General features: G+C 67.4%; 52 protein-coding genes and 3 tRNA genes (1 of these 55 cut by a window edge). 24 read left to right on the top strand and 31 right to left on the bottom strand.

Going from position 1 to position 55,397, the window contains the following annotated elements; translation table 11 throughout:
* Positions 1-567: the 5' portion of a Rossmann-like and DUF2520 domain-containing protein gene (locus BT264_RS02360; RefSeq protein ID WP_072436134.1), read on the bottom strand. The gene continues 363 nt to the left of window position 1, outside the view; 567 of the gene's 930 nt are visible here — the first part of the coding sequence; it begins with the start codon at positions 565-567; the stop codon falls past the left edge of the window.
* Positions 568-1,082: 515 nt separating this feature from the next.
* Here BT264_RS02360 and BT264_RS02350 point away from each other — a divergent pair.
* On the top strand, positions 1,083-1,388 hold the full coding sequence (locus BT264_RS02350; RefSeq protein ID WP_027783774.1) for a hypothetical protein: 306 nt from the start codon (positions 1,083-1,085) through the stop codon (positions 1,386-1,388).
* Between the two features lie 117 nt (positions 1,389-1,505).
* Here the strand turns inward: BT264_RS02350 and BT264_RS02345 are convergent, their stop codons facing one another.
* Together BT264_RS02345 and BT264_RS02340 are read right to left on the bottom strand one after the other, a co-directional pair.
* Complete coding sequence (locus BT264_RS02345) at positions 1,506-2,171, bottom strand: LysE family translocator (protein WP_072436132.1); 666 nt, start codon at positions 2,169-2,171, stop codon at positions 1,506-1,508.
* A gap of 58 nt (positions 2,172-2,229) precedes the next feature.
* Complete coding sequence (locus BT264_RS02340) at positions 2,230-3,786, bottom strand: UbiD family decarboxylase (RefSeq protein ID WP_072436131.1); 1,557 nt, start codon at positions 3,784-3,786, stop codon at positions 2,230-2,232.
* Positions 3,787-4,381: 595 nt separating this feature from the next.
* On the opposite strand from BT264_RS02340, the gene BT264_RS02335 reads away from it, so the two are divergent.
* Entirely contained in the window at positions 4,382-5,494 is a 1,113-nt protein-coding gene (locus tag BT264_RS02335) for a lytic transglycosylase domain-containing protein (RefSeq protein WP_072436130.1), read from the top strand.
* A gap of 108 nt (positions 5,495-5,602) precedes the next feature.
* Here the strand turns inward: BT264_RS02335 and BT264_RS02330 are convergent, their stop codons facing one another.
* The 9 genes from BT264_RS02330 to BT264_RS02290 form a co-directional block, all read right to left on the bottom strand.
* The gene (locus BT264_RS02330; protein WP_072436129.1) at positions 5,603-6,799 is read right to left on the bottom strand and encodes a pyridoxal phosphate-dependent aminotransferase; all 1,197 of its coding nucleotides are present in this window, start codon (positions 6,797-6,799) and stop codon (positions 5,603-5,605) included.
* A gap of 73 nt (positions 6,800-6,872) precedes the next feature.
* Positions 6,873-7,310 (bottom strand): transcription antitermination factor NusB, encoded by a 438-nt coding sequence (nusB, locus tag BT264_RS02325; protein WP_072436128.1) that lies wholly within the window; start codon positions 7,308-7,310, stop codon positions 6,873-6,875.
* Positions 7,307-7,825 carry a 6,7-dimethyl-8-ribityllumazine synthase gene (ribH, locus tag BT264_RS02320; protein ID WP_011351235.1) on the bottom strand — a complete coding sequence of 173 codons (519 nt, stop codon included), beginning with the start codon at positions 7,823-7,825 and terminating at the stop codon, positions 7,307-7,309. Before ribH ends, nusB begins: the two co-directional genes overlap by 4 nt.
* Before the next feature lie 53 nt (positions 7,826-7,878).
* Positions 7,879-9,021 (bottom strand): bifunctional 3,4-dihydroxy-2-butanone-4-phosphate synthase/GTP cyclohydrolase II, encoded by a 1,143-nt coding sequence (gene ribBA / locus BT264_RS02315; protein WP_034182948.1) that lies wholly within the window; start codon positions 9,019-9,021, stop codon positions 7,879-7,881.
* Between the two features lie 140 nt (positions 9,022-9,161).
* Complete coding sequence (locus tag BT264_RS02310) at positions 9,162-9,680, bottom strand: DUF1993 domain-containing protein (RefSeq protein WP_072436127.1); 519 nt, start codon at positions 9,678-9,680, stop codon at positions 9,162-9,164.
* Between the two features lie 445 nt (positions 9,681-10,125).
* Positions 10,126-10,755: a riboflavin synthase gene (locus BT264_RS02305; protein ID WP_072436126.1), complete on the bottom strand. Its 630-nt coding sequence runs from the start codon at positions 10,753-10,755 to the stop codon at positions 10,126-10,128.
* A gap of 14 nt (positions 10,756-10,769) precedes the next feature.
* Complete coding sequence (gene ribD, locus BT264_RS02300; RefSeq protein ID WP_072436125.1) at positions 10,770-11,891, bottom strand: bifunctional diaminohydroxyphosphoribosylaminopyrimidine deaminase/5-amino-6-(5-phosphoribosylamino)uracil reductase RibD; 1,122 nt, start codon at positions 11,889-11,891, stop codon at positions 10,770-10,772.
* Between the two features lie 15 nt (positions 11,892-11,906).
* Entirely contained in the window at positions 11,907-13,190 is a 1,284-nt protein-coding gene (hemL, locus tag BT264_RS02295; protein ID WP_072436124.1) for a glutamate-1-semialdehyde 2,1-aminomutase, read from the bottom strand.
* A gap of 173 nt (positions 13,191-13,363) precedes the next feature.
* Positions 13,364-13,816 carry a hypothetical protein gene (locus tag BT264_RS02290; protein ID WP_072436123.1) on the bottom strand — a complete coding sequence of 151 codons (453 nt, stop codon included), beginning with the start codon at positions 13,814-13,816 and terminating at the stop codon, positions 13,364-13,366.
* Between the two features lie 269 nt (positions 13,817-14,085).
* Here BT264_RS02290 and BT264_RS02285 point away from each other — a divergent pair, with 269 nt between their 5' ends.
* Positions 14,086-15,303, top strand: a complete 1,218-nt coding sequence (locus BT264_RS02285; protein ID WP_072436122.1) for a Bcr/CflA family multidrug efflux MFS transporter — start codon at positions 14,086-14,088, stop codon at positions 15,301-15,303.
* A 100-nt stretch (positions 15,304-15,403) separates the two neighbouring features.
* Here BT264_RS02285 and BT264_RS02280 read toward each other — a convergent pair whose 3' ends face one another.
* From BT264_RS02280 to zwf, 3 genes are all read right to left on the bottom strand, one after another.
* A complete protein-coding gene (locus BT264_RS02280) occupies positions 15,404-17,332 on the bottom strand; it encodes a bifunctional transcriptional regulator/glucokinase (protein WP_072436121.1) in 1,929 nt (642 codons plus the stop codon).
* Positions 17,310-17,990 (bottom strand): 6-phosphogluconolactonase, encoded by a 681-nt coding sequence (gene pgl, locus BT264_RS02275; RefSeq protein ID WP_072436120.1) that lies wholly within the window; start codon positions 17,988-17,990, stop codon positions 17,310-17,312. Before pgl ends, BT264_RS02280 begins: the two co-directional genes overlap by 23 nt.
* A gap of 88 nt (positions 17,991-18,078) precedes the next feature.
* Positions 18,079-19,548, bottom strand: a complete 1,470-nt coding sequence (gene zwf, locus BT264_RS02270) for a glucose-6-phosphate dehydrogenase (RefSeq protein ID WP_072436119.1) — start codon at positions 19,546-19,548, stop codon at positions 18,079-18,081.
* Positions 19,549-19,980: 432 nt separating this feature from the next.
* On the opposite strand from zwf, the gene BT264_RS02265 reads away from it, so the two are divergent.
* The 4 genes from BT264_RS02265 to BT264_RS02250 all read left to right on the top strand — a co-directional run bounded on the left by BT264_RS02265 (position 19,981) and on the right by BT264_RS02250 (position 24,381).
* On the top strand, positions 19,981-21,228 hold the full coding sequence (locus BT264_RS02265) for an ABC transporter substrate-binding protein (RefSeq protein ID WP_072436118.1): 1,248 nt from the start codon (positions 19,981-19,983) through the stop codon (positions 21,226-21,228).
* Between the two features lie 138 nt (positions 21,229-21,366).
* Complete coding sequence (locus BT264_RS02260; RefSeq protein WP_034182958.1) at positions 21,367-22,305, top strand: carbohydrate ABC transporter permease; 939 nt, start codon at positions 21,367-21,369, stop codon at positions 22,303-22,305.
* The gene (locus BT264_RS02255) at positions 22,295-23,152 is read left to right on the top strand and encodes a carbohydrate ABC transporter permease (RefSeq protein ID WP_072436117.1); all 858 of its coding nucleotides are present in this window, start codon (positions 22,295-22,297) and stop codon (positions 23,150-23,152) included. The genes BT264_RS02260 and BT264_RS02255 overlap by 11 nt, the downstream gene beginning before the upstream one ends.
* Before the next feature lie 110 nt (positions 23,153-23,262).
* Positions 23,263-24,381: an ABC transporter ATP-binding protein gene (locus BT264_RS02250; RefSeq protein WP_072436116.1), complete on the top strand. Its 1,119-nt coding sequence runs from the start codon at positions 23,263-23,265 to the stop codon at positions 24,379-24,381.
* Between the two features lie 91 nt (positions 24,382-24,472).
* Here the strand turns inward: BT264_RS02250 and BT264_RS02245 are convergent, their stop codons facing one another.
* The 3 genes from BT264_RS02245 to trxB form a co-directional block, all read right to left on the bottom strand.
* Positions 24,473-25,096 carry a trimeric intracellular cation channel family protein gene (locus tag BT264_RS02245; RefSeq protein WP_072436115.1) on the bottom strand — a complete coding sequence of 208 codons (624 nt, stop codon included), beginning with the start codon at positions 25,094-25,096 and terminating at the stop codon, positions 24,473-24,475.
* Positions 25,083-25,862, bottom strand: a complete 780-nt coding sequence (locus BT264_RS02240; protein ID WP_072436114.1) for a Smr/MutS family protein — start codon at positions 25,860-25,862, stop codon at positions 25,083-25,085. The genes BT264_RS02245 and BT264_RS02240 overlap by 14 nt, the downstream gene beginning before the upstream one ends.
* A 135-nt stretch (positions 25,863-25,997) precedes the next feature.
* Positions 25,998-26,960: a thioredoxin-disulfide reductase gene (trxB, locus tag BT264_RS02235; RefSeq protein ID WP_072436113.1), complete on the bottom strand. Its 963-nt coding sequence runs from the start codon at positions 26,958-26,960 to the stop codon at positions 25,998-26,000.
* Between the two features lie 440 nt (positions 26,961-27,400).
* Here trxB and BT264_RS02230 point away from each other — a divergent pair, with 440 nt between their 5' ends.
* The 3 genes from BT264_RS02230 (at position 27,401) to BT264_RS02220 (ending at position 31,927) form a co-directional block, all read left to right on the top strand.
* Positions 27,401-29,710, top strand: a complete 2,310-nt coding sequence (locus BT264_RS02230; RefSeq protein ID WP_034182964.1) for a DNA translocase FtsK — start codon at positions 27,401-27,403, stop codon at positions 29,708-29,710.
* Positions 29,711-29,756: 46 nt separating this feature from the next.
* Complete coding sequence (lolA, locus tag BT264_RS02225) at positions 29,757-30,446, top strand: outer membrane lipoprotein chaperone LolA (protein ID WP_072436112.1); 690 nt, start codon at positions 29,757-29,759, stop codon at positions 30,444-30,446.
* Positions 30,447-30,616: 170 nt separating this feature from the next.
* Positions 30,617-31,927, top strand: a complete 1,311-nt coding sequence (locus BT264_RS02220; protein ID WP_072436111.1) for a replication-associated recombination protein A — start codon at positions 30,617-30,619, stop codon at positions 31,925-31,927.
* Between the two features lie 41 nt (positions 31,928-31,968).
* Here BT264_RS02220 and BT264_RS02215 read toward each other — a convergent pair whose 3' ends face one another.
* Complete coding sequence (locus tag BT264_RS02215) at positions 31,969-32,238, bottom strand: DUF2164 domain-containing protein (RefSeq protein WP_072436110.1); 270 nt, start codon at positions 32,236-32,238, stop codon at positions 31,969-31,971.
* Positions 32,239-32,485: 247 nt separating this feature from the next.
* Here BT264_RS02215 and serS point away from each other — a divergent pair, with 247 nt between their 5' ends.
* From serS to BT264_RS02195, 4 genes are all read left to right on the top strand, one after another.
* Positions 32,486-33,787, top strand: coding sequence for a serine--tRNA ligase (serS, locus tag BT264_RS02210; RefSeq protein WP_034182968.1), 1,302 nt, complete (start codon positions 32,486-32,488; stop codon positions 33,785-33,787).
* 115 nt (positions 33,788-33,902) lie between these two features.
* Positions 33,903-33,993 (top strand) — tRNA-Ser (locus BT264_RS02205).
* 14 nt (positions 33,994-34,007) lie between these two features.
* Positions 34,008-34,571, top strand: a complete 564-nt coding sequence (locus tag BT264_RS37810; RefSeq protein WP_218173330.1) for a hypothetical protein — start codon at positions 34,008-34,010, stop codon at positions 34,569-34,571.
* 83 nt (positions 34,572-34,654) lie between these two features.
* Positions 34,655-36,190, top strand: coding sequence for a methyl-accepting chemotaxis protein (locus BT264_RS02195; protein WP_072436108.1), 1,536 nt, complete (start codon positions 34,655-34,657; stop codon positions 36,188-36,190).
* Between the two features lie 108 nt (positions 36,191-36,298).
* Here the strand turns inward: BT264_RS02195 and BT264_RS02190 are convergent, their stop codons facing one another.
* Positions 36,299-37,459, bottom strand: a complete 1,161-nt coding sequence (locus BT264_RS02190; protein ID WP_072436107.1) for an alkane 1-monooxygenase — start codon at positions 37,457-37,459, stop codon at positions 36,299-36,301.
* Between the two features lie 517 nt (positions 37,460-37,976).
* Here BT264_RS02190 and BT264_RS02185 point away from each other — a divergent pair.
* From BT264_RS02185 to BT264_RS02165, 5 genes are all read left to right on the top strand, one after another.
* Entirely contained in the window at positions 37,977-38,639 is a 663-nt protein-coding gene (locus BT264_RS02185; protein WP_239483370.1) for a GNAT family N-acetyltransferase, read from the top strand.
* A 158-nt stretch (positions 38,640-38,797) separates the two neighbouring features.
* Complete coding sequence (gene minC, locus BT264_RS02180; RefSeq protein WP_072436106.1) at positions 38,798-39,577, top strand: septum site-determining protein MinC; 780 nt, start codon at positions 38,798-38,800, stop codon at positions 39,575-39,577.
* Between the two features lie 59 nt (positions 39,578-39,636).
* Positions 39,637-40,452 carry a septum site-determining protein MinD gene (minD, locus tag BT264_RS02175; protein WP_034182973.1) on the top strand — a complete coding sequence of 272 codons (816 nt, stop codon included), beginning with the start codon at positions 39,637-39,639 and terminating at the stop codon, positions 40,450-40,452.
* Positions 40,453-40,464: 12 nt separating this feature from the next.
* Positions 40,465-40,719: a cell division topological specificity factor MinE gene (minE, locus tag BT264_RS02170; RefSeq protein WP_006476634.1), complete on the top strand. Its 255-nt coding sequence runs from the start codon at positions 40,465-40,467 to the stop codon at positions 40,717-40,719.
* Positions 40,720-40,878: 159 nt separating this feature from the next.
* The gene (locus BT264_RS02165; RefSeq protein WP_072436105.1) at positions 40,879-41,280 is read left to right on the top strand and encodes a YXWGXW repeat-containing protein; all 402 of its coding nucleotides are present in this window, start codon (positions 40,879-40,881) and stop codon (positions 41,278-41,280) included.
* Positions 41,281-41,396: 116 nt separating this feature from the next.
* Here the strand turns inward: BT264_RS02165 and BT264_RS02160 are convergent, their stop codons facing one another.
* Entirely contained in the window at positions 41,397-42,947 is a 1,551-nt protein-coding gene (locus tag BT264_RS02160; protein ID WP_072436104.1) for a chloride channel protein, read from the bottom strand.
* Positions 42,948-43,118: 171 nt separating this feature from the next.
* On the opposite strand from BT264_RS02160, the gene waaC reads away from it, so the two are divergent.
* Positions 43,119-44,117: a lipopolysaccharide heptosyltransferase I gene (gene waaC / locus BT264_RS02155; RefSeq protein WP_072436103.1), complete on the top strand. Its 999-nt coding sequence runs from the start codon at positions 43,119-43,121 to the stop codon at positions 44,115-44,117.
* A 19-nt stretch (positions 44,118-44,136) separates the two neighbouring features.
* Here waaC and BT264_RS02150 read toward each other — a convergent pair whose 3' ends face one another.
* The 9 genes from BT264_RS02150 to rph all read right to left on the bottom strand — a co-directional run bounded on the left by BT264_RS02150 (position 44,137) and on the right by rph (position 50,645).
* Positions 44,137-44,316, bottom strand: coding sequence for a hypothetical protein (locus tag BT264_RS02150; RefSeq protein ID WP_034182977.1), 180 nt, complete (start codon positions 44,314-44,316; stop codon positions 44,137-44,139).
* 103 nt (positions 44,317-44,419) lie between these two features.
* The gene (locus BT264_RS02145; protein ID WP_072436102.1) at positions 44,420-45,730 is read right to left on the bottom strand and encodes an MFS transporter; all 1,311 of its coding nucleotides are present in this window, start codon (positions 45,728-45,730) and stop codon (positions 44,420-44,422) included.
* Positions 45,731-46,024: 294 nt separating this feature from the next.
* Positions 46,025-46,516 carry a TonB family protein gene (locus BT264_RS02140; RefSeq protein WP_177318329.1) on the bottom strand — a complete coding sequence of 164 codons (492 nt, stop codon included), beginning with the start codon at positions 46,514-46,516 and terminating at the stop codon, positions 46,025-46,027.
* A 335-nt stretch (positions 46,517-46,851) separates the two neighbouring features.
* The gene (locus BT264_RS02135; RefSeq protein ID WP_072436100.1) at positions 46,852-47,145 is read right to left on the bottom strand and encodes a hypothetical protein; all 294 of its coding nucleotides are present in this window, start codon (positions 47,143-47,145) and stop codon (positions 46,852-46,854) included.
* A 211-nt stretch (positions 47,146-47,356) separates the two neighbouring features.
* Positions 47,357-47,752, bottom strand: a complete 396-nt coding sequence (locus BT264_RS02130; protein WP_034182980.1) for a hypothetical protein — start codon at positions 47,750-47,752, stop codon at positions 47,357-47,359.
* 139 nt (positions 47,753-47,891) lie between these two features.
* Positions 47,892-47,979: transfer RNA gene (locus BT264_RS02125), tRNA-Ser, on the bottom strand.
* Between the two features lie 57 nt (positions 47,980-48,036).
* Positions 48,037-49,251 (bottom strand): radical SAM family heme chaperone HemW, encoded by a 1,215-nt coding sequence (gene hemW, locus BT264_RS02120; RefSeq protein ID WP_072436099.1) that lies wholly within the window; start codon positions 49,249-49,251, stop codon positions 48,037-48,039.
* 34 nt (positions 49,252-49,285) lie between these two features.
* Positions 49,286-49,912, bottom strand: coding sequence for an RdgB/HAM1 family non-canonical purine NTP pyrophosphatase (gene rdgB, locus BT264_RS02115; protein WP_072436098.1), 627 nt, complete (start codon positions 49,910-49,912; stop codon positions 49,286-49,288).
* On the bottom strand, positions 49,905-50,645 hold the full coding sequence (gene rph / locus BT264_RS02110) for a ribonuclease PH (RefSeq protein WP_072436097.1): 741 nt from the start codon (positions 50,643-50,645) through the stop codon (positions 49,905-49,907). The genes rdgB and rph overlap by 8 nt, the downstream gene beginning before the upstream one ends.
* Before the next feature lie 174 nt (positions 50,646-50,819).
* Here rph and BT264_RS02105 point away from each other — a divergent pair, with 174 nt between their 5' ends.
* The 4 genes from BT264_RS02105 (at position 50,820) to BT264_RS02090 (ending at position 55,125) form a co-directional block, all read left to right on the top strand.
* Positions 50,820-51,743, top strand: coding sequence for a YicC/YloC family endoribonuclease (locus BT264_RS02105; protein WP_034182984.1), 924 nt, complete (start codon positions 50,820-50,822; stop codon positions 51,741-51,743).
* 6 nt (positions 51,744-51,749) lie between these two features.
* The gene (gene gmk / locus BT264_RS02100; protein WP_072436096.1) at positions 51,750-52,433 is read left to right on the top strand and encodes a guanylate kinase; all 684 of its coding nucleotides are present in this window, start codon (positions 51,750-51,752) and stop codon (positions 52,431-52,433) included.
* Positions 52,434-52,491: 58 nt separating this feature from the next.
* Positions 52,492-52,695 carry a DNA-directed RNA polymerase subunit omega gene (rpoZ, locus tag BT264_RS02095; protein ID WP_006025620.1) on the top strand — a complete coding sequence of 68 codons (204 nt, stop codon included), beginning with the start codon at positions 52,492-52,494 and terminating at the stop codon, positions 52,693-52,695.
* A 63-nt stretch (positions 52,696-52,758) separates the two neighbouring features.
* Positions 52,759-55,125, top strand: coding sequence for a RelA/SpoT family protein (locus BT264_RS02090; protein WP_072436095.1), 2,367 nt, complete (start codon positions 52,759-52,761; stop codon positions 55,123-55,125).
* A gap of 190 nt (positions 55,126-55,315) precedes the next feature.
* Here the strand turns inward: BT264_RS02090 and BT264_RS02085 are convergent.
* A tRNA-Arg gene (locus tag BT264_RS02085) sits at positions 55,316-55,392 on the bottom strand.
* Positions 55,393-55,397 lie beyond the last annotated feature (5 nt).

Genomic DNA, 55,397 nt, shown 5'->3' with positions numbered 1-55,397 from the left:
CAGCGCGAAGCTCGCCGCGTAATGCGCGGCCGCGTGATAGAGCATCCGGCCGCCGGCCGGAATCGACAGCGGATGGCAGCCGAGTGCGGCGGCAAGTCGCATCAGCGTCGCGTGCAGCGCGCCGTCGGCTTCGATCGTGACCGAGCAGCCGTCGATGCGTGCGAGGTCGGCGTCGGTGCCGCCGAACAGGTAGAGCGGATGGAAGCCGCCGGTGGCCGCGCCTTGCCGTTTCGCCGGATCGAGCAGCGCGACCGCCGACGCGCCGCTGCAGTGGACGACTGCCTGACCGGCGGCGCGCGATGCATCGAAGCGGAGCGCCGCGGCGGTCGACGCGAGATGGTCGTCGGGAACCGTCAGGAAGATCAGGTCGGCGGCGTCGGCGACCTGCTGCGGCGTGTCGACGGCCCGGCAGCCGGCGATGCGCGCGGCGAGCTCCGCGGCCGGTTCGGGCGTGCGGCTCGCGATCGCGACAACGGGAAAGCCGGCCTGCGCGAAGCGCTGCGCAACGCAGCGCGCGAGGCGGCCGGTGCCGATGAAGCCGAGACGGGGTGTGTCGGGAAGAGGCATGGCGGCGGACGTAAGCGAAAACGAAGCAGCCGCCAGTATCGCAGGAATAAAGGTGTGGTCGTGGAAGGTCGATTGCTGCGCGGACGCATGTATTCATTTCCGGCGTGCGGCACGATTCGCACGCGTATTTGCGTCCGGCGCTACGGTTGAATTCCGATCGATGAATCCGACCCCGAAACATGTTGCGCGCGCGTTCCTCTTGAATTGTCGGCGTCCTGTTTCAAATTTGTAATCGTTCATTACGTGCGCGTGCCCGCCGCGCGTGCCGTATCCGGTAAGACTGACCGGCCGTCGCGTCGCGCCCCGACTCGTCGGACGGAATCGCGCGACCCGCAAGGGTCGCCGCAGGCCGCGGAAGCCACGCCGCACGGCGGCTCCGGCCGCCTGCAATTGCAATTTGCAACAAATGCGAAACACGCGAGAGGCGGGTTTTCGCTACATTGCTTCCATGCGACGTGCATGCCCGCCGTTGCCGACAGGAGCGCATAAAATACCGCTCCAGCAGGAGAATCGAAGTGAAAAAGCTCATTCCGTTCATCGCCGCCGCCGCGCTGGGTCTGGGTGCCGCAAGCGCCGCGCAGGCTCACGTGTCGATCGGGGTCGGCATCGGTATCCCGGTTGCGCCCGCGTATCCCGTTTATGCACCGCCGCCGCCCGTGTACTACGCGCCGCCGCCCCCGCCCGTGTACTACGCACCGGCACCGGCCTACTATGCGCCGCCGCCCGCCGTGGTCGTCGGCGGCTACGGTGGTTACTACGGTCGTCCGTACTGGCGTCATGGCTACGGCGGCTGGGGCCATCACGGCTATTGGCGTCGCTGATTCGTCCCGCGCGGCCTGACCGCGCGTGGCAAAACGGCGCAACGTCCCGCGAGGGGCGCTGCGCCGTTTTTTATTAGTGCCGCCGCTCGACGCGCGGCTCGTGCAGGTCGGCTTCGCTTACGCCGCGTGCGCGATCAGGTCGCGGTAGCCGCCGACGATCACGCTGTACGAGAAATACGCGAACAGCAGCGCCGACGCGACGTGGCACGCGCGCATCAGCCCGGCGCCCGCGCGCTTGCGGCCCTGGCTCGCGAGCGTGCACATGAAGAGCGTCCACGCGAGGCCGCCGAGGAAGAAACCCGACAGGAACACCGACGCGGTGGCCGGCGTGGTCGCGCCGGCTTTTGCGATCAGTGCGCCGCCGACCGCCGCGAACCACAGGATCGCGCTCGGCGACGACATCGCGAGCAGCATCCCGCGCAGGAAACTGCGCCGCGCGCTTGCGCGCGGCGGCGGTGCCTCGTCCGCGTCGTCGGCCGCCCTGGCCGGCGCCAACGCTTCGCGCGTCATCTTCCACGTGAGGAACAGCAGCACGGCGCCGCCGCCGATCCACACGATCCAGCGCACGGCCTCGAACTGCAGCAGCACGGCCATCCCCGCGAGCGCGAGCGCCGCGTAGAGGAGATCGCCGACGCACGAGCCGACGCCGAGCCAGAAGCCCGGCCGGAAGCCGTGCGACAGCGTCAGCGACAGCATCGCGACGTTCACGAGGCCGATGTCGAGACACAGCGACAGCGACAGGAAGAAACCGTCGGACAGCATCGAGGCGGGAGGAAAGCTCATCTTCGTCGTTCTGGTGATGGGTGCGATGCACGGGCCGGCGGGCGCCGGCCGTACGGCCTCAGAGTCCGATCTCCTGCCAGAGCCGGTCGACGCGCGCCTTCACGGCCGCATCCATCTCGATCGGACGGCCCCATTCCCGGTTCGTCTCGCCGGGCCACTTGTTGGTCGCGTCGAGCCCCATCTTCGAGCCGAGACCGGCAACCGGCGACGCGAAGTCGAGATAGTCGATCGGCGTGCTGTCGACCATCACCGTGTCGCGCACGGGGTCGACGCGCGTCGTGATCGCCCAGATCACTTCCTTCCAGTCGCGGATGTTCACGTCCTCGTCGACGACCACGATGAACTTCGTATACATGAACTGCCGCAGGAAGCTCCACACGCCGAACATCACGCGCTTCGCGTGGCCCGCGTAGCTCTTCTTCATCTGGACGATGGCCATCCGGTAGCTGCAGCCTTCGGGCGGCAGGTAGAAGTCGGTGATCTCCGTGAACTGCTTCTGCAGCAGCGGCACGAATACCTCGTTGAGCGCGACGCCGAGCACCGCGGGCTCGTCGGGCGGTTTGCCCGTGTAGGTCGAGTGGTAGATCGCGTCGCGGCGCATCGTGATGCGCTCGACGGTGAACACAGGGAACCACTCCTGCTCGTTGTAATAGCCGGTGTGGTCGCCGTACGGCCCTTCGAGTGCGTGTTCGTACGCGGCGGACGCGTTGCCGGCCGGCCGCGGCGGCGCGCCGGCCGGAGCGGGAGCAGGGGTGCCGTCCTGCGGATGGATGAAGCCTTCGAGCACGATCTCCGCGCGTGCGGGCACCTGTAGCGTGTCGACGCCGGGCGTCAGGCACTTCGCGAGCTCGGTGCGGCTGCCGCGCAGCAGGCCGGCGAACTGATATTCGGACAGCGAATCGGGCACGGGCGTCACCGCGCCGAGCGTCGTGGCCGGATCGGCGCCGAGCACGACCGCGACCGGATACGGCTTGCCGGGGTTCTGCAGCGCGAATTCGCGGAAGTCGAGCGCGCCGCCGCGATGCGCGAGCCAGCGCATGATCAGCTTGTTGCGGCCGATCAGCTGCTGGCGGTAGATGCCGAGGTTCTGGCGCGACTTGTTCGGACCGCGCGTGAGCGTCAGGCCCCACGTGACGAGCGGCCCCGCGTCGCCGGGCCAGCAGGTCTGGATCGGCAGCTTGTGCAGGTCGACGTCGGCGCCTTCCCAGACGATCTCCTGGCACGGCGGCGACGACACCGATTTCGGCGCCATGTCCCAGATGGCCTTCGCGAGCGACAGCAGCTTGCCGGCGTCCTTCAGGCTCTTCGGCGGATCGGGCTCCTTCAGCGCGGACAGCAGGCGCCCGAGATCGCGCAGCGAATCGAGCGCGGCGTCGTCGCCCGCATCGACGCCCATCCCCAGCGCGACGCGGCGCGGCGTGCCGAACAGGTTGCCGAGCACGGGAAACGCATGGCCGGGCGGCGCGTTGAACAGCAGCGCAGGGCCGCCGGCACGCAGCACGCGGTCGCACAGCTCGGTCATTTCGAGCACGGGCGACACGGGTTGCGTGACGCGCCGCAGTTCGCCGAGCGCCTCGAGGCGCTGGATGAAATCGCGTAAGTCTTTGTATTTCATGAAGAAGGTCCGGGCCGCCCGCATGGCGGGCGACGGTGGGCGGGCGCAGCGGCCGGCTGCGGCCCCGAATCGACCGACGATTTTACCCGGGCCGCCGCATGGACGCCCGACCGCGAAAAAAGTCGATCGCGCGCAAACGCCCTACGGCACGGGGCTCCCGATCTGAAGGGCGGCTTTAAATTACTTTTTGTTATGATTTTGAGATTTTATAGTGTTGACGATCTATAAAACCCTGCTAGAATCCGCTCACATTGGTTGCAGGGTAAAAGGCTTCGAGCCGCCAATCACCGATCTTTGACGCAGCGCGTCACCGTCCGCCGAACCCTGCACGGCGTATTCGACGGCCTTAGTCGTAGTCCCAGCCAGCGCTACCAGACGCTGGTTTTTTGCGTGGGTGCCACCGCGTATGCCCGTCTCGCCCAGTGTGCGAAGGCGTCGGCCTTCTTACACCGTGGCCTCGAACGGTACTTATACCGTTTCCCCGATGCTTGCACGTCCCAACCAAGGCGTGCGGCGTCGTGATTCCGCGGCGCGTTTCTGTCTCGCCATCGAGCTGAGCGAGCCGCACGAGTCATGTTCATGGGAGATGATCTGAATGAACGCTTGGTTATCGTGGCGTCCCACTGAGCAGCATGCGCAAATCGTGCGCGACATGCTGCGTCGCGGGACGCGTGTCAGTCACCATCTATTCAGCGTTGTCGGCTGTCTCGCTGTCGCGGTTGCACTTGCACTGTGGCTGCTGCCAACCGTGCGCGGCACGCTTGCCGCGAAGCTGATGCCGGTCGTATCCGCGGCCGTGCAGGCCGGGCCTGCCCGTTTGCTGTCCGGCCATCCGCTGCCGAATTTCGCGCCTGCCGGCGCGCAGCCGCAGCAGGAAGAGAGTCCCGAAACGGACGCGCTTGCGGTCGGCCTCGATGTCGCACCGGAAGCCGCCGCGCAGGGCGATGCGTCCGATCCGGCCCGCAACGGCCCGTCGCCCGTCGCGCTCGCGAAACTGATCCCGACCCAGCGGGTGCCGGCCGACGCGCGCGACGATCGTGCGCTCGCGTCGAACCGCGAACAGGCGCTCGTCGCGACCTATCTGTCGCGCCGTTACCGCATCGCACAGGAGCCGCTCGGCCAGCTCGTCAAGGCCGCGTTCCAGACCGGCCGTGACGTCGGCCTCGATCCGCTGCTGCTGCTGTCCGTGATGGCGATCGAGTCGGGCTTCAACCCTTACGCCGAAAGCGGCGTCGGCGCGAAGGGCCTGATGCAGGTCATGTCGAAGGTCCATTCCGACAAGTTCGAGTATTTCGGCGGCACCGATACCGCACTGCAGCCGCTCGCGAACCTCCAGGTCGGCGCGCTCGTGCTGAAGGACTGCATCGCCCGCGGCGGCTCGCTCGCGAACGGGCTGCGGCTGTACAACGGCTCGACGAACCCCGACGACAACGCATACGGCGCGAAGGTGATGGCCGAGCGCGGCCGGCTGCGCGACGTGTCGCACGGCCGCAGCGTGCCGGTCAATGCACCGCAGGCGCCGGCGAAGCCGATCGTCACGGCCGCTGCCGTAACGGCATCGGCAGGCGGCGCGAAGCGCGTGCGTGCGACGCTCGAAACCGCGACGTCGGCGAAGACGACGGCGTCGAAGGAAACGTCGCCGCAGGACGACGCGAGCGTCGATACCGCGAAGCAGGCGCACGGCGACCATTCGGAGCTCGGCGCGTAACCTGACGCGTACCGCGCGGTTCCGGCCGGCAGGAAATGAAAAAGGCACCCGATGCGGGTGCCTTTTCCTTTTGTGGCGTGTGGAACGGCCGGTGTGCCGGCCGCGACGTCAGTGCTGCCCGAACAGCGTTGCAAGCCGATCGACCGCCTCTTCGAGCCGCGAGTAGGCCGTTGCATAGGACAGACGGATATAGTCGCGTGGCGCATGGACACCGAAGTCCATGCCGGGCACCAGCACGACGCCCGCGTCGTGCAGCATCGCCTGCGTCAGCGCGGCGCTGTCGCCGGCCGCCGGGTGGGCAACGCCGCCGCAATGCGCATACACGTAGAACGCGCCGTCGGGCATCACCGGAACCGTGAAGCCGAGCCGTTCGAGCGCCGGCGCGATGAAATCGCGGCGGCGCTTGAATTCGAGCCGGCGCGCTTCGTAGATGTCGAGCGTGGCCGGCTCGAAGCACGCGAGCGCCGCGTGCTGCGCGAGCGCGGACGGGCAGATGAACAGGTTTTGCGAGAGCTTCTCGAACGTACCGACCAGCGTGGGCGGCACGACGAGCCAGCCGAGCCGCCAGCCGGTCATGCTGAAATACTTCGAGAAGCTGTTCACGGTGACGACGTCGTCGCCGAACGAAAGCGCCGACACGGGCGCAGCGTCGTAGCTGAGCCCCTGATAGATCTCGTCGACGATCGTGAAGCCGCCGCGTGCGCGCACGGCTTCGACGATCCGCTTCAGTTCGTCCGGCTCGAGAGACGTGCCGGTCGGGTTCGACGGCGACGCGAGCAGCACGCCGCGCGTGCGGTCGCCCCAGCGCGTGCGGACGTCGTCCTCGGTGAGCTGGAAGCGCGCGTCCGGGCCGCTCGGCACGAGCACCGCGCGGCCTTCGGCCGCCGCGACGAAGTGCCGGTTGCACGGATACGACGGGTCGGGCATCAGCACCTCGTCGTCGCGGCCGACGAGTGCGAGGCACGCGAGCAGCAGCGCGGCCGACGCGCCGGCCGTCACGACGATCCGTTCGGGGCTGATCGTGAGGCCATACGCGCGCGCGTAGTGCGCGGCGATCGCCTCGCGCAGCGGCGCAATGCCGAGCGCGCTCGTGTACTGCGTGACGCCGCGGCGCAGCGCGGCCGCGGCCGCTTCGACGACAGGCTCCGGCGCGGTGAAATCCGGTTCGCCGATGCCCATGTGGATAACGTCGCGCCCGGACGACTCGAGCCGCTGTGCCTCCTTCATCAGTTCCATCACGTAGAAGGGCTGGATCGCGTCGACGCGTGCGGCGAGCGTGACGAGCGAATCGGCGGTGGTATTCATGGGTCGATCGGGCGGGGCGGAGGAGGGAGAACGAAAAACGGGCGCTTGCGCGCCCGTTGACAAACAAACGGTATCAGCCGTTGCGGCGCGCCTGCGTTTCGGCGGGGCGCAGCTTCGCGGCGAGCTTGTCGAGTACGCCGTTCACGTACTTGTAGCCGTCGGAGCCGCCGAACGTCTTCGCGAGTTCGACGGCTTCGTTGATGATCACGCGATACGGCGTTTCGACGTGGTGCGTGAGCTCGAACGTCGCGATCAGCAACACGGCGCGTTCGACCGGCGACAACTGCTCGATCGGACGGTCCAGCGACGGCGTCAGCGCTTCGACGAGTGTCGCGTGCTCGCGGATCACGCCGTGCAGGATGGCTTCGAGCAGCTCCTTGTCAGCCTTGTCGTAACCGAGCGCGCCGCGCAGTTGCGCGTCGATCTCGCCGGAGGGCGCGTTCGACAGCAGCCACTGATACAGGCCCTGCGTCGCCAGCTCGCGCGATTGTCGGCGGGCGCTCTTCTTCATGCGCGCTCCTCTTCGTCGTCTTCGTCCTCTTCTTCATCCTCGTCGTCGTCGCCGAGTTGGTCGAGCGCCATCGTCAGGTTGGCCATCTCGACGGCGACGCGTGCGGCGTCACGACCCTTTTCGGTCATGCGCGCGACGGCCTGCTCGTCGTTTTCGGTCGTCAGGACCGCGTTCGCGATCGGCAGGTTGAAGTCGAGGCCGATGCGGGTGATGCCCGCGCCGCTCTCGTTCGACACGAGTTCGAAGTGGTAGGTCTCGCCGCGGATCACCGCGCCGAGCGCGATCAGCGCGTCGAACTGGCCGCTTTCCGCGAGCTTCTGCAGCGCGAGCGGGATTTCCAGCGCGCCGGGCACCGACACGAGCAGCACGTCTTCACCGGTGACGCCGAGGCGCTCCAGTTCTTCGACGCACGCGTCGGCGAGACCGTTGCACACGGGTTCGTTGAAGCGCGATTGCACGATGCCGATACGCAGGCCGTCGCCTTCGAGATTCGGTTGGTATTGTCCGATTTCCATGATCTTGTCCGTGGTGTGGATGAACGGTTATAGGGCGAAAGCGCCGTGGCGGGTTACGCGTTGGACGCCGGGCAGGACTTGGCTTCGCCGCCGGGCATCGGAATGAAGCCCGTGACTTCGAGGCCGTAGCCGGACATGCTGCCCAGCTTGCGCGGATTCGACAGCACCTGCATCTTGCCGACGCCGACATCGCGCAGGATCTGCGCGCCGATGCCGAACGTCTTGAAATCGACCGGCCGGCGCTTCAGCGCAGCGGCCTTTTCTTCCTCGTCGAACGCCTTGAAGACGTCGATCAGGTGTTCCTTCGTGTCGCCGCAGTTGAGCAGCACGATCACGCCGAGGTCGCGCTCCGCGATCTCGCGCATCGCGGCGTCGAGCGTCCACGAGTGGGTCGACACGCCGGTTTCGAGCAGGTCGAGCACCGACAGCGGCTCGTGCACGCGCACCGGCGTATCGACGTCGGGCGACGGCGCGCCGCGCACCAGCGCGATGTGCGGCGAACCGCTCGGCTGGTCGCGGTACAGCACCGCGCGGAACGTGCCGTGCGCGGTCTGCATCGTGCGCTCGGCGATCCGCTCGATGATCGATTCGGTGCGGCTGCGATAGTGGATCAGGTCGGCGATCGTGCCGATCTTCAGGCCGTGTTCCTTCGCGAATTCGATCAGGTCGGGCAGGCGCGCCATCGTGCCGTCGTCCTTGATGATCTCGCAGATCACCGCGGCCGGCGTGAGGCCCGCAAGCGCGGTGAAGTCGCAGCCGGCCTCGGTGTGACCCGCGCGCACGAGTACGCCGCCCGGCTGCGCCATGATCGGGAACACGTGGCCCGGCTGCACGATGTGCTCGGGACGCACGTCGTGCGCGACCGCCGTGGCGATCGTGTGCGCACGGTCGGCGGCCGAGATGCCGGTCGTCACGCCTTCGGCCGCTTCGATGCTGACCGTGAACGCGGTGCCGTATTGCGTGCCGTTGCGGTAGGTCATCAGCGGCAGGTGCAGCTGCTTGCAGCGTTCCTGCGTCAACGTCAGACAAACCAGGCCGCGGCCGTACCTGGCCATGAAGTTGATCGCTTCCGGTGTGACGAATTCGGCGGCGATCACGAGGTCGCCCTCGTTTTCGCGGTCTTCTTCGTCGACCAGGATCACCATCCGGCCGGCTTTCAGCTCGGCGATGATGTCGAGCGTGGAGGCGAGCGTCATAAGGGGGCGAGAAAGAGGAAAGTGCGTATTTTACGCCAGCCGGACGGCGTTTCGGCTGGCGCGGGTTGCGCTCGGCCGGCAAGCGCTCCGGAAGGCGGTGCGGCCGGCCTGCGCGGCAGGCCCGGCCGGGCCGCCGCGCGTCATGCGTGCAAGTCGCGCCCGCCGAGGTAGTCGAGCTTGCCGAGCTCGACGCCGCTGTGGCGCAGGATGTCGTACGCGGTCGTCACGTGGAAGAAGAAGTTGGGCAGCACGAAGTTCAGCAGGTACGACTGCCCGGTGAACTCGATCGGGCCGACGCGCATCTTCAGCACGATCTGGCGCGCCTCGCTGCCGTCGATCTGCGCGGCGTCGAAGCTTTTCAGGTAGTCGATCGTCTTCTGGATGCGCGCGTCCAGTTCGTCGAAAGTCTGTTCGACGTCCGGGTAGCTCGGGATCTCGGCACCGGCGAGCCGCGCGGCGCAGCCCTTGGCCGTGTCGGTCGCGATGTAGACCTGGCGGACGAGCGGCAGCATGTCCGGGTAGAGGCGCGCGCCGACGAACACCGACGGGTCGATCTGCTTCTCGGCCGCGTGCGCCTGCGCCTTGCCGAGGATGTGCTGCAGGTTGGTCAGGCCGCGGATCAGGACGGGCAGCGAAGCCTGGTACATCGAGATGGACATGGGAACGACTCCTGTGGGAAGAGGGGCGGCCGGTGCGCGGCGCGTCGTGCGTTGCGGCGTTGAAACCGCTGTCGACGCATCTTAGCGCGACGGCGTGACCCGTGCGCGTCGTTGGCCGTTCGGCCGAGGATCGGGCCCGCGAGTCGACGAGCGGATGCGACGGGAATCGTATCGATGGACCGCGGATATCGGAATCGACCGGCCGACCGGACAGGCTGCGGTTTGAAATGGGGCCGGGGCGTCGCCCCGTCATCGACGAGGCAGTGAAGCGCTGAAAGGCGGATCGCCCGACGAGGCGGCAATGTGCTCATGGAGCGGCTCGCCGGTACACGTAGCGGTTCGCGCACGGCGGCCGGTGTGGGCAGAAAACGGCGGCGATGCGGACCCGGGCGGCCGGGGGCCGAACCGCCGGCCGCGATTCTCAAGAAAGCACGAAAAAGGACGATCAGTCCTGATGCACGCCTTGCGACGTCGACAGCATTCGCTCCACGTACCGCGCAATCATGTCGACTTCGAGATTGACCTTGTCGCCGGCCTTCAGCTGACGCAGCGTCGTGACCTCGACCGTGTGCGGAATCAGGTTGATCGAGAATTCGCAGCCGTCCGCGCGATCGTCGACCGTGTTGACGGTCAGGCTCACGCCGTTGACCGTGATCGACCCCTTGTACGCGAGATAGCGGCCCAGCTCGCGCGGCGCGACGATCCGCAGCTCGTGCGACTCGCCGACCGGCGCGAAGCGCGACACGGTGCCGAGGCCGTCGACGTGGCCCGACACGATGTGCCCGCCGAGGCGGTCGTGCGCGCGCAGTGCCTTCTCGAGGTTCACTTCGCCGGGCTGGGCGAGGCCGACCGTGCGGTTCAGGCTTTCGCGCGACACGTCGACGTCGAACGCGGCGTCGGTCTTTTCGATCACCGTCATGCACGCGCCCTGGATCGCGATGCTGTCGCCCAGCGCGACATCGGCGAGATCGAGCCCGCCGGCCAGCACGGTCAGGCGCACACCTGCATCGGCCGACGTGCCGAGCGGATCGATCGATTCGATGCGGCCGACGGCCGCGACAATTCCGGTAAACATCGTGACGGTCCCGTTCAGTGCGTGGCGTCGGGTGGCGCGACACGCGCCAGGATCCGCAGATCGTCGCCGATCCGCTCGATGCCGTGGAACGACAGCCGCGTGCGTGCGTCGAGGCTCGCCGGCGCGGCGAGGTCGAACATGCCGGCCGCGTCGGCGCCCAGCAGGCTCGGCGCGAGATAGACGAGCAATTCGTCGACGCATTGCTCGCGCAGCAGCGAGCCGTTCAGCTTGTGGCCGGCCTCGATGTGCAGTTCGTTGACGCCGCGCGCGCCGAGCGCCGCGAGCATCGCGGGCAGGTCGACCTTGCCGTGCGCATTCGCGAGCGACACGATTTCCGCGCCGCGCGCCTTCAGCACGTTCGCGCGCATTTCGCCGCTCGCGTCGAGCCGGCCGCAGAAGATCAGCAGCGGCGCGCCCTCGAGCAGTCGCGCGTCGAGCGGCAGGTCGAGGCGGCTGTCGACCAGGATGCGCTGCGGCTGGCGCGGCGTGTCGATGCCGCGCACGGTCAGCAGCGGGTTGTCCTCGCGCACGGTGCCGATGCCGGTGAGGATCGCGCAGGCGCGCGCACGCCACGCGTGCCCGTCGAGGCGCGCGGCCTCGCCGGTGATCCATTGGCTTTCGCCGGACGGCAGCGCGGTGCGCCCGTCGAGCGACGCGGCGGTCTTCATCCGCACCCACGGACGGCCGCGCGTCATCCGCGACACGAAGCCGATGTTCAGTTCGCCGGCTTCGTGCGCGAGCAGCCCGCAGCGCACGTCGATGCCCGCGTCGCGCAGCATGCCGAGGCCGCGCCCCGACACCTGCGGATTCGGGTCTTCCATCGCGGCGACGACCTTCGCGACGCGCGCTTCGCTCAGCGCGTTCGCGCAGGGCGGCGTGCGGCCGAAATGGCTGCACGGCTCGAGCGTCACGTAGACGGTCGAGCCCGCGACGTCGTGGCCGCGCGAGCGCGCGTCCTTCAGCGCCTGCACTTCCGCGTGGTCCTGGCCGGCCGGCTGCGTGAAGCCTTCGCCGATCACGTCGCCGTCCTTGACGATCACGCAGCCGACGCGCGGATTCGGCGCCGTCGTATACATGCCGCGCGCGGCGAGCGCGAGCGCGCGCTCCATGTGGGCGAAATCGGTATCCGAGAACATGCGCGCGGCCCCCGGTCAGGCGGCGAGTGCCGCGAACGCGCGGCGTGCGGCCGCGAGCGTCGCGTCGATCACCGCGTCGTCGTGCGTGCTCGACACGAAGCCGGCTTCGTATGCGGACGGCGCGAAGTACACGCCCTCGTCGAGCATCAGGTGGAAGAAGCGGTTGAAGCGCTCGGTATCGCTCTTCGTGACTTCCGCGAAGCTGGTCGGCACGCGCTCGGCGAAGTAGAGGCCGAACATCGCGCCGATCGAGTCGGCCGCGAACGGCACGCCGGCCGCGCGCGCTTCGGCCGCGAGGCCGTCGGCGAGACGCTTCGTCTGCGCGGTGAGCGCATCGTAGAAGCCGGGCGCCTGGATCAGTTGCAGCGTCTTCAGGCCCGCGGCGACCGCGATCGGGTTGCCCGACAGCGTGCCGGCCTGGTAGACGCCGCCGAGCGGCGCGAGGTGGGCCATGATGTCGCGGCGGCCGCCGAACGCGGCGGCCGGCATCCCGCCGCCGATCACCTTGCCGAGGCAGGTGAGGTCGGCCGTGATCCCGTAGTACGCCTGCGCGCCGCCGAGCGCGACGCGGAAACCGCACATCACCTCGTCGAAGATCAGCACGGCGCCGTGCTTCGTGCACAGCGCGCGCAGCGCGTTCAGGAATTCGGGCGTGCCGCGCACGAGGTTCATGTTGCCCGCGACGGGCTCGACGATCACCGCGGCGATCTCGTCGCCGAACGCGCCGAACGCTTCCTCGAGCGCGGCGACGTTGTTGTATTCGAGGACGGTCGTGTGCTTCGCGATGTCGGCGGGCACCCCGGCCGACGTCGGGTTGCCGAACGTCAGCAGGCCGGAGCCGGCCTTCACGAGCAGGCTGTCCGCGTGGCCGTGGTAGCAGCCCTCGAACTTGACGATGCGGCTGCGGCCCGTGAAGCCGCGCGCGAGACGCAGTGCGCTCATCGTGGCCTCGGTGCCGCTCGACACCATCCGCACCTGCTCGATCGACGGCACGAGCTTGCAGATTTCCTCGGCGATCTCGATCTCGGCCTCGGTCGGCGCGCCGAACGAGAAGCCGTCGGCGAGCACGTTCTGCACGGCCGACAGCACGTCCGGATGGACGTGGCCGACGATCATCGGGCCCCACGAGCCGATGTAGTCGATGTACTGCTTGCCGTCGGCATCCCAGAAATACGGACCTTGCGCGCGCGCGACGAAACGCGGCGTGCCGCCGACCGAACGGAATGCGCGCACCGGCGAGTTGACGCCGCCGGGAATGGTCTTCTGGGCGCGTTCGAAGAGGATCTGATTATTGGACATGGGCGAAACCTGCGAGAGAAGGGCGCGGGGGCCTGTGCACGGGCCGCGGCGCCTGGGCGGAACGATCGTCTGATTGTACCGGAGACGCGCGCGGCGGGCCCGCGCGACGGTCTGCGGCCTTTCGGCACGTGGGCTGGAAAGGAGGGCCCGATTTGTCCCGGCGATCGGCCCGGTTATCGCGGGGGCTTGCGCTTGCCGGTCAGCTCCGCCCAACGCTTCTCGAGCGGGCCTTCGACCATCGGCTTGATCGACGTGCCGGAGCTCTGCGCATCCCAGGTCTGCACCGAGTACGGGTGGACGCGCAGCGCGTCGCGCGCGATCACGACGTCCCGGTGCGCGTCGACCAGCCAGTCGTACACGAAGTCGATGCACAGCCGGTAACCGCGCTTCGTCGACGGATCGGGCACTTCGTACGGCGCGCGCGTCACGTAGCCGGAGCCGAACACGCCCTTGGGCTCCTTCGCGACGCGGTGCAGGAACACGCGGTCGCCCGGCAGGATGCCGCGTGCGAAGCCGCAGCCCCACACGTCATGCACGGCCTCGCCGGCCTTCACGCGCGCGGCGACGTCGGGCAGCTCGGGCCATGGCCATTTCTTGGGGCTCCAGATCAGCAGGAAAGCGGTCATCGTTCGGTCGTGCGTCGAATTGGTCAGACAAGAGAAGCGGGCAGCAGCAAGCTTAATCGAATCCGCGCGCGATCCCGCGATCCCGCGATCCAGCGATCCAGCGCGACGGGCGCCGCGCGGGTGCTTTCCGGCCTGCCGCCGTATGCGGCCCGCAGCACGCAAAAAAGTTGCGCGTACAATCATGGGCCTGAACGCGCCGTCCGCGGCGCGGCCTCCCGTCTTCACCGCCACGCGCGCCCCGATGCGCGCGGGCTCCATTCCGGATACCCATGTCTCACGTCGTCCGGCGCCGGCCCGATGCCCGGCTGATCCTGTTGCTCGGCGCGCTCGCCGCCTGCGGGCCGATCGCCACCGACATGTACCTGCCGAGCCTGCCGTCGATCGCCGACGGCTTCTCCGTCAGCCCCGGCGCCGCGCAGCGCACGCTGACGAGCTTCATGGCCGGCTTCTCGGTCGGCATGCTGCTGTACGGCCCGCTGTCCGACACGTGGGGCCGCCGCCCCGTGCTGCTCGGTGGCATCGCGCTGTTCACGCTCGCGAGCGTCGGCTGCTTCGTGTCGGGCTCGATCGACATGCTGATCGTCGTGCGCTTCCTGCAGGCGCTCGGCGCCGGCGCCGCGTCGGTGCTGGCCCGCGCGATCGCGCGCGACGCGCACGAGCCGAGCGACGCGGCGAAGGTGCTGTCGATGGTCGCGATCGTCACCGCGGTCGGGCCGCTGCTCGCGCCGCTGATCGGCGGCCAGATCCTGCGCTTCTCGGGCTGGCGCGGCGTGTTCGTCGTGCTGGCCGTGTTCGGCGCGGTGTGCGCGGCGACCGCGTACCTGCGCGTGCCCGAAACCTGGCCGAAGGAGCGGCGCAAGAGCACGGCCGTGCTCGCGTCGTTCGCGTCGTACGGGCGCATCCTGTCCGACCCCGTCGCATGGGGGCACATGCTGTGCGGCGGCATGGCATTCGCGTCGATGTTCTCGTACATCACCGCGACGCCGTTCGTATACATCGAGTATTTCCACGTGTCGCCGCAGCACTACGGGCTGCTGTTCGGCCTGAACGTCGTCGGGATCATGATCGGCAACTTCGCGAACACGCGGCTCGTCGGCCGCGTCGGCTCGCTGCGCATCATCGCGGCCGCGTCGCTCGTGAGCTGCATCGCGTCGCTCGCGGTCGCGCTCGTCGCGCTGACCGGGTGGGGCGGGCTGTGGTCGATCGTCGTGTGCCTGTTCTTCGTCGTCGGCGTGGTCGGGATCCTGTCCGCGAACTGCACGACCGACCTCATGCATCGCTATCCGCACAACGCGGGCGCGTCGGCGGCCGTGTTCGGCGCGATGCAGCTCGCGCTCGGCGCGCTCGCGAGCGTCGCGATCGGCGCACTCGCGGACGGCACGCCGTTCGCGATGGGCGTGACGATCGGCGTCACGGGCGTGCTGTGTTTCGCCGGACGCATCCTCGTGCTGCGCTGGCACGGGCGGCCGGTGAAAGCGGGCGCCTGAACAGGCGCAGCCGGGCGGCACAACGAAAAACGCCACCGCGCGCGATGCGCCGGTGGCGTTTTTTTTGAAGTGCGGGAGGCGGCCGGCGCCGCGCCATGCATCAGTCCCGCGCGACGTCCTTCGCCGCCGGCGACGCGCCGTGGCTCAGCCAGTCGAGCACGTCGGCCGTTTCGTCGTCGCTCGCACGCGCCTTCGCCTGCGCGACGGCCTCGGGCAGTTCGCCGTTCGGCGACGCGCGGCGGATCGCGACGCCCACCGCGAGGATGTCGATCATCAGCAGATGCAGGATCCGCGAGATCATCGACAGCTGCGACTCGCGCATCTCGATGTGGTCGGTCTCGAGCGCGACGGTCGCGCGCTTCGCGAGCGGCGTGTTGCTCGACGTGATCGCGATCACCTTCGCGCCGGCCTGCATTGCTACGTCGAGCACGCGCAGCAGCTCGGGCGCGCGCCCCGACTTCGACACCGCGACGATCACGTCGCCCTTGCCGAGCAGCGCGGCCGATGCGGCCTGCATGTACAGGTCGCCGTACGCGATCGTCGGAATCCCGAAGCGGAAGAACTTGTAGTGCGCGTCCTGCGCGACGATGTTCGAGTTGCCGAGCCCGTAGAACTCGATGCGCCGCGCGCCGTTCAGGATCTCGATCGCGTTCTCGACATGCTCGAAGTTCAGGTGCTCGCGCAACTGCAGGATCGCCGACACCGTGTTGTCGAGCACCTTCGCGCCGAAGTCGGTGGCCGTGTCGCCGAGATGCACCTGGCTGTGGCTCATCGGGATCGTGCCGGTGAGGCCGGTGGCGAGCTTCAGCTTGAAGTCCGACAGCCCCTGGCAGCCGAGCGAGCGGCAGAAGCGGATCACGGTCGGCTGGCTCACGTCGGCCTTGCGCGCGATGTCGACGATCGGATCGTTGATGATCGAGCGCGGATGGTTCAGCGCGAGATCGGCGACGCGGCGCTCGGCCGGCGTCAGCGCATCGCGCATCTGGCGGATCCGCTCGAACACGGCCGACGACGCGCCGCCCGAGCGGTTCGACAACTGCTCCGCGAGGATCGCCGACACGCCGAGGAACGCCGGGTATTCGGCGGTGATCAGGTAGGTCGGGATGTTCTCGAGATAGTGCGTGAAGCGGCCCTTCGCCTCGAAGCGCGCGCGGAACGACGAGCGCGTGAACAGTTCGCCGAGCTTCAGCGCGACGCCGCCGCCGATGTACACGCCGCCGAGCGCGCCGAGCGTCAGCGCGACGCTGCCGGCGAACGCGCCGAGAATCCCGCAGAAGCATTCGACCGTCTCGAGCGCGAGCGCTTCGCCGGCATGTGCGCGCTCGACGATCTCGACCGTGTCGACGCTTGCGGCGACGCGCTTCTTGTCGCGCGCGGCGAGCGCGCGATAGATGATCTCCATGCCGGGGCCCGCGCACACGCGCTCGAACGACACGTGCGGAAACTTCTTGCGCGCGTACTGCAGCACCAGGTCCTCGCGCTCGTCCTGCGGCGCGAACGACGCGTGGCCACCCTCGCTGCCGAGTGCGATCCAGCGGTCGTCGGCCGGAATCAGCCCCGACACGCCGAGCCCGGTGCCGGGCCCGAGCAGCCCGATCACGCTGTTCTGGCGGCGCGTGCCGCCGCCGACCTGCACGCGCTGCGCGTCGGTCAGGCCCGGCAGCGCCATCGCGAGCGCGGTGAAATCGTTGACGACGAGCAGCGTGTCGAAACCGAGCGCACGGCGCGTCGCCTCGATCGAGAAGCTCCAGTCGTGGTTGGTCATCGTGACCTGGTCGCCGTCGACCGGATTGGCGATCGCGATCGCCGCGTGGTTCACGCGGCTGATCTTCACGTCCTTCAGGTACTTGCGGATCGCGTCGGTGATCGTCGGATAGTCGGTGCCGGGATATACGCGGATCTGCGTGATCTCGCCCGGACCGGTTTCCAGCGCGAAGCGCGCGTTGGTGCCGCCGACGTCCGCGAGCAGGCGCGGGCCGTCGGCATGCTGACCCGCGACGACCGCCTTAGTTTGCGCACCAGTAGACATCGAGCTGGGTCCCCTTGTCGTTGGCCAGTTGGGAAATCGCGTTCTTCTGCAGCGACGCGGCCGCGGCGTCGAGCACGGCGCGCTTGGCGGGGCCCGCGATCAGCAGGAACAGCCGGTCGACGCGCTTGAGCGCATCGAGCGAAAAGCTCACGCGCGCATGCGGCGCGGCGCCCGGATGCACGGCGACGAAACGCTCGGGCGTCGCGATCGCGTGATCCCATTCGGGCGCGTCGGCGAAGATCGACGCGGTGTGGCCATCCTCGCCCATGCCGAGCACCGCGACGTTCGGCACGCGGTAGTCGGCGTTCGCGTTCAGCGCGGCGACGTGCGCGTCGAGCGTGGCGCGCGTGTCGACGAGCGGCAGGAAGCGGGCAGGGGCCGCCGCGTGCTGCAGCAGCGTGTCGCGCACGAGGTGCGCGTTGCTGGCCGCGTCGTCCTCCGGCACCCAGCGGTCGTCGACCAGCGTCACGTCGACGCCGGCCCAGTCGAGCGTGGCATGCGACAGCGTTTGCAGGAACGGGCGCGGGCTCGTGCCGCCGGACACCGCGAGCGTCGGGCGCACGGTGCCGGCGAGCGCGGCGCGCAGCGCATCGCCGACGGCGCGCGCAAGCGCTTCGCTTTGCGCTTCCTGGGTGTCGAAAGCGTGGATCTCGATCACATCTCCTCCGGACTGCTTTGTATGTTCAAATCGTACGAATCGTGGGGCACGTTGCCGCACGCAGTCACGCGCGCGGCAACGGCTTGCATCAGTTTTCTTCTTCGAGCCAGCAGGTGCCGTGCTGCGCGAGCATCGCGCTCGCCGCGGCCGGCCCCCACGTGCCCGCCGCGTACGGCTTCGGCGGCTTCAGCGAGCGCGCCCATTCGTTCAGGATCGGCTCGACCCAGCGCCACGCGGCTTCCTGTTCGTCGCGCCGCACGAACAGCGCGAGCCGGCCGTTGATCACGTCGAGCAGCAGGCGCTGGTACGCCTCCATCTGTCCTTCCTTGAAGAACCGGTCGAACGCGAGGTCGAGGTGCACGCTCGCGAGGTTCATCCCTTCGCCGGGCTGCTTCGCGAGGCAGTACAGGCGGATCGTCTCGTTCGGCTGCAGCCGGATCACGAGGCGGTTCGAACCGGGACGCAGCGCGGTCGGTCCGAGCGCCGAGTGCGGCACCGGGCGGAAGTTGACGACGATCTCCGCGACGCGGTCGGCGAGACGCTTGCCGGTGCGCAGGAAGAACGGCACGCCGGCCCAGCGCCAGTTCTCGATCTCGACCTTCAGCGCGACGAAGGTTTCGGTCTGGCTGTCGGGCTTCACGCCCGGCTCGGTCGCGTAGGCCGGCACCTGCGCGCCCTTGATCACGCCCGCATGATACTGGCCGCGCACGGCAACCTTGCCGATCTCGCGCGGATCGACCGGCTTCAGCGCGCGCAGCACGCGCAGCTTCTCGTCGCGCACCGAGTCGGAATCCATCGAGTGCGGCGGCTCCATCGCGACGATCGACAGCAGTTGCAGCAGGTGGTTCTGCACCATGTCGCGCAGCGCGCCGGTGTTGTCGTAGAAATCGCCGCGCGCTTCGACGCCGAGCTCCTCGGCGATCGTGATCTGGATGCTCTCGACCCATTCGCGGCGCCACAGCGGCTCGAACAGCGCATTGCCGAAGCGCAGCGCGAGCAGGTTCTGCACCGGCTCCTTGCCGAGGTAGTGGTCGATCCGGTAGATCTGGCCTTCAGCGAAGATCTCGCCGACCGCGTCGTTGATCGCATTCGACGAGCGCAGGTCGTAGCCGAGCGGCTTCTCGAGCACGATGCGCGAGCCTTCGCTCAGGCCGACCGACGCGAGCGCGTTGCAGATCGGCACGAACAGCGACGGGCCCGTCGCCAGATAGAACACGCGGATGCCGGGCAGCGACGCGATCGCGTCGCGCAGCACGGCGTAGTCTTCCGCGCGGCCGAGGTCGAGCTTCACGTACTCGATGCGCTGGAGAAAGGACTTCCACGCGGTTTCGTCGAAGGCCTTGCCGGCCGCCTTGACCGCATGCGGCTTCACGTGCGTGTCGACCCACTCGAGATAACCCGCCTGATCCGATTCGTGCCGCGCCACGGCGACGATCCGGCCGCTCTCCGCCAGCATGTTCGCACGATGCGCTTCGAACAGCGCAGGCAGGATCTTGCGCATCGACAGATCGCCGGTGCCGCCGAAAAGTACGAAGGTAAAGCTGGAATCGGTATGCATGTGTCTCCGCCGGGTTTTGGGGTGCTGGGAAGCAATCCGTAGTGCGATAAAAATATTTTTGACACTGAATTGTAGTTTAACTACAATCCGCCGCAAGGGGTAGCACCTGGGTGAAGAAAAAAAGAAGTGCGGTCGATGAACTGCGCGAGCTTCGCCTTCGGGAGCGCCTTGTGCCGAATGTTATCGGACATTGACGGCGCGCATCGTCCGCGCACCGTTGGCCCCGGGCTCGCGTCGCATCATCGCGGCGGGCCAGAAACACAAAGAGGAGACACGCCGTTGAATCTCGATTCACGCTTTCTGTAAGAGCCCGGCCGGTCATCGGCCCCGTACGCTGCATGCGTCCCGCGGCTCGATTTCCCCGTCGTTATCAAGAAGCCGGTTCCCGGTCAGGGAACCTCACGAGTTGATTCAGTCTGGAGGAGATAAGTAATGAAAGTTCGCTCGATCATGGGTGCGCTCTGCGCGGCAGGTCTGATGGCTGGCGCCGTGGCGGCGCAGGCAGCCGAGAACGTAACGGTGCTGCACTGGTGGACCTCGGGCGGCGAGTCGAAGGCCGTCGGCGTGCTGAAGGACGACCTGCAGAAGCAGGGCTACGTGTGGAAGGACTTCGCGGTCGCGGGCGGCGCCGGCGCCGCGGCGATGACCGCGCTGAAGACCAAGGTGATCAGCGGCGACGCACCGTCGGCCGCGCAGATCAAGGGCCCGCTGATCCAGGACTGGGCCGACCAGGGCGTGCTCGTCAACATCGATTCCGCCGCCGGCGACTGGAAGCAGAACCTGCCGCCGGAAATCGACAAGATCATCAAGTACAAGGGCCACACCGTCGCCGCGCCGTTCTCGGTGCACCGCGTGAACTGGCTGTACATCAACAAGGCCGCGCTCGACAAGATCGGCGCGAAGGTGCCGACCACATGGCCTGAATTCTTCGCGGTGGCCGACAAGCTGAAGGCCGCGGGCATCCAGCCGGTCGCGATGGGCGGCCAGCCGTGGCAGGACCTGACCCTGTGGGAAGACGTCGTGCTGTCGCAGGGCCCGGCGTTCTACAAGAAGGCGCTGGTCGATCTCGACCAGGCGACGCTGACGTCGCCGCAGATGCTGTCCGTGTTCGACACGGTGCGCAAGATCCAGGGCTACTTCGATACCGGCCGTAACGGCCGCGACTGGAACCTCGCGACCGCGATGGTCATCAACGGCAAGGCCGGCATGCAGTTCATGGGCGACTGGGCGAAGGGCGAGTTCGAGAACGCGGGCAAGAAGGCGGGCAAGGACTACATCTGCGCGGCGGTGCCGGGCACCGCGAATTCGTACACGTTCAACGTCGATTCGTTCGTGTTCTTCCAGCAGAAGGGCGACAAGGCCGCGACGGCCGGCCAGCTCGCGCTCGCGAAGACGATCATGACGCCGGACTTCCAGGAGCAGTTCAGCCTGCTGAAGGGCTCGGTGCCGGTGCGCCTCGGCGTGAAGATGGACAAGTTCGACGACTGCGCGAAGAAGTCGTATGCCGACGAGCAGACCGCGATCAAGTCGGGCGGCTTCGTGCCGTCGCTCGCGCACGGGATGGCGCAGAGCGATGCGACCGCCGGCGCGATCACGGACGTCGTGACGAAGTTCATGAACTCGCAGCAGGATTCGAAGAGCGCGGTCGCCGCGCTCGCGAAGGCCGCGAAGGTCAAGTAACGCGCGACAGGCGCCCGGCCGGACACGCTTCATCGGCCGGGCGTTTTTGCAAGTGCAGCAAACGGGCTCGCCCGCGGGCCCGTGCCGTACCCGGCGCCGGCCCGGCCTGCGTCGCCCTCGTTCCAGGAGTCGAATCAAGTGGCTGCCCCTCTTAGCGGAAACGGATCCGGCGGTGCCGATGCACGGCGTACGTCGCCGATGTCGGCCCTCGCCGATCGCTGGATTCCGAAGCTCGTGCTTGCGCCGAGCGTCGCGATCGCCGTGGTGTTCATCTACGGCTTCATCCTGATTACCGGCTATCTGTCGCTGACCAACTCGCGACTGTTGCCGAACTACGAATTCGACGGTTTCGGCCGTTACTCGGACCTGTTCCAGAACGACGTGTGGTGGACCTCCGCCGCAAACCTCGGCTGGTTCGGGATTCCGTTCATCGCGATCTGCGTCGCGCTCGGGCTGTTCCTCGCGATCCTGCTCGACCAGCGGATTCGCAACGAAGGCGCGCTGCGCGCGATCTTCCTGTACCCGATGGCGCTGTCGTTCATCGTCACCGGCACCGCTTGGCAGTGGATCCTGAACCCGGGCCTCGGCCTCGAGAAGGTGATGCACGACTGGGGCTGGACGAGTTTCTCGTTCGGCTGGCTCGACGATCCGGACAAGGCGATCTTCTGCGTGGTGGTCGCGGCCGTGTGGCAGTCGACCGGCTTCGTGATGGCGCTGTTCCTGGCAGGCCTGCGCGGAGTCGACGCCGAGATCTTCAAGGCCGCGCAGGTCGACGGCGCGACGCTGCCGACCATCTACCGCAAGATCGTGATCCCGAGCATGCGCCCGGTGTTCTTCTCGGTGCTGCTGATCCTCTGCCACATCACGATCAAGACCTTCGACCTCGTCGTCGCGCTGACGGCGGGCGGCCCGGGCACGTCGTCGTCGCTGCCGGCGATGTTCATGTATACGTTTTCGTTCAACCGCGGCCAGCTCGGGCTCGGCGCGGCGTCGTCGGTGATGATGCTCGCGACCGTGGTCGCGGTGCTGGTGCCGCTGATGTATATGGAATCGAGGAGCACCCGCAATGCAGCCTAAGATGACGATCAGCCGGGCAGTGATCTACGCGGCGCTGATCCTGTTCGCGCTGTATTTCCTGTTCCCGATCTACGTGATGCTGTCGACGTCGTTCAAGGACCTTGACCAGTTGCGCACCGGCAACCTGCTGACGCCGCCCACCAGCTGGACCGTCGAGCCGTGGGTGAAGGCGTGGAGCGGCGCGTGTACCGGCGTGCGCTGCGACGGGATGAAGCCGTTCTTCCTGAATTCGCTGCAGATGGTGATCCCGGCCGTGCTGATCTCGTCGCTGATCGGCGCGTTCAACGGCTACGTGCTCACGCACTGGCGCTTTCGCGGCGCGGATGCGCTGTTCACGATGATGCTGGTCGGCTGCTTCATCCCGTTCCAGGTGATCCTGCTGCCGATGGCGCGCCTGCAGGGGATGCTTGGCCTCGCCAATACGATTCCCGGCCTCGTGTTCGTGCACGTCGTGTACGGGATCGCGTTCACGACGATGTTCTTCCGCAACTTCTACGTGAGCGTGCCGTCCGAACTCGTGAAGGCCGCGCGCATCGACGGCGCGGGCTTCTTCACGATCTTCACGAAGATCCTGCTGCCCGTGTCGCTGCCGATCTTCATGGTGTGCCTGATCTGGCAGTTCACGCAGATCTGGAACGACTTCCTGTTCGGGATCGTGTTCTCCGGCGTCGATTCGATGCCGATCACGGTGGCGCTGAACAACCTCGTCAACACGTCGACGGGCGTGAAGGAGTACAACGTCGACATGGCCGGCGCGATCATCGCCGCGCTGCCGACGCTGCTCGTCTACATCGTCGCCGGCCGCTACTTCGTGCGCGGGCTGACGGCGGGCGCGGTGAAGGGGTAGGCGCGGCCTTATCCGATACGACGAACCGGCCGCGCACGTCGCGCGGCGCATCGAAACGAACCCGACGCGGCGCCGTAGCGCCGCGCGAGACGAGACAGAGGATTCACAGCATGGCAAGCCTTTCCATCCGTGACGTGTACAAGACCTACCCGAACGGGGTGCCGGTCCTGAAGGGTGTCGACATCGAGATCGAGGACGGACAGTTCCTGATCCTGGTCGGCGGTTCGGGCTGCGGGAAATCGACGCTGCTCAACATGATCGCCGGGCTCGAGACCGTGACGAGCGGCGAGATCTGCATCGACGGCAAGGTCGTCAACAACTTGTCGCCGAAGGATCGCGATATCGCGATGGTGTTCCAGTCGTACGCGCTGTATCCGTCGATGACGGTGCGCGAGAACATCTCGTTCGGCCTGAACATCCGCAAGGTGCCGAAAAGCGAGCAGCAGCAGATCGTCGACCGCGTGTCGCAGATGCTGCAGATCCAGCACCTGCTCGACCGCAAGCCGGGCCAGCTGTCGGGCGGCCAGCGCCAGCGCGTCGCGATGGGCCGCGCGCTCGCGCGCGATCCGTCGCTGTTCCTGTTCGACGAGCCGTTGTCGAACCTCGACGCGAAGCTGCGCATCGAGATGCGCGCGGAAATCAAGCTGCTGCACCAGCGCCTCGGCACGACGATCGTCTACGTGACGCACGACCAGATCGAGGCGATGACGCTCGGCGACCGGATCGCGGTGATGAAGGACGGCGTGGTCCAGCAGTTCGGCGCGCCGCAGGAGATCTACGATTCGCCGTCGAACCTGTTCGTCGCCGGTTTCATCGGCGCGCCGCCGATGAACTTCATCAACGGCAAGCTGGTCGAGCAGGGCAGCGGGATCGCGCTCGAGATCGACACGGGCCTCGCGCGCAGCGCGCTGAAGCTGCCGTTCGACGCGAAGCGGATGAACGGCCACGTCGGCCGCGAGGTGATCCTCGGCCTGCGTCCGGAGCGCATCACCGACGCGCGCAACGCGCACAACGGCGAGGCATCGAGCCTGCAGCCGATCGACGTGCGCGTCGACGTGACCGAGCCGACCGGGCCGGACACGCACGTGTTCGCGCAGGTGAACGGCAAGCGCATCGTGAGCCGCGTGCATCCGGCCGCGAACCCGCAGCCGGGGCAGACGCAGTCGCTGCTGTTCGACGTGTCGAAGGCCGTGCTGTTCGATCCGGCATCGGAAGAGCGGATCGCGTGATGCGGCGTTCGCGCTGAATGAAGCAGAAGGGGCCGTCTCGAATGAGCGGCCCCTTTTGTTTCTGGAGATGCGGCTGGCGCTGCGGCGGCAGTCAGTGCGGCAGCCGCACGTCGAACTTGAACGTCGCCAGCCGCGCGGCGAGGATGAAGCCGGTCGCGAGCAGCACGCCGTACACCGAATCGAACTGCAGCCACACGAGCAGCAGGTAGAACCAGCAGCCGACGAATGCGCAGGTCGCGTAAGGCCGCGAATCGCGCAGGATCAGCGGGATGTCGTTGCACAGCACGTCGCGGATGATCCCGCCGACCACGCCGGTGATCACGCCCATCATCACCGCGATGAAGCGCGGCATTTCGGCGTCGAGCGCGATCGCCGTGCCCGAGATGCTGAAGATGCCGAGCCCGATCGCGTCGGCGACCAGCAGCAGCCGCTCGGCCGACAGCCGCGACAGCATCCGCAGCACGAACGGCGCGAACAGCGCGAGTACGAAGATCGCGATCACGTAGTCGTCGTGCACGACCCAGTAGAACGGCCGGCGCTCGAGCAGGATGTCGCGCAGCGTGCCGCCGCCGAACGCGGTGGCGAGCGCGACGACGAACGTGCCGACCGAGTCGAGGCGGTTCTTGCGCGCCTCGATGAAACCCGAAATCGCAAACGCCAGCGTGGCGATCGCCTCCAGTACGGCGATCGCGAGCGTCAGCCTAGGATGCGGCACGCGGCCCCCGGTCGGCCGGCGCCGCGAGCGGCTGCAGCAGCACGAGCACGGCGCCCGCGCCGCCGTCGATGCCGCGCGCCTCGCAGAACGCGATCACTTCTTCCTTCTGTACGAGCCACGCGCGCACCTTGCCTTTCAGCACGGGTTCCTTGCCGATCGAGCCGAGCCCCTTGCCGTGGATCACGCGCAGGCAGCGCAGCCCCTTCCTGCCGGCTTCGCGGATGAATTCGGCAAGCGCGTCGCGCGCCTCGTCGCGGCGCATCCCGTGCAGGTCGAGCTGCGCCTGCACGATCCACGCGCCGCTCCTCAGCTTGCGCACCACGTCGCGGCTGATGCCGGGGCGGTGGTAATACAGCGAGTCGTCGCTGTCGAGCAGCGTTTCGGGATCGAATTCGTCGGACAGCGTCGCGTTCAGCACGGCTTCCTCGTCGCGCTGCGTCTGCTTCGGCACCGGGTCGGGCGGCATGCGGCCGGACGCCGCGCGCGGCGGCGCGTTCAGCGGCCGGATCGCGCCGATTTCGTTACGGAACAGGTTCGCGTCGGCTTCCGCCTTGCGCTCGGCCTTCGCGGTTTCGATGCGCTCGCGTTCGCGGCGATCGGCTTCGCCTTGCAGCGACTTGCGCAGCGCGCCGAGGCCGGCGAGGCCCTGGCCGCGCAATGCGGCCGGATCGGGCGCGGGCGGCGGGGCGGCCGGCACGGGGTTCGCGGGACGGGCGGCGATCTGCCGCTTCGCGGGATCGCTCGGATGGGGCTGGTTCTTCGCCATGATTCGATAGCAGGGCAGGCGCGTTCGGGCGCGCGGGCAAAAAAAAGCCGCTGCGCGGCGGCAGCGGCTTTCCGGTCGGGCCCGCTTCGCGGCAGCGGACGCCATTGTAGCGCCCGGCGCGGCAGGGCTTGCGGCTTACTTCTTGTCGTGCAGGCTTTCGAGGTAGCGCTGCGCGTCGAGCGCGGCCATGCAGCCCGTGCCCGCGCTCGTGATCGCCTGGCGGTACACGTTGTCCTGCACGTCGCCCGCGGCGAACACGCCCGGCACGCTCGTCGACGTGGCGTTGCCGTGCAGGCCGCTCTTCGTCAGGATGTAGCCGTCCTTCATCTCGAGCTGGCCCTGGAACAGGTCGGTGTTCGGCTTGTGGCCGATCGCGACGAACACGCCCTGCACGTTCAGGTCTTCCGTCGCGCCGGTCTTCACGTTCTTGATGCGCAGGCCCGTGACGCCCGAATCCGCGCCCGTCACCTCGTCGAGCACGTGATCCCACTTGATCACGACGGCGCCTTCCTTTTCCTTCTCCAGCAGGCGGTCGATCAGGATCGGCTCCGCGCGGAACTTGTCGCGGCGGTGGATCACCGTGACCTTCTTCGCGATGCCCGTCAGGTAGAGCGCTTCCTCGACGGCCGTGTTGCCGCCGCCGATCACCGCGACTTCCTGGCCGCGATAGAAGAAGCCGTCGCAGGTTGCGCAGGCCGACACGCCCTTGCCCATGAACGCTTCCTCGGACGGCAGGCCGAGGTACTGCGCGGACGCGCCGGTCGCGATGATCAGCGAGTCGCACGTGTATTCGCCCGAGTCGCCGATCAGGCGGATCGGCTGCTCGTGCAGCTTCGCGGTGTGGATGTGATCGAAGACGATTTCGGTGTTGAAGCGCTCGGCGTGCTCGAGGAAGCGCGCCATCAGCTCCGGACCCTGCACGCCTTTCGCATCTGCCGGCCAGTTTTCGACATCGGTCGTGGTCATCAGCTGGCCGCCCTGCGCGATGCCGGTGATCAGCACCGGGGACAGGTTGGCGCGTGCCGCGTAGACGGCAGCCGTGTAGCCGGCGGGGCCGGAACCGAGAATCAGGACTTTGGCGTGTTTGGGCGTGGACATGTGCGAATCCGTAAAAGGCGGCCGCGGCGGGCGGGATAGGGCTCGCCGTACGATCCGGGGTTGGCCGGGATGCCGTCATAGATGGGTATCAGTCGCGCATTATAAAGGCCCCGTTGCTGCGTTGCCGAACGAGAGTTTCAATCGAGGCGATAGTGTCGCGCGGCGCAACGGCCGCGCACGCGGGGCGGGCGGGACGCGCGGCGGCGCGTTGTCGCACGGGGGTTGCAGGGCGGGACGCAGGCTCGAAGCGGCGCGGCAGCGGTGCCCGGCGGGGAGCCGGACCGGGGCAAAAGGGCCGCTGCGGAGCACTTCCGCCAAGCCGGCCGTACCCCGGCCCCGTTATGTAACCGTCATTTACACTTGGCGGCCCGGTGCAGCGTTTACAATAAGCGCGATCGAACGACAGGCGGGCGCACGGCCCGTCCTCTTTATACGGATTCATGGCAAAAGCTCCTTATTCCGCCCAGGCACAGGCGTTGCCGCACCGGATGTCGAAGCTCCTCACGGAGATCCGCTGGATTCTCCAGGTCGCGCTCTGCGCATTTCTGGTGATGGCCCTGCTGAGCTACAGCCGGCGCGATCCGAGCTGGACGCACGCCGCGCAGGTGGACCACATCTCGAACTGGGCCGGCCGCGTCGGCGCGTGGACGGCCGACATCATCCTGCTGCTGTTCGGTCTGTCGGCCTACTGGCTGATCGTGCCGCTCGGGCGGCGCATCGCCGTCAACTACCGCCGCATCACGCGCCACGAGGCGATTCCCGACGAACCCGAGCGGCCGATCGGCTGGCTCACCGAGATCTTCGCGTTCGTGCTCGTCGTGCTGGCGTGCGACGGCATCGAGGCGCTGCGCATGTGGTCGCTGAAGGTGCAGTTGCCGCGTGCGCCGGGCGGCGTCGTCGGCGAGGCCGTCGCCGGTGCGATGTCGCATGCGTTCGGCTTCACGGGCGGCACGCTGCTGCTGCTGATCGCGCTCGCGATCGGCCTGTCGCTGTATTTCCGCTTCTCGTGGCTGTCGGTCGCCGAGCGCGTCGGCGGCGCGATCCTGTCCGCCGTCAACGTCGCGAAGTTGCGCCGCGAGGCCGAGCGCGACCGCAAGCTCGGCGAGGCCGCGGCCGTGCGCCGCGAAGGCAAGGTCGAAGAGGAGCGCGTGCGCATCGAGGATCATGAGCCCGTGACGATCGTGCCGCCGGTCGTCACGCCGGCGAAGTCCGAGCGCGTCGAGCGCGAGCGCCAGGTGCCGCTGTTCACCGACCTGCCGGGCGATTCGACGCTGCCGCCGGTGTCGCTGCTCGATCCCGCGCCGAAGACGCAGGAAGCGATTTCGGCCGATACGCTCGAATTCACGTCGCGCCTGATCGAGAAGAAGCTGAAGGATTTCGGCGTCGAGGCGAGCGTGGTTGCCGCGTATCCGGGCCCGGTCGTCACGCGCTACGAGATCGAGCCGGCCACCGGCGTGAAGGGCAGCCAGATCGTCAACCTCGCGAAGGATCTCGCGCGCTCGCTGTCGCTCGTGTCGATCCGCGTCGTCGAGACGATCCCCGGCAAGAACTACATGGCGCTCGAACTGCCGAACCAGCGCCGCCAGACCGTGCACCTGTCCGAGATCATCGGCTCCGAGGTGTATGCGGCCGCATCGTCGGCGCTGACGCTGAGCCTCGGCAAGGACATCGGCGGCAAGCCCGTGTGCGCGGACCTCGCGAAGATGCCGCACCTGCTCGTTGCCGGCACGACCGGTTCGGGCAAGTCGGTCGGGATCAACGCGATGATCCTGTCGCTGCTGTACAAGGCGACCGCCGAGCAGGTGCGCCTGATCCTGATCGATCCGAAGATGCTCGAAATGAGCGTCTACGAAGGCATTCCGCACCTGCTGTGCCCGGTCGTCACCGACATGCGCCAGGCCGGCCACGCGCTGAACTGGACGGTCGCGGAGATGGAGCGGCGCTACAAGCTGATGAGCAAGCTCGGCGTGCGCAACCTCGCGGGCTACAACAACAAGATCGACGACGCGGCCAAGCGCGAGGAGAAGTTGCCGAACCCGTTCAGCCTGACGCCGGAAGATCCCGAGCCGCTCGGCCGCTTGCCGAACATCGTCGTCGTGATCGACGAGCTGGCCGACCTGATGATGGTCGTCGGCAAGAAGGTCGAGGAGTTGATCGCGCGGATCGCGCAGAAGGCGCGCGCGGCCGGCATTCATCTGATCCTCGCGACGCAGCGTCCGTCGGTCGACGTGATCACAGGCCTGATCAAGGCGAACGTGCCGACGCGAATCGCGTTCCAGGTGTCGTCGAAGATCGACTCGCGCACGATCCTCGATCAGATGGGCGCCGAATCGCTGCTCGGGATGGGCGACATGCTGTACCTGCCGCCGGGCAGCGGGCTGCCCGTGCGCGTGCACGGCGCGTTCGTCGGCGACGACGAAGTGCATCGCGTCGTCGAGAAGCTCAAGGAGCAGGGCGAGCCGAACTACGTCGAGGGCCTGCTCGAAGGCGGCACCGCCGACGGCGACGAGGGCTCGGCCGGCGCGGGAACCGGCGAAGGCGGCGGCGAGTCTGATCCGCTGTACGACCAGGCGGTCGAGATCGTCATCAAGAACCGCCGCGCGTCGATCTCGCTCGTGCAGCGTCACTTGCGGATCGGCTATAACCGCGCGGCACGGCTGCTCGAGCAGATGGAGCAGTCGGGGCTCGTATCGGCGATGTCGTCGAGCGGCAACCGCGAAATTCTTGTGCCGGCGCGCGACGCGGAATGAGTCCGCGGCGCCCGCAGCGCCGGCCACCCACGGAGAAAACCGCAATATGCAGCAACATTCGTTCGCAATGTCTCTTCGTTCGACGCGGCGCTGGCTCGGTGCGGCGTTCGCCGGCGCATCGCTGATGTTCGCGGCGACGCACGCGTTCGCGGGCGGTACCGAGCAACTGAAGGCCTTCGTGTCGCAGGTGCGTTCGGCGAAGGGCGACTTCACGCAGCAGATCGTCAAGGCGCCGGCCAAGGGCGCGAGCGCCGCGCAGGCCGCGCCGAAGCCCACCGACAATTCGAGCGGCACGTTCGTGTTCGCGCGGCCGGGCAAGTTCATCTGGACGTACCAGAAGCCGTACCAGCAGGTGCTGCAGGCCGACGGCGACAAGCTCTATGTGTACGACCGCGACCTGAACCAGGTCACCGAGCGCAAGCTGAACGGCGCGCTGGGCGCGAGCCCTGCCGCGATCCTGTTCGGCAGCAACGATCTCGACAAGAGCTACACGCTGCGCGATGCCGGCGAGAAGGGCGGCATCGAATGGCTCGAGATGCTGCCGAAGGCGCAGGACACGCAGTTCCAGCGGATCGGCATCGGTTTCCGGAACGGCACGCTCGCCGCGATGGAGCTGCATGACGTGTTCGGCAACGTCACGCTGCTGACGTTTACCAACATCCAGACGAATCCGCCGCTGAAGGGCGATACGTTCAAGTTCGTCGTGCCGAAGGGCGCCGACGTGATCAACGGCTGACCGGCGCCACGCGCCGCTTTTCCGCAACGGGCCTGCCGGCGACGGCGGGCCCGTGTCGTTTGCGGGCGCGGGCACCAGACACCAGGCGCGGCGGCGCCGTCGCGCGGCTGTCATAATGTCGGGTCCGGCGGCCGGTTCGGCCGCCATCGTTTGATGTGGAGCGAGGGTTCATGTCCGACCTGTTTCAAGTCGAGCCGCGCCGGCCGCTCGCCGAGGCGCTGCGGCCGAAGACACTCGCCGAGGTGATCGGCCAGACGCATCTGCTGGGCGAAGGCAAGCCGCTGCGGCTCGCGTTCGAATCGGGCAAGCCGCATTCGATGATCCTGTGGGGGCCGCCCGGCGTCGGCAAGACGACGCTCGCGCGGCTCACCGCGCTCGCGTTCGACTGCGAGTTCATTGCGCTGTCCGCGGTGCTCGGCGGCGTGAAGGACATCCGTGAGTCGATGGAGCAGGCGAAGGACACGCTGAACCGCACCGGCCGCCACACCATCCTGTTCGTCGACGAGATCCACCGCTTCAACAAGGGGCAGCAGGATGCGTTGTTGCCGTTCGTCGAGTCGGGGCTCGTGACCTTCATTGGAGCGACGACCGAGAACCCGAGCTTCGAGGTCAACTCGGCCTTGTTGTCGCGCGCGCAGGTGTACGTGCTGAAGTCGCTGGACGACGACGAGATGCGCCAGTTGCTGAAGCGCGCGCAGGAAATCGCGCTCGACGGCCTCGCGTTCGACGACAAGGCGATCGATACGCTGGTCGGCTATGCGGACGGCGACGCGCGGCGCTTCCTGAACCTGCTCGAACAGGCGCAGACGGCGGCATCGTCGGCCGGCGTCGCGAAGATCGACGCCGAATTCGTCAGCAGCGCGATGACGCTGAACGCGCGGCGCTTCGACAAGGGCGGCGACAACTTCTACGACCAGATCTCGGCGCTGCACAAGTCGGTGCGCGGTTCGAGCCCCGACGGCGCGCTGTACTGGTTCTGCCGGATGATCGACGGCGGCGCGGATCCGAAGTATCTCGCGCGGCGCATCGTGCGGATGGCGTGGGAAGACATCGGCCTCGCCGATCCGCGCGCGCTGCAGATGGCGAACGACGCGGCCGAGACCTACGAGCGGCTCGGCTCGCCGGAAGGCGAACTCGCGCTCGGGCAGGCGGTGATCTATCTCGCGTGCGCGGCGAAGAGCAACGCCGGCTACAACGCGTTCAACCAGGCAATGGCGTTCGTGAAGCAGGACAAGTCGCGCGAGGTGCCCGTGCATCTGCGCAACGCGCCGACCAAGCTGATGAAGGAACTCGGCTACGGCCACGCGTACCGTTACGCCCACGACGAACCGAACGCGTATGCGGCCGGCGAGACGTACCTGCCGGACGGGGTGCGCGAGCCGCACTGGTACAAGCCGGTGCCGCGCGGGCTCGAATCGAAGATCGCCGACAAGCTCGCGTGGCTGCGCGAGCTCGACCGCGAGGCCGGCAAGAAGGACTGACGGGCAACGCGCGGCCCAGCCGGCGACCCGCTCCGAATGCGTTAGCGCTTGCGGCCCGGCTGCTGTTTCTTCCAGTACTCGAACGGCTCTTCGTGGCAGTCGATGTCGAGCTCGGCGACCCGTGCTTGCAGGCGTTCCTGTGCGTCTGCGATCGCGAGGTTGTAGATCGCGGGCGCGATCTCCTCGACGAAGAAGTGCAGCAGCGCGCCGGCCTGGATGTTGCCGATCGGCTCGTCCATGTTTTCTGTGAAATAACGTTGCAGCGATGCGATTGCGCGGTCGCGTACTTCCTTGTCCAGTTCGATGGCCATCGGGTTCCTTGAATGGCGGTGATGCGGATGCGGGTGCGTCGTACGACGCGTTGCGTGCGGCCGGTGCAGGCGTTTCGCCGTCCGCAATGGTTTGGCACAATGTGATGTTCCGGCCGCTCAGGCGAGCCGGCATGGTCGATACTGCCACGACCGGCCGTTTTCGGGCATCGTCCATCAGGCCGGTGCCGTGGCGGCCGCGCGGTGCGTTAGAATTCCCGTCTCATACAACGATTTTCCAAGTCCTCCCATGCTCGACATCCAGTTGCTGCGCAAAGACCTCGACGGCGTCGCCAAGCGCCTCGCCGATCGCGGCTACACCCTCGACATCGCCGCGTTCTCCGCACTCGAAGCGGAACGCCGCGCGATCCAGACCCGCACCGAAGAGCTCCAGGCGCGCCGCAACAGCCTGTCGAAGCAGATCGGCGCGATGAAGGGGAAGGGCGAGGACACGTCGGCCGTGATGGCCGAGGTCGGCGGGATCGGCGACGAGATGAAGGCGGGAGAAGCCAAGCTCGGCGACATCCAGGCGCGCTTGTCCGACCTGATGCTGGGCATGCCGAACGTCGCGCACGAAAGCGTGCCGGTCGGCAACGACGAAGCCGACAACGTCGAGGCGCGCCGCTGGGGCACGCCGCGCCAGTTCGACTTCGAGGTGAAGGATCACGTCGATGTCGGCACGCCGCTCGGCCTCGATTTCGAGACGGGCGCGAAGCTCGCCGGCGCGCGCTTCACGATGCTGCGCGGCCCGATCGCACGCCTGCACCGCGCACTCGCGCAGTTCATGATCGACACGCACACGCAGCAGCACGGCTACACCGAAACGTATACGCCGTACATCGTGAACCCGGAGATTCTCTACGGCACGGGCCAGTTGCCGAAGTTCGCGGACGACATGTTCAGGGTCGAGAAGGGCGGCGCGGAGAATACGGTCACGCAATACCTGATCTCCACGTCCGAGATCTCGTTGACGAACACCGTGCGCGAGTCGATCGTCGACGCGTCCGCGCTGCCGATCAAGCTGACCGCGCATTCCCCGTGCTTCCGCTCGGAAGCCGGTTCGTACGGCCGCGACACGCGCGGGATGATCCGCCAGCATCAGTTCGACAAGGTCGAGATGGTGCAGGTCGTCGCACCGGAAACGTCGTACGCGGCGCTCGACGAGATGGTCGGCCATGCGGAGGCGATCCTGCAGAAGCTCGGCTTGCCGTACCGCGTGATCACGCTGTGCACGGGCGACATGGGCTTCTCGGCCGCGAAGACGTTCGACCTCGAGGTGTGGCTGCCCGCGCAGAACACCTATCGCGAGATCTCGAGCTGCTCGAACACCGAGGCGTTCCAGGCGCGCCGGATGCAGGCGCGTTTCCGCAACGCGCAGGGCAAGCCCGAGCTCGTGCATACGCTGAACGGTTCGGGTCTCGCGGTCGGCCGTACGCTCGTCGCGGTGCTGGAGAACTACCAGAACGCCGACGGCTCGGTCACGGTGCCGGAAGTGCTGCGTCCGTACATGGGCGGCATGGAGCGGATCGACGCGCCGGCACAGGCGTCGTGAAATCGGCTGCCGAAGCCCTCGCAAAAAAATTGCGGAAAGGGCTTGTCAGCTCAGAAAAGATCGTTTTATAATCTTTTCTTTCCCGGACATGACCAACCGGGAAGTGCAGTAAAACGGAGAGGTGGCAGAGTGGTCGAATGTACCTGACTCGAAATCAGGCGTACGGTTTCCCCGTACCGTGGGTTCGAATCCCACCCTCTCCGCCAGAATACGAAACCCCTTGATCCGAAAGGATCAAGGGGTTTTTCGTTTTGGGTCTGCGGCGCGATGTGTCGATTGCCGTTGCAGTGGCAACGGTTTGGCCATCGGCACGTCGGACGTGCCGATGCGATGGCGACGAACTGCGCGCACGATCGTGGCGATTGCGCGAATCGGCCTGTGCATCGCCGCGCTTGCCGCCTTCAGCCGGGCTGTCGTGGCACTCGACGACCACCCTATGCGTCGCGCCAGCACAGCCGTCGATCGTGGGCGATTTCGTCCGGTTCGACGCATTGCCCGGCTTTCACTGGCCCGACCTGTATCGCTGGTGAGCACGCACGCCGAGCTGCACCTTGTGCTCGAGTTCGCCTATCGCAGCAGCATCGTGCAACTGATCGCCGTACCGTTCGTCCTTGCGAGCACGCGGCGGCATGACGATCTCGCCGAATTCATCGCGTTGTCTGCATGCGCGCTGCTTACCGTTGTCCTCGTTTCGAACTGCCGCGACAGACGGGCAGCATGCGACACATCCGACCTGATCGGTCAGCGCTGCGCTGCCGGTCCTTGCCGCTTTCCTCAGTTTTAAGCCTTCGCGTCCCGCGCCGTTAACACGGTGCGGCGGCCGGCGCCCGTGCCGAGCCGCATCGTCCCCCGTCGATTGAAGGTCCCATGAAGCTGAGCTACAAGATTCCCCTCGCATTCGCCGTTGCGCTGTTGCTGATGTTCGGTGGTGCGCTGTACGGCATCCACATCCTCAACCGATCGATCAATACGTTCGCCGAAGACGTGCAGACGAACGTCGGCGACGAACGGCTCGTATCGGCTACGCTCGTGCAGTTCAAGCTGCAGGTGCAGGAATGGAAGGACACGCTGCTGCGCGGCAAGCAGCCCGACAAGCTCGACCGGTACTGGCAGGCATTCCAGACGCGCGAGCATACGGTCGATTCGCTCGCAGCGCAGCTCGTCCGTCAGTTGCCGCCCGGCGACAGCCGCTCGCTCGTCGAGCAGTTCATGCGTGCGCACACGGCGATGGGCGACGGCTACCGGCGCGGCTTCGACGCGTTCAAGGCGGCCGGCTTCGAGCCATCGGCCGGCGATGCCGCCGTCACGGGCGTCGACCGCGAACCGGCTGCGCTGCTGGAGCGGGCCGCGAAGTCGATCGCCGACGAGAGCGCCGCCGTGTCGGCGCAGGCGAGCCGGGACGCGCAGCGCGCGACTACCGCGAGCCTCGCGCTGATGCTGGTCGTGCTCGGCGTCGCGATGGTCGGCGCGTTCCTGTTCAGCCGTGCGATCCTGCGTCCGCTCGATCGTGCGGTGGCGTGTGCGCAGGCCGTCGCCGGCGGCGACCTGACGCGCGACGTCGATGCAACCGGCCGCGACGAGATCGCCGATCTGCTGCGTGCGCTGCAGGCGATGCAGACGAGCCTGTCGGGCGTCGTGCTCGAGGTGCGGACGCATGCCGAAGCCGTCGCGACGGCGAGCGCGCAGATCGCTTCGGGCAATCACGATCTGTCGTCGCGTACCGAATCGCAGGCCGCGTCGCTCGAGGAGACGGCGGCCAGCATGACCGAACTGACCGGCATCGTGCGCCAGTCGGCCGAACACGCGCAGCATGCGGCGCAGCTTGCGCGCGACGCATCGAATATCGCGTCCGCGGGCGGCGGCGTGATGACGGACGCCGTCCGCACGATGAACGGCATCGCCGACAGCGCGGCAAAGGTCGGCGAAATCATCGCGGTAATCGACGGCATCGCGTTTCAGACCAACATCCTCGCGCTGAACGCGGCCGTCGAGGCGGCACGCGCGGGCGAGCAGGGTCGTGGCTTCGCGGTCGTCGCGGCGGAGGTGCGCACGCTCGCGCAGCGCAGCGCGTCGGCCGCGAAGGAGATCAAGGGGCTCATCGAGCAATCGACGCAGCGGGTCGACGAGGGTGCCGTGCTGATCGGCCGCGCGGGAGAGTCGATTCACGAGATCGTCGGCGCGGTGCAGCGCGTCACGACGATCGTCGGCGAGATCTCGTCCGCGTCGCAGGAGCAGAGCGGCGGCATCCAACAGGTGAACGTCGCGGTCACGCAGATGGACGAAGCGACACAGCGCAACGCGGCGCTCGTCGAGCAGGCCACGGCCGCGACGCAGGCGCTGGCCGAGCAGGCGAGTGCGCTGCGGCACGCGGTGGCCGTGTTCAGGTTGCCGGAAATGGCGTGACGGCGTCGCCGTCGCGCCCGGCTCAAACTGAACCGGATGCCGGTGCGGCGGCGGCTTTCAGCGGCGCGCGACGGCGTGCGCCGATTCCCGCCGGCCCGTCATCCGCAATCATGCCGCGGCTGGATACTGCGCGAGCACCCGGGCGCGAATCGACGGCTTGATGTTCGATTGCGCCATGTCGCCGCCGTAGTGCGCGACGACGCGCGGATTCATCACCCGATACCAGAGCGGCGGCACGTAAGCGAACAGGATCATCGTCGCGTAGCCGGCCGGCAGTTGCGGCGAATCGTCGAAGTGGCGCAGCGCCTGGTACGAACGCGTCGGATTCGCGTGATGGTCGGCGTGCCGCTGCAACTGGTACAGGAACAGGTTGGTGACGACGTGATTGCTGTTCCACGAATGCTGCGGCGTGCAGCGCTCGTAGCGGCCGCTCGGCAGCCTGCGGCGGCCGAGCCCGTAGTGCTCGACGTAGTTCACGACTTCGAGCAGCGACGCGCCGTAGACGGCCTGGATCACGAGGAACGGGATCACCACTTTGCCGGCCATCGCGATCGCAATGCCCCACACGACGACGGTCATCGCCCACGCGTGCAGCACCTCGTTGCGCCAGGTCCACGGCGAATGCCCGAGCCGCTCGAGGCGAGCCTTTTCGAGCCGCCATGCCGAGCGGATGCTGCCGGTCACGGTGCGCGGCAGGAACGCCCAGAACGATTCGCCGTAGCGCGCGCTCGCCGGATCCTCGGCCGTCGCGACGCGCACATGGTGGCCGCGGTTGTGCTCGACATGGAAGTGGCCGTATGCGACCGGCGCGAGCGTGATCTTCGCGAGCCAGCGTTCGAAGCGGTTCGTCTTGTGCCCGAGTTCGTGCGCGGTATTGATCGAGATGCCCGTCGCGGCGCCGAGCGACAGCGCGAAGCCGACGTAGTCGTACCACGCGAGCGTGTGCGTGCCGACGATCCATACGCACATGAAGAATGCGACGTACTCGACGAGCGTCGCGAGATAGACGATGAACCGGTAATAACGCTCCCGTTCGAGATGCGGCACGACGGCTTCGGGCGGATTGTCGCGATCGTCGCCGATCAGCGTGTCGAGGATCGGGATCACGCCGAACGCGAACAGCGGGCCGAACCACCAGAACACGTGAAGGCCCGTCGAAAGCGCGAGCTGGGCGGAGAGGATCGGCAGCGTGATCGTCAGCGCGCCGAGCAGCCACAGATATCGCTTGCCATCCGACCAGCCCGAAGCCGATCCGTCGGTCATTGCCATTGTCTCCCTCCAGTCGGCCGGCCCGGTGGGCGGCCGCATGCACGGTTGTTCGAATCCTCGTTGGCCCGCGACACGCGCGGTGGCGCCGGATCGTCGTCCGGTTCTGCCTGTTATACGACCCGCGCACACGCTTTCCAAACCCCGGCGCTAGGCGCGAGGCTCCAAACGAAGGGGCGCGTGCGACGCATGTCTGGAAGGGCCGGCACGCGCCGATTGAAACATGCCGGGGAGGCCGGATCAGCCCGCGTGATCCGCTTGTTTGTCAGATGATTGGCGCGGTGTGGCGCGCGCGGGTATCGCCCCGCGAGCTCGCAACGAATGTTGCGGTGCAATAGGCAAAATGGGGCTGATATCGGCGGGGCACCCGTTTCGGCTACATATGTTACGGATCATTACGGCCTCCGGGACGAGATGCAAAGCGCCCGAAACGCGTCTGCCGCGTATCGCAAGGCGAACGAAGCGAGGCGTCGAACGAAGAGGCCGCGGCTGCCGTCCATCGACACGCGTCGATACGCCGATGCTGCATCTGCACACCGGTTGGTACACGCCGCCAGCGGCGACGCCTGTCGCCTTTCGATTCGCGCCGCCGTTTGAAAATAACGATTTGACTCATGCCCCGCTTTCGGTTGAAGCTACTAGCTTGCTGTCCGAAGGGGGCTGTGCCTGCATGAGTTCGACCTTGACCGTTCGTCGTATCGTTGCCGACCAGGGCGGCGTGTATCGCGAACTCCGCGCCGCGTCGCTGCGTGAGCCCTACGCACCCGGCGAAGCGCCGGAGGCCGAATTGCTGAACGTCGAAACGGACGCAGCGTCGGCGATTGCCGCGCAGCGTGCCGTGTCCGACGAGTCGACGACTTTCCTGCTGTACACCGAAGGCCATCCGGCCGGCATGATCGGCGCGTATTTCGACAACACGCCCGACCGGCGTGCGTTCGTCAGCGAGCTGTGGGTCGCGCACGCGGTGCGTCACCTGCGCGGCGGCGTGCTGCTGCTGGAAACGGCCACCGCGTGGCTCGCCGAGCGCGGCGCCCGGGAGGTCTATGCATGGATCGCCGATGCGAACCGCAACGCGATCCGTTTCTACGAGCGCGCAGGTTTCGGCAACACCGGCGAACACGCGCCGATCGCGCGGATGCCCGGCGCGATGAAATCGCTGTTCGTGTCGCAAGTGAAGCACTGACGTGACGCCCGCGCGGCGCGATGAAGGTCTGGTCGCCCGCCTGCCTGCCCATCTGCCGGTTGCGCGCCCGCCCGGGCCATCGCAACCCGGTGTCCCAAAAATAATGGCCGCGCGCGTGGACGCCTGTAAAATACGCAAAAAATTTTTGCAGAGTGTCCATGTCGCTTAAAAAATCGCCATTCTTCGAGCTGCGCAGCGGATCGGTCGATACGTTGCTGTTCACCGTGAAGACGACCGATCTCGACGCGTTGCGTGCCGAACTGGTCAAGCGCTTCGAAGCGACTCCCGAGTTTTTTGCCGACGATGTCGTCGCGATCGACGTCCGCCGCCTGGCGGACGGCGAGCGCGTCGCGCTGGCCGATATCCGCCAGATGCTGAACGACGTGCGGATGCGTCCGGTGGGCGTGGTCGCATCGGCAACGCAGGGCTGGGCGGGGGAAGCCGGCCTGCCGTTGCTCGAGGCGCGCGATCGCCGTGCGCCGGCCGCGAAGCCGGCCGAGGGCTCGGAAGCGTCGCCGGTCGCCGAGGCCGTCGTCGCTGCAGCCGCCGCGGCGGCGCCCGAGCAGGCGTCCGAGCCGGCGCCGGCGTCGAACCAGACGGGCGGCCAGACGCTCGTGATCGACCGGCCGTTGCGTTCGGGGCAGCAGATTTACGCGAAAGGAGACCTCGTGGTGCTCGCGCCGGTCAGTCACGGCGCGGAGATCATCGCGGAAGGCAATATCCACATCTACGCGCCGTTGCGCGGCCGCGCACTCGCGGGCGTGCACGGCAATCACGACGCGCGCATTTTCTGCACGTGTCTCGAACCGGAACTGATTTCGATCGCGGGTATCTATCGAACAACCGAGAACCCGTTGCCCGCCGAAGTACTGGGCAAAGCGGTGCAGATCCGGCTCGAAGAGGAAAAACTGATGATCGAACCGCTGCGCCTGACGTAATTCACGCGGTGCGCGCCGGATCGATCGGCTCTCATTGACGAACACAGGGTATTGGGTAAATGGCAAAAATCATCGTGGTGACCTCGGGCAAGGGCGGCGTGGGCAAGACGACGACGAGCGCGAGCTTTGCGTCCGGTATCGCGCTGCGCGGCCACAAGACGGCCGTGATCGACTTCGACGTCGGCCTGCGCAACCTCGATCTCATCATGGGCTGCGAGCGCCGCGTGGTGTACGACCTCGTGAACGTGATCCAGGGCGAAGCGAACCTGAACCAGGCGCTGATCAAGGACAAGAAGTGCGAGAACCTGTTCATCCTGCCGGCGTCGCAGACGCGCGACAAGGATGCGCTGACGCGCGACGGTGTCGAGAAGGTGCTGAACGACCTGGTCGCGATGGACTTCGAATACATCGTCTGCGATTCGCCGGCCGGCATCGAGGCCGGCGCGCTGCACGCGATGTACTTCGCGGACGAGGCGCTGATCGTCACGAACCCGGAAGTGTCGTCGGTGCGCGACTCGGACCGCATTCTCGGCATCCTGTCGTCGAAGACGAAGCGCGCGACCGAAGGCAAGGATCCGATCAAGGAGCACCTGCTGATCACGCGCTACAGCCCGAAGCGCGTGAGCGAAGGCGAGATGCTGTCGCTCGAGGACATCAGCGAGATCCTGCGCATCAAGCTGATCGGCGTGGTGCCCGAGTCGGAAGCCGTGCTGCACGCTTCGAACCAGGGGCTGCCGGCCGTGCACATCGACGGCACCGACGTTGCCGAAGCGTACAAGGACGTCGTCGCGCGCTTCCTCGGCGAGGACAAGCCGCTGCGCTTCACCGATTACCAGAAGCCGGGCCTGCTGCAGCGCCTCTTCGGCAGCAAGTAACGGAGGCCGCCCATGTCCATCCTTTCGTTTCTCCTCGGCGAGAAGAAGAAGTCCGCATCGGTCGCGAAGGAGCGCCTGCAGCTCATCATCGCGCACGAACGGGTCGGCGGCCGGCCGCCGGCCGACTACCTGCCGGCGCTGCAGAAGGAGCTCGTCGCGGTCATCTCGAAGTACGTCCATATTTCGGACGATGACATCCGCGTGAGCCTCGAGCGCCAGGACGATCTCGAAGTCCTTGAAGTGAAGATCGAGATTCCGCAAGCCTGACGCTTGCCTGTCCCTCCGCACGGCGGCACCCGCCGCCGTGCGCGTCTTACGCCCTGTTGCACTTTCGGGCACGCCGTAACAACGCGTCTGTCGGCCGTTATCGGTCCTCCCGCATTGAACGAATACGCTTTGCGTTACTTGTTCAACCAGGAGGTTGTGATGGCTGTCTCTACCGTTCACCGTCGTATCGTTTCGCTCGCGCTGTTTGCCGCGGGCCTGTCAGCCGTCGCCGCGCCGTTTGCCGCGCATGCGGACGAGATTCTCGTCGGCGCACCCGTGATCGCGCCGCAGGGCCGCGTGGTCGTCGCCGAGCCGGTCGCCGTGCGCACCGAGGAAATCGTCGTCGTCGCGCCGAATGCGCCGCCGCCCGTGCGTTACGAGGTCCTGCCGACGGCGCGGGTGGGCTATGTGTGGGAGCGCGGCCACTGGCACTGGGATCATGGGCGCTACGAGTGGATCGGAGGTCACTGGGAAGCCGAGCGCGTCGGCATGCACTGGGTGCCGGGCCACTGGGATCAGCGGGGTCCGAACTGGTTCTGGACCCGCGGCCACTGGGCGTGACGGAGGCGCGTGATGAAAAGAACCGCAATCGCCATCGCGCTCGTCGCGATCACGCTGGCCGGGTGCATCGTCGTGCCGGCGCGGCCCGTCTACTACCGGCCGGCACCCGTCGTGATTTACTGAGCGTCGCGCGGGCCGGGCTGCGCCGGGTCGTGCGTGCCGGGCGCAGCCGGCCCAGCGTCGTGCGCCGCCGCCGCGTGTGCCGCGTGTTCGCCCGGCGCAGCGGCGGCCGGCGCGTCGCTGCCTTCGTCGCGCAGCGTGTCGAGCGGATCGGCGGGCGCGGCGGTCGCATCCTGCGGCTCGGTGACGCCGGTCGTCGTCGCGGCACCCGCCGCGGTGGCCGCGGCCGGTTCCGCGGCCGCAACGGGCGGCGCGAGATAGCGCTGGGCGAGCGTTTCGTAGAGCGGCGGCGCGAAAAAGCGCGACACGCGGCTCGACACCAGCGCGGTGGCCATCAGCGAAATCACGAGCGCGTGGCCGTTGATCATCTCCATCACGATCACGAACGACGTGATCGGCGACTGCGTGACGGCCGCAAGATAGCCGACCATCGCGAGCGCGATCAGCATCGGCAGGCTCATGTTGCCGAACACGACGTGCAGCAGGTTGCCGAACCCGGCGCCGATCGACAGCGACGGCGCGAAGATCCCGCCCGGGATGCCCGGCAGGTACGACGCGACCATCGACACCATTTTCAGGAACGGGTAGAACACCGACAACTGCTCGCGGCCGTCGAGCAGGCCGCGCGCCTCGGCGTAGCCGCTGCCGAACGTCGTGCCGCCCGACACGAGGCCGACGACGGCGATCGCGAAGCCGCACAGCGCGGCAAACGCGATCGGACGCTCGCGATACAGGCCGAGCAGTTGCGCGGGCAGCCAGCGCCCCGTGTTGAGCAGCAGCCAGCAGAACAGGCCGCCCGCGATGCCCGTCACGATCGCGGTGACCAGCACCGCGAGCGCCAGCAGCTTCGGAAAATGGAGGCCGGCATCGATCGTGCCGAAATACGTGTAGTTGCCGTTCAGGCCGAGCGCGACGACGCCGGCGAGGATGATCGCGGTGATCAGCACGCCGCTCGCGCGCGCGGAGAAGCTGCGGGTCAGCTCCTCGATCGCGAACACGATTCCGGCGAGCGGCGTATTGAATGCGGCCGACAGCCCGGCTGCCGCGCCGGCCAGCACCAGCTGGCGTTCGATCTGCGCGTTCGAGCGCGGATAGAAGCGCCGCAGGTTGAACATCAGCGCCGCGCCGACCTGCACGGTCGGCCCCTCGCGGCCGATCGTGAAGCCGCCCAGGATGCCCAGGAACGAGACCAGCACCTTGCCGAACAGGATGCGCAGCGTCAGCAGCCGGGCGCCGAATGCACTCGGGCGCGCATGCAGCGTTGCGATCACCTGCGGGATGCCGCTGCCCTCGGCGCCGCGGAAGAACCGGCGCGTGATCCATGCCGACAGGGCGGCGATCGCCGGCGTCAGCAGCAGCGGCAGCCACGTGGCATGATCGCGCATCGTGCGGAACGTCTCGTAGCCCCAGTCGATCAGCCGCGCGTAAAGCACGGCCGCGAGGCCGACGACGATCGCGCCGAGCCAGAAAACGCCATACTGGCGCCAGATTCGCAGCGAGCGGCGGGTGAGAGCGGGAAACAGCGCGGGAAGGGCGGGGCGTGGCATCGGCGCGGGCCGGAAGGCAAAGACCGCATTATAAGAAGGAACCGGAGCCACGCCGCGGGCGACAGCGTTTCGCAAGCTTGATGCATTTTGTTGCAAATGTAATGTTGAAGTAATGTTCGCGCGCGGCAACCGTCGCTAGCATGCCGAAATGGTCGTCAATCCCCACATATCGTGAAACGCATCCTCATCGTAAAAGTGACGTCGCTCGGCGACGTCGTCCAGACCCTGCCCGTCGTCGCGGACCTGCATCGCGCCTTTCCCGGCGTGACGGTCGACTGGGCCGTCGACGAATCGTGCGCCGAGGTCGTGCGCTGGCATCCGGGCGTGAGCGCCGTCCTGTGCGCGCCGCTGCGACGCTTCAAGAAACTCCGGAATGCCGGCGACCTGAAGGCGATCTCGGCGTCGATCGGTGCGTTGCGTGCGCACCGTTACGACGCCGTCATCGACCTGCACGGCGTCTACAAGAGCGCGATCATTTCGGCGCTGGCGCGCGCCGCGCGCCGCGTCGGCTACCAGACTCAGGATCTCGGCGAAACGGGCGCACGCTTCGCGTATTCGCATCGCTTCGGCCCGCGGCCGGACTGCGACGCATGGCACGGGATGCGCGTGAGCGCCGGCGAGGCGCTCGGCTACGTGCCCGAAGGCGTCGCCACGTACGGCATCGTCGCGCCGCAGGACGCGAGCCTGCCGGCCGCCGTGACCGACGGCGCGCCGTTCATGCTGCTGTTCCATGCGACGTCCAATCCCGACAAGAAATGGCCGGCCGACCACTGGGCCGCGCTCGCCACGCAGATGATGGCGCGTGGCGTGCGCGTGCTGGTGCCGTGGGGATCGGCTGCCGAGCATGACGATGCGCAGGACATCGCCGCGCGCGCGCCGGGCGCGATCGTGCTGCCCGCGATGACCGTGCGCGAACTCGGCGCGGCGCTCGGCCGGGCCGCGCTCGTGGTGGGGGTCGATACGGGGTTCGTGCATATGGCGCACGCGCTGCAGCGGCCGGCCGTGATGATTTTCGTCGCGACGTCGCGTCACCATTGCGGCATCGGTGGCGCACCGAATGCACTGTCGATCGGCGAGCCGGGCACGATCCCGTCCGTCGAGCAGGCGCTCGACGCGATCGATACGGTCGACCCCGCGTATGGCGCGCTGCGCGCGCGGCTGACCGCCTGACGCAGCGGGGCGGGCCGGTTCAGGCCAGCAGCGCCTCGACCGTGATGACGGCGGCGATGGCCGCCAGATTCGCCAGCAGCGCCTCGAACACGAGGCCGCGCCATGTCTTCGGCCGGAAGCGCAGCGCGAGCAGCAGCGCGCCACCCAGCGCGAGCGCGAGGATCAGGACGAGATCGGCATTGCCGAGGCGGATGTTCATGGCGCGGCTCCTTCGGGGCGGGATCCCGGGGGCGCGCTGCGGCGCGCCCAGGATCGAGTATAGGTAGCGCCGGTCGTCGCACAACCCGGGCCGTCCCGGAGTCTCAGACGAGCGACGCGTCGCGCGTTTCGCGCATCAGCAGCACGCCGACCAGGCTGATCGCCGCCGCGACCGATACGTAGCCGCCGACCCACGACAGCCCGCCGCGCGCAGCCAGCAGTTGCGCGATATACGGCGCGATCGACGCGCCGAGAATCCCGCCGAGGTTGTACGCGACGCCTGCGCCCGTGTAGCGGACGTTGGTCGGGAACAGTTCCGGCAGCAACGCGCCCATCGGCGCGAACGTCACGCCCATCAGGAACAGTTCGATCGTCAGGAACAGCGCGACGAGCGGCATCGAGCCGCTGCCGAGCAGCGGTTCCATCGCGAAACCCGACAGCAGCGCGGCGATTGCACCGACGACGAGCACCGGCTTGCGGCCGAAACGGTCCGATGCCCACGCGGAAAGCGGCGTCGCGAGCCCCATGAACACGACCGCGAAACACAGCAGGCCGAGGAAGCTCTGGCGCGGAATATGCAGCGCCGACACGCCGTACGACAGCGAGAACACTGTCGAGATATAGAACAGCGTATAGCAGACGACCATCGCGAGCGCGCCGAGCAGCGTCGGCTGCCAGTGTTGCGTGACGAGCGTCGCGACCGGCACGCGCACGCGCTCGTTGCGGTCGAGCGCTGCCTGGAACGCGGGCGTTTCGGTGATCTTGAGCCGCACGTACAGGCCGAGCGCGACGAGCACCGCGCTGACCAGGAACGGGATGCGCCACCCCCAGCTGCGGAACTGCTCGTCGGACAGCGACAGCGCGAGCGCGAAGAACAGCCCGTTCGACATCAGGAAGCCGACCGAGGGCCCGAGCTGCGGGAACATCCCGAACCAGCCGCGCTTGCCCTGCGGCGCGTGCTCGGTCGCGAGCAGCGCCGCGCCGCCCCATTCGCCGCCGAGGCCGATCCCCTGGCCGAAGCGCAGCACGCACAGCAGCACCGGCGCGAGCGTGCCGATCGCGTCGTAGCCGGGCACGAAGCCGATCGCGGTGGTGGACACGCCCATCACGAGCAGCGACGCGACGAGCGTCGATTTGCGGCCGATGCGGTCGCCGAAATGCCCGAACAGGAACGAGCCGATCGGGCGCGCAATGAACGCGATGCCGAACGTGACGAATGCGGACAGCGCCTGCGCGGTCGCGGAGCCGTGCGGGAAGAATACGGGGCCGATGACGAGCGCGGCGGCCGTCGCGTACACGTAGAAATCGTAGAACTCGATCGCGGTGCCGATGAAGCTCGCGAACACGATGCGCCGGTGGCTGACGGCGCCGGCCGAGCCGGTTGCGTGTGCAACGGCCGGGGGGGATGCGGACATGGATGTCTCCGTTTTGTCGTTGGGGCGGTCGGCTGTGCGTGCGCTCGGGCAGGCGGACGTCTGCCGATGGGCAGCCGAGCGGATGATGCGGTGGCGGCGTGGACGCGCGCCGTGGCGCGAACGTCACCCGCCGGTCGACGATGGAGACGGGTATGTCGCCGCCGCCCGATGCCGGCGTGGTCGGCTCGCATGCCGGGTGGGGCGCGCGAACGCGCGCGCGGCGTGATGGCCGCGCGATTGCGGAAAATTATAGCCAGCGCCGCCGCACACCGGCAATCGCGGCGCGGCGAGTGGTCAGTCGAGCGATTGCGCCTGCGCGGACGCAGTGCTTTGCAACTGGAAGTGGCCGTCGTCGTTAAAGAGCCAGCCTTCCATCATTTCGATCTGGCCGTTGCCGTCGAGCAGTCGCGACGGCGGCGCCGGCAGCGGCGCCGAGCGGCGCAGCGACGCGAGCGCGAGCGCTTCCGCCTCGCTGTCGCCGTTGCTGCGATAGACGGAGGCGTTGACGAGGCGGCCATTGCGATCGACGGTGAATGCGACGACGACGAGCGAGCGGAGCATCGCCTGCGGTGTGCCGTGCAGTACGCCGGACGGATTGCGTTCGGCAACGCGTTGCGCGATCTCGACGCGATACTGGGCGCGGCTCGCGCTACGCGTGATCGACGGAATCGTCAGGACCGGGTGCAGCGACGGCGGCGGCGTGATCGTGCATGCGGCAAGCATGGCGACGACGGCCAGCGTAGCAGCACGCAGCCGGTCGACGCGCGGAGTAAGAACGGGGCGCATGGGAGATAGCCAGAAGTGACTATAAAAAAATGATAGGCGTACGCACGCAAGCCGATATCGGGAGAAACGCATAACGCGCGATGCGAGACGTTGCAATCGCTGATGATGACGTCCGGACGCCGCACCGCGCGCCGCGATGTGACGTGACATGTGGCAGCGCGTCCGACCGGCCCGCGTTGCGGCCGCGCGCGCATGTTGCAGGTTTGAAAGCTTGAAAGGCGCGGCACGCGAGTTGCGCGCAGGCTCGCGTCGATCGTCCGGCTGCGCGCAGCGGTCGCTGAATGCAGCACCGCGACCGACGTCCGCACAATCACATGCGAAGTCGTTCGTCCGCTTCAGAAGCCGTGCGTGACGAGCGACAGCACCGACAGGTCGGGGTGCGTGCCGTCGATGATGCTCTTGCCGATGTGCACGGCTTCGTGGACCGCCTCGTCGACGCTCGCGAAGCTTTCCTCTCCGTCCGCGTGGAACGGCACCGCGTGGCCGGGCAGTGCGGGATTCGCGCCAGGATGGCACACGTAGCCGGTGTACGTGTAGCGCGTGTCGCTGCCGGGCGCGGCGGCCGGCACGACATGAATCTCGAAGCCTTCGTAATCGACGTGATCCGTCGGTGTCGACAGTTCGGTCATGGCGATCTCCGTGTGCCGCGCGCAGGGGTGGCGCGTGCGGCATCGAGTACGCGGCGGCGGTCGTGTCGCCGTGTTGAACGAATTCTAGGTGATCGCGGGGCGGGCCGGGAGGCTTCCGGCGGGCGCGACAGCAGCCGTTACGCGGATTCGGTTGTGCGCCGCCGCGAGCGCATGTTCCGCCTCGACGGACACGCTCGCGCGCATGGCTGCGTCACTGTTTGCAGCGCGCGTCTTTTCGCTGCACGACGACGATCACCGGGTACTTCTGGCCGTGGTCGAGCTCCACGCGCGCCACGACGGTCAGCGTTGCCGGATCGGAATCGTCGTATACGCTGACCTGTTCGTTCCGGAGGTAGGTCACGCCGGTGCAGTTCGACGTGCGCCCGTCGTCCGACACCTTGCACTGGAGATCGTTGTCCTTCAGGTAGTTGTAGGGCGACGGGCTCGCGAGGTATTCGCTCAGGCCGCGCGGCGAGCCGCCGACGCCGGTCACGTACGCGATTGCGCACGACGCCTGTGCGCCGCTGCCGGAGGCGGTGTCGGCCGCAGCGTGCGTGCTGACGGCAGCCAGCATGGCGACGAGCGACGAGACGATGAAGGGTTTCATGACGTAGGTTTCCCGTTTCGCGAATCGGAGCGCGGGATTGTAACGGCATCCGGCGCGATGCGCCGGAACGTGGGGCAGGGGCGTGCGGGCAAACAAAAACCCCGTCATTCAGCGAATGGACGGGGTTTGGCGAATTTCCTGGCGGAAGCGGTGAGATTCGAACTCACGGACAGTTTCCCGTCGCTGGTTTTCAAGACCAGTGCCTTAAACCGCTCGGCCACGCTTCCACGCGAGGCGGCATTGTAACCGAAATGCCGCCGCTGTCGACCGGAGTCGGCATCGCTTCAATCGTCGCGCAGGAACAATTCCTGCAGGTCGTTGAGGAAACGCTGGCCGAGCGGCGTCGGCGCGATCTGCGTGAAATCGCGCGTGATCAGCCCGCGCCGTTCCGCCTCCTTCAGCGCCGGCTCGATCGTGCTCATCGGCAGGCCCGTGCGTTCGGCGAAGCTGTGCACGGGGAAGCCTTCGACGAGCCGCAGCGTGTTCAGCATGAACTCGAACGGCAGGTCGCGCGCGCCGACTTCACGCTCTTCCTGCACGGCCGCGCCGGCCATCGCCTGCTCGATGAAGGTTGCCGGATGCTTGTAGCGTGCCTGCCGCAGGATCCGGTTCGGGAACGACAGCTTCGTGTGCGCGCCCGCGCCGATCCCGAGATAGTCGCCGAAGCGCCAGTAGTTCAGGTTGTGCTTGCACTGGTGATTCGGCTTCGCGTAAGCGGAAACTTCGTAGCGCCCGTAGCCGGCCTCGGCCGTGCGCGCGTGGATCCATTCCTGCATGTCGGCCGATGCGTCGTCGTCGGGGACGATCGGCGGGAACTTCGCGAACAGCGTGTTCGGCTCGAGCGTCAGGTGATACAGCGACAGATGCGGCGGCGCGAACGACAGCGCGGTCTCGATGTCCGTGCGGCATTCGTCGAGCGTCTGGTTCGGCAGCGCGAACATCAGGTCGAGGTTGAAGTTGTCGAAGTTCTTCGCGGCGATCTCGACGGCCGCGCGCGCCTGCGCGGTGTCGTGAATCCGGCCGAGCGCCTTCAGGTGCGCCTCGTTGAAGCTCTGGATACCGACCGACAGCCGGTTCACGCCGCTTGCGCGGAACTGCGCGAACTTCGCGGCCTCGAACGTGCCCGGATTCGCCTCGAGCGTGATCTCGGCGTCGGCGTCGAGCGGCAGCAGCGCGCGCACGTCGGACAGCATCCGGTCGAGACCGGCCGCCGACAGCAGGCTCGGCGTGCCGCCGCCGATGAACACGGTATGCACCTGCCGTCCCCACACGAGCGGCAGCGCCTGCTCGAGATCGGCACGCAGCGCGTCGAGATACTCGGTTTCCGGGAACCGTTCGCCTTTCCACTCGTGCGAGTTGAAATCGCAGTACGGGCACTTGCGCACGCACCACGGAAAATGCACGTACAGCGCGAGCGGCGGCAGCGACGTGAGCCGCACCTGTCCGGGTGACGTGAACGTCGCCACGACGCGCGCGCCGGTTTCCGCGGCCTGGCTCATGCGGCCTCCCGCAGCGGATGGGTATCGGGCACGGTCATGCTTCCTCCGCGAGCCGCGCAAGCAGCGCCTTCAGCGCGAGTGCGCGATGACTGTGCGTGTTCTTCACGGCCGGCTCGAGTTCGGCTGCCGTCGCGCCAAGCGACGGCAGGTAGAAATACGGGTCGTAGCCGAATCCGTGCTCGCCGCGCGGCGCGTCGACGATCTCGCCGGCCCAGCGCCCCTCGGCGAACAGCGGCTCGGGATCGTCCGCATGGCGCACGAGCGCGAGCACGCAGCAATAGTATGCGCGCCGGTCGTCGACGCCGCGCAATTGCTCGACGAGATACGCGTTGTTCGCCGCGTCGCCGTTGTCGCGGCTGGCGCGCTGCGCGTAGCGCGCCGAATAGACGCCCGGCGCGCCGCGCAGTACGCGCACGCACAGGCCCGAATCGTCGGCGATCGCCGGCAGCCCGGTGAGCCGCGACGCGTGCCGCGCCTTCGTCAGCGCGTTCTCGATGAACGTGCCGAACGGCTCGGCCGCCTCGGGCACCGCAAGGTCGCCCTGCGGGACGATCTCGATGCCGACCGTCGAGAACAGCGCGGTGAATTCGCGCAGCTTGCCGGGGTTGTTCGACGCGAGAACGATGCGCGACAGCGGCGCGATGGTGCGATCGTCAGGCATGGCCGGCGCCCAGGACGTCCTTCTGCAGTTGCACGAGCTCGGCGATCCCGCCCTGCGCGAGGTCGAGCAGCGCGTTCATCTCGGCGCGCGAGAACGGCACGCCTTCGGCCGTGCCCTGGACTTCGACGAAGCCGCCGGCGCCCGTCATCACGACGTTCATGTCGGTGTCGCAGCGCGAATCTTCCGCGTAGTCGAGGTCGAGCACCGGTGCGCCTTCGTACACGCCGACCGAGATCGCGGCGACGTGGTCGGTGAGCGGCGAGCGCGTGAGCTTGCCGGCCGCGATCAGCTTCGACACGGCGTCGTGCGCGGCGACGAATGCGCCGGTGATGCTCGCCGTGCGCGTGCCGCCGTCGGCCTGGATCACGTCGCAGTCGATGTGGATCGTGCGCGGGCCGAGCGCCTCGAGATCGAACACCGCGCGCAGCGCGCGGCCGATCAGGCGCTGAATTTCCTGCGTGCGGCCCGTCTGCTTGCCGCGTGCGGCTTCGCGGTCGCTGCGCGTGTGCGTCGCGCGCGGCAGCATCCCGTACTCGGCGGTCAGCCAGCCTTGCCCGCGGTCGCGCAGGAATTCGGGCACGCGCTCGGCGACGCTCGCGGTGCAGAGCACCTTGGTGTCGCCGAATTCGACCAGCACGGAGCCTTCCGCATGTTTCGTGTAGTGGCGCGTGAGGGCGACCTTGCGCAGTTCGTCGGCGCGGCGGCCGCTCGGGCGGGAAAGGGAGGACGTCATGTGGGAATCGCGGAAGGAGAGGAAACCCCGATTTTAGCGCCGAACGGCGGGCTTGCCCGGCGGGGTGGTCAGCAAAAATGGGATAATGCGCGCTTCCCGCCCCGCGCTTGTCCGATGCGCCGGGCGCCTCGACATATCCCCGCCCGCGAGGGCAACCAGACGGCGAGACGAACCATGATCTACAGCATGACGGGCTACGCGAGCGCGACGCGCGAACTCGCAACGGCCACCGGCAACGGCGGCACCAGCGTGTCGGTCGAACTGCGCACCGTGAACTCGCGCTTCCTCGACCTGAATTTCCGGATGCCGGACGACGTGCGCGCGTGCGAACCCGCGCTGCGCGAAATGCTGATGAACAAGCTGTCGCGCGGCAAGGTCGACGTGCGCATCAACCTGCAGCGCGGCGAACAGAGCATCGGCGCGGGCGCGTTGAACCAGTCGGCGCTCGGCCAGCTTGCCGATCTCGAGCGCGCGGTGCTCGACTCGTTCCCGGGCGTCGGCCGCCTGCGCGCGGGCGAGATCCTGCGCTGGCCCGGCGTGATCGCGGAAAGCGGCGTGTCGGCCGACGCGATCCGCGACGCGGTGCTCGCATGCGGCAAGGAAGCGATCGGCGAACTCGTCGTCGTGCGTTCGCGCGAAGGCGCGCAACTGGCGACGATGCTGCTGTCGAACGTCGCAGAGATGGAAGCGATCGTCGCGCGCATCACGCCGCTCGTGCCGGAGCTGATCGCGAAGCATCAGCAGAAGATCGTCGAGCGGCTGCAGGAAGCGCTCGGCATCGCGGCGCCCGAAGGCAGCGCGCCGATCGTGACGCGCGAGGAAGCCGCGGAACGCATTCGTCAGGAAGTGACGATGTACGGGATCCGGATCGACATCGCGGAAGAGCTGTCGCGGCTCACCGCGCACCTGAACGAAACGCGTCATGTGATCGAGAAGGGCGGCCGCGTCGGCAAGCGTCTCGACTTCATGATGCAGGAGCTGAATCGCGAAGCGAACACGCTCGGCTCGAAGGCGGCGGCGAAGGAACTCGCCGACGCGTCGATGGCGCTCAAGCTGTTGATCGAGCAGATGCGCGAGCAAGTGCAAAACCTGGAGTAACGCAACATGATCGAATCCACTCACGACGGCCACGCCGCGCATTCGCTGCACGGCGGCGTCTATCCCGGCAACCTGTTCATGGTCGTCGCGCCGTCGGGCGCCGGCAAGTCGACGCTCGTGAATGCGCTGCTGTCGAAGGACAGCGACATCTGCCTGTCGATCTCGTACACGACGCGCAAGCCGCGCCCGGGCGAACAGGACGGCCGGCATTACCACTTCACGACCGTCGACGATTTCCGCACGCGTCACGCGGCGCACGAATTCCTCGAGAGCGCGGAAGTGCACGGCAACTACTACGGCACGTCGCGCGTCTGGATCGAAGAGCAGATGAAGAACGGCCACGATGTGCTGCTCGAGATCGACTGGCAGGGCGCATTGCAGGTGAAGAAGCAGTTCCGCAACGCGGTCGGCATCTTCATCCTGCCGCCGTCGCTCGACGCGCTCGAGGAGCGTTTGAAGAAGCGCGGCCAGGACGAGCCGAACGTGATCACGCGGCGTCTTCTGGCCGCCGGCAGCGAGATCGCGCACGCGTCGGAAGCGGAATACGTGGTGATCAACGAAAATTTCGAGCGTGCGCTCGCGGAGCTCGAATGCATCGTCGCGGCGACGCGCCTGCGCTTTGCTTCGCAGTACGCGCGACACGCCGAGCTGTTCATCGAGCTTGGCATCCATCTGCCCCACGCGGAATGACGCGGGGCACGAGGGACATAAGGTAGAATAAGCACTATATTCAGAAGGAATTACCACCATGGCTCGCATTACCGTCGAAGACTGCCTGAAGCAAATCCCGAATCGCTTCGAACTGGCGCTCGCCGCCACCTATCGCGCGCGGCAGCTCGCGCAAGGCCATACGCCGAAGATCGAAAGCCGCGACAAGCCGACCGTCGTCGCGCTGCGCGAGATCGCCGCCGGCCAGGTCGGCGTCGAGATGCTGAAGAAGGTGCCGGTGTAACGCGCATCCGGCCCGTTCCAGCCATGTAGTCCACGCGCGCAACGACTCGACCTGGAGGCGAATATGAGCACCACCCCATCGTCCGCCTCCGCGGATTCGACCACCGAAACCACGGCCCAGTCGCCTGCGCGCCAGTACATCGACGCGGTCCTCGAACAGTCCTTCCGGCATCTGTTCGGGCCGACCGCCACTCCGGAGCAGCCGCGCAAGCATGGCGTCGTTTCGATCGCGAAACTGACGGCCGCGCTTGCCGAGTATCTCGCTCCGGACGAAATCAAAGAGGTCAAGGCGGCGTTCCACTTCAGCGACGAAGCCCACCTCGGTCAATACCGCCAGAGCGGCGAACCCTACATCACCCATCCCGTCGCCGTCGCGGAAATCTGCGCCGGCTGGAAGCTCGACGCGCAGGCCGTGATGGCCGCGCTGCTGCACGACGTGATGGAAGACCAGGGCGTGACCAAGAACGAGCTGGCCGAACGGTTCGGCCCGAAGGTCGCCGAACTGGTCGACGGCCTGTCGAAGCTCGACAAGATGGAATTTCGCAGCCGCGAGGAAGCGCAGGCGGAAAACTTCCGCAAGATGCTGCTCGCGATGGCGCGCGACGTGCGGGTCATTCTCGTCAAGCTCGCCGACCGCCTGCACAACATGCGCACGCTCGGCGCGGTGCCGATGGAAAAGCGCCGCCGCGTCGCGCGGGAAACGCTCGACATCTACGCGCCGATCGCGCACCGGCTCGGGTTGAACAACACGTATCGCGAGCTGCAGGACATGAGCTTCGCGAACTTCAACCCGCATCGCTACGCGACGCTCGAGAAGGCCGTGAAGGCCGCGCGCGGCAACCGCCGCGAAGTGATCAGCAAGATCCTCGAGGCCGCGCAGCGCGCGATGGCCGACGCGAAGATCGACGCCGAGATCACCGGCCGCGAAAAGACGATCTACAGCGTCTACCGCAAGATGCGCGACAAGCAGCTGTCGTTCTCGCAGGTACTCGACGTGTACGGCTTTCGCGTCGTCGTCGACAGCCCGCTCGACTGCTACACGTGCATCGGCGCGCTGCACTCGCTGTACAAGCCGGTGCCCGGCAAGTTCAAGGACTACATCGCGATCCCGAAGATCAACGGCTATCAGTCGCTGCACACGACGCTCGTCGGCCCGTTCGGCGCACCGATCGAGTTCCAGGTGCGTACGCGCAAGATGCACGAGATTGCCGAGGCGGGGGTCGCCGCGCACTGGCTGTACAAGAACGGCAGTGCGGATCTCAGCGACGTGCAGAAGCGCGCACACCAGTGGCTGAAGTCGTTGCTCGACATCCAGAGCGAAGCCGGCGATTCGAGCGAATTCCTCGAGCACGTGAAGATCGACCTGTTCCCCGACGCGGTCTACGTGTTCACGCCGAAATCGAAGATCATGGCGCTGCCGCGCGGCGCGACGGCGCTCGATTTCGCCTATTCGATCCACAGCGATCTCGGCAACCAGTGCGTGGCCGTGAAGATCAACAACGAGCTGCTGCCGCTGCGCACCGAGCTGAAGAGCGGCGACATCGTCGAGGTGATCACCGCGCCGTACTCGAAGCCGAACCCCGCATGGCTCGGCTTCGTGCGTACCGGCAAGGCGCGCTCGGCGATTCGTCACTACCTGAAGACGATGCGCCTGAACGAATCCGTGCAGCTCGGCGAGCGGCTCGTCGACCAGAGCCTGAAGGGCTATGGTCTCGCGCTGGCCGACGTTGCGCCGGAGGTGTGGGAAAAGCTCGTGCAGTGGACGGGCAACAAGAGCCGTCAGGAAATTTTCGCGGACATCGGCCTCGGCCGCCGCGTTGCCGCGGTGATGGCCAAGCGCATCGAGGTGTTGATGAGCGGCCGCGACGCGGACGACGACCTGCCGAAGTCCGAGCGGCATCCGGCGCATCATGCGCCGCCGGTCGTCATTACCGGTACCGAAGGGATGTCCGTGCAGTTGTCGGCATGCTGCCGGCCGATTCCGGGCGATGCGATCATGGGCTACATCGGCATCGGCCTGGGGATGGCGATTCATACGACCGATTGCCGCGTCGCGCAGCGCATCCATCGCCGCGATCCGGGCCGCTGGATCGACGTCGAATGGGCGCCGCAGCCGGGCCGACTGTTCGATGTAGCGGTGAAGGCGCTCGTGAAGAACACGAAGGGCATCTTTGCGCGCGTCGCGGCGGACATCACGTCGGCCGACGCGAACATCGTCCATATCGCGATGGACGAGGATCTGACGCACGAATCGACGGTGCTGCGTTTCGTGATCCAAGTCAGCGATCGCGTGCATCTCGCGAACGTGATGCGGCGCGTGCGAACCAATCCGGACGTGATGCGGATCATGCGCGAGCGCTCGACCGACGACGGCGCGCATGCGCGCCACGACGGGGGCATGCGCATCGAACGCGAGCGGCAGGATTATTGACGCGTACCCTCGAGGGCGATCGTTCAACGGCGGCTGATGGCCGCCGTTTTCATGTGCGTTGTGGAGCGAAGGTGCGGCCTTGCCGGCGCTCTTCCGAAGCGCGTCGGGCGCTCGCAAATCGGGGCGCGAGCGACGGGAGAGGGGAGACAGAAAAGAAAAAGGGCCTTCCCGGAGGAAAGCCCTTTTAAGGTGGCGCGGCTGGCAGGATTCGAACCCACGACCCCTTGGTTCGTAGCCAAGTACTCTATCCAACTGAGCTACAGCCGCACGCA

The organism is Burkholderia sp. NFPP32, assembly GCF_900119325.1.
Classification (GTDB): Bacteria; Pseudomonadota; Gammaproteobacteria; order Burkholderiales; family Burkholderiaceae; genus Burkholderia; species Burkholderia pyrrocinia_C.
Note: the sequence above shows the minus strand (reverse complement) of the source record. Positions and strands in the feature narration are given on the sequence as shown.

Excerpts from the sequence above, each read along its gene's own strand:
- minE (WP_006476634.1), top strand. The coding sequence starts at position 40,465 with ATGTCCATCCTTTCGTTTCTCCTCGGCGAGAAGAAGAAGTCCGCATCG.
- BT264_RS02305 (WP_072436126.1), bottom strand. The coding sequence starts at position 10,755 with ATGTTTACCGGAATTGTCGCGGCCGTCGGCCGCATCGAATCGATCGAT.
- hemL (WP_072436124.1), bottom strand. The coding sequence starts at position 13,190 with ATGTCCAATAATCAGATCCTCTTCGAACGCGCCCAGAAGACCATTCCC.
- BT264_RS02190 (WP_072436107.1), bottom strand. The coding sequence starts at position 37,459 with ATGGCAATGACCGACGGATCGGCTTCGGGCTGGTCGGATGGCAAGCGA.
- BT264_RS02255 (WP_072436117.1), top strand. The coding sequence starts at position 22,295 with ATGCAGCCTAAGATGACGATCAGCCGGGCAGTGATCTACGCGGCGCTG.
- lolA (WP_072436112.1), top strand. The coding sequence starts at position 29,757 with ATGCAGCAACATTCGTTCGCAATGTCTCTTCGTTCGACGCGGCGCTGG.
- BT264_RS02345 (WP_072436132.1), bottom strand. The coding sequence starts at position 2,171 with ATGAGCTTTCCTCCCGCCTCGATGCTGTCCGACGGTTTCTTCCTGTCG.
- BT264_RS02215 (WP_072436110.1), bottom strand. The coding sequence starts at position 32,238 with ATGGCCATCGAACTGGACAAGGAAGTACGCGACCGCGCAATCGCATCG.
- BT264_RS02280 (WP_072436121.1), bottom strand. The coding sequence starts at position 17,332 with ATGTCTACTGGTGCGCAAACTAAGGCGGTCGTCGCGGGTCAGCATGCC.
- BT264_RS02135 (WP_072436100.1), bottom strand. The coding sequence starts at position 47,145 with ATGACCGAACTGTCGACACCGACGGATCACGTCGATTACGAAGGCTTC.
- minC (WP_072436106.1), top strand. The coding sequence starts at position 38,798 with ATGTCGCTTAAAAAATCGCCATTCTTCGAGCTGCGCAGCGGATCGGTC.
- ribH (WP_011351235.1), bottom strand. The coding sequence starts at position 7,825 with ATGGAAATCGGACAATACCAACCGAATCTCGAAGGCGACGGCCTGCGT.
- BT264_RS02310 (WP_072436127.1), bottom strand. The coding sequence starts at position 9,680 with ATGTCCATCTCGATGTACCAGGCTTCGCTGCCCGTCCTGATCCGCGGC.
- BT264_RS02150 (WP_034182977.1), bottom strand. The coding sequence starts at position 44,316 with ATGAACATCCGCCTCGGCAATGCCGATCTCGTCCTGATCCTCGCGCTC.
- BT264_RS02290 (WP_072436123.1), bottom strand. The coding sequence starts at position 13,816 with ATGACCGCTTTCCTGCTGATCTGGAGCCCCAAGAAATGGCCATGGCCC.
- ribD (WP_072436125.1), bottom strand. The coding sequence starts at position 11,891 with ATGTTCTCGGATACCGATTTCGCCCACATGGAGCGCGCGCTCGCGCTC.
- BT264_RS02195 (WP_072436108.1), top strand. The coding sequence starts at position 34,655 with ATGAAGCTGAGCTACAAGATTCCCCTCGCATTCGCCGTTGCGCTGTTG.
- zwf (WP_072436119.1), bottom strand. The coding sequence starts at position 19,548 with ATGCATACCGATTCCAGCTTTACCTTCGTACTTTTCGGCGGCACCGGC.
- BT264_RS02250 (WP_072436116.1), top strand. The coding sequence starts at position 23,263 with ATGGCAAGCCTTTCCATCCGTGACGTGTACAAGACCTACCCGAACGGG.
- BT264_RS02230 (WP_034182964.1), top strand. The coding sequence starts at position 27,401 with ATGGCAAAAGCTCCTTATTCCGCCCAGGCACAGGCGTTGCCGCACCGG.
- BT264_RS02090 (WP_072436095.1), top strand. The coding sequence starts at position 52,759 with ATGAGCACCACCCCATCGTCCGCCTCCGCGGATTCGACCACCGAAACC.
- BT264_RS02335 (WP_072436130.1), top strand. The coding sequence starts at position 4,382 with ATGAACGCTTGGTTATCGTGGCGTCCCACTGAGCAGCATGCGCAAATC.
- trxB (WP_072436113.1), bottom strand. The coding sequence starts at position 26,960 with ATGTCCACGCCCAAACACGCCAAAGTCCTGATTCTCGGTTCCGGCCCC.
- serS (WP_034182968.1), top strand. The coding sequence starts at position 32,486 with ATGCTCGACATCCAGTTGCTGCGCAAAGACCTCGACGGCGTCGCCAAG.
- BT264_RS02140 (WP_177318329.1), bottom strand. The coding sequence starts at position 46,516 with ATGCGCCCCGTTCTTACTCCGCGCGTCGACCGGCTGCGTGCTGCTACG.
- BT264_RS02165 (WP_072436105.1), top strand. The coding sequence starts at position 40,879 with ATGGCTGTCTCTACCGTTCACCGTCGTATCGTTTCGCTCGCGCTGTTT.
- BT264_RS02185 (WP_239483370.1), top strand. The coding sequence starts at position 37,977 with ATGCTGCATCTGCACACCGGTTGGTACACGCCGCCAGCGGCGACGCCT.
- rpoZ (WP_006025620.1), top strand. The coding sequence starts at position 52,492 with ATGGCTCGCATTACCGTCGAAGACTGCCTGAAGCAAATCCCGAATCGC.
- nusB (WP_072436128.1), bottom strand. The coding sequence starts at position 7,310 with ATGAAGAAGAGCGCCCGCCGACAATCGCGCGAGCTGGCGACGCAGGGC.
- BT264_RS02105 (WP_034182984.1), top strand. The coding sequence starts at position 50,820 with ATGATCTACAGCATGACGGGCTACGCGAGCGCGACGCGCGAACTCGCA.
- BT264_RS02340 (WP_072436131.1), bottom strand. The coding sequence starts at position 3,786 with ATGAAATACAAAGACTTACGCGATTTCATCCAGCGCCTCGAGGCGCTC.
- rdgB (WP_072436098.1), bottom strand. The coding sequence starts at position 49,912 with ATGCCTGACGATCGCACCATCGCGCCGCTGTCGCGCATCGTTCTCGCG.
- minD (WP_034182973.1), top strand. The coding sequence starts at position 39,637 with ATGGCAAAAATCATCGTGGTGACCTCGGGCAAGGGCGGCGTGGGCAAG.
- BT264_RS02160 (WP_072436104.1), bottom strand. The coding sequence starts at position 42,947 with ATGCCACGCCCCGCCCTTCCCGCGCTGTTTCCCGCTCTCACCCGCCGC.
- BT264_RS02285 (WP_072436122.1), top strand. The coding sequence starts at position 14,086 with ATGTCTCACGTCGTCCGGCGCCGGCCCGATGCCCGGCTGATCCTGTTG.
- BT264_RS02330 (WP_072436129.1), bottom strand. The coding sequence starts at position 6,799 with ATGAATACCACCGCCGATTCGCTCGTCACGCTCGCCGCACGCGTCGAC.
- hemW (WP_072436099.1), bottom strand. The coding sequence starts at position 49,251 with ATGAGCCAGGCCGCGGAAACCGGCGCGCGCGTCGTGGCGACGTTCACG.
- BT264_RS02220 (WP_072436111.1), top strand. The coding sequence starts at position 30,617 with ATGTCCGACCTGTTTCAAGTCGAGCCGCGCCGGCCGCTCGCCGAGGCG.
- BT264_RS02265 (WP_072436118.1), top strand. The coding sequence starts at position 19,981 with ATGAAAGTTCGCTCGATCATGGGTGCGCTCTGCGCGGCAGGTCTGATG.
- gmk (WP_072436096.1), top strand. The coding sequence starts at position 51,750 with ATGATCGAATCCACTCACGACGGCCACGCCGCGCATTCGCTGCACGGC.
- rph (WP_072436097.1), bottom strand. The coding sequence starts at position 50,645 with ATGACGTCCTCCCTTTCCCGCCCGAGCGGCCGCCGCGCCGACGAACTG.
- ribBA (WP_034182948.1), bottom strand. The coding sequence starts at position 9,021 with ATGACGCTCGCCTCCACGCTCGACATCATCGCCGAGCTGAAAGCCGGC.
- BT264_RS02240 (WP_072436114.1), bottom strand. The coding sequence starts at position 25,862 with ATGGCGAAGAACCAGCCCCATCCGAGCGATCCCGCGAAGCGGCAGATC.
- BT264_RS02145 (WP_072436102.1), bottom strand. The coding sequence starts at position 45,730 with ATGTCCGCATCCCCCCCGGCCGTTGCACACGCAACCGGCTCGGCCGGC.
- BT264_RS02130 (WP_034182980.1), bottom strand. The coding sequence starts at position 47,752 with ATGAAACCCTTCATCGTCTCGTCGCTCGTCGCCATGCTGGCTGCCGTC.